Here is a 57,671-nt window from a genome sequence, read left to right as displayed (position 1 = left end):
CCCATCAGGCCGGCGAACCCGACGACCTCGCCGCGGCGCACGGTGAAGTTGGAGTTCTTGCACACGAGGCGTTCGGCGGAGACCGGGTGGCGCACGGTCCAGTCCCGGACCTCGAAGAACACCTCGCCGATGTCCGGCGTGTAGTCGGGAAAGCGGCTGCTCAACTCGCGGCCGACCATGCCGCGCACGATGCGGTCCTCGTTGACCCCGTCCGCGGCGACGTCGAGGGTCTCGATGGTGTGCCCGTCGCGCACGATCGTGATGGAGTCGGCGATGGCCTCGATCTCGTTGAGTTTGTGCGAGATGATGATCGAGGTGATGCCCTGCCGCTTGAACTCGCGCAGCAGGTCCAGCAGGTGCTGCGAGTCGTCTTCGTTGAGCGCGGCAGTGGGCTCGTCGAGAATCAGCAGCCGTACGTCTTTGGCGAACGCCTTGGCGATCTCGACCAGCTGCTGCTTGCCTACGCCGATGTCCTTGACCAGGGTGTCCGGGTCTTCCTTGAGGCCGACCTGAGCCATCAGCTCCAGCACCCGCCGCCGCGCCTGCTTCCAGTCGATGCCGCCACGCCTGCGCGGCTCGTTGCCGAGAAAGACGTTCTCGGTGATCGACATGCCGGGCACCAGAGCCAACTCCTGGTGGATGATGACGATGCCCGCGCGCTCGCTGGCCCGGATGTCGCCGAACCGCACCTCCGCGCCCTCGTAGACGATCTCGCCGGCGTAGCTGCCGTGCGGGTGCACGCCGCTGAGCACTTTCATCAGCGTCGACTTGCCCGCACCGTTCTCACCGCAGATCGCGTGGATCTCGCCGGTACGGACCACCAGGTTGACGTCGTCCAGCGCGGTGACGCCGGGGAACGTCTTGGTGATCGCGCGCATCTCCAGCAGGACCGGGGCGCTCACGGCCGAGAATTCCTGTCGCGCGGCCCCGGGGATCCTGGTCCCCGGGAAACGAGGGCTGTCAGTGACATCGGCTTCTCCTATGTCCGGTCCGCTTGGGGGGCCACAGCCGTGTGCCTGTCCGAGCTGTGGGCTCATGTCCGCAGGGTTTCGACTGTGTGGCGGACCGTAAATCCAATTGATTTACTTTGTCAACGGGCGTGAGGCAGAATGCCGTGGGACGTAGACAGAGAGGACCCTCCGTGCGACAAGCAGGCACGAATCTGCCGAAGGTGGGCCGGTACAACCGGGCCGTGGTGCTCGAGGAGATCCAGCGCGCCGACGGCATCAGCCGGGTGGCCATCGCCAAGCACACAGGTCTCACGCCGCAGACCGTCTCCGGCATCGTCCGCAGGCTGCTCGACGAGGGCATCGTGCGGGAGGACGGCGCCAGCCGGGTCAAGAGCGGCGGCAAGCCTCGCACCACCCTGCGCATCAACGCCGATGCGGGCAGTGCGGTCGGCCTGCACCTCGACCCGGCCGAGATGGCCTGTGTGGTGGTGGACCTGCTGGGGCGCCCCCTTGTCACCAAGCGGATCCCGACACCGCCGGGCGCGGACCCGAACGAGGTCCTCGCGGCGATGGCGGGCCTGGTGGAGGACGTGTTGGCGGAAGCCGACGTGCCGCGCGAGCGGGTGCAGGGCCTCGGGCTGGCCAGCCCTGGTCCGATCGACCAGGAACATGGCATGGTGGTCGCGCCGCCGCAACTGGCCCACTGGACCCGGGTCCCGATACGGCAGCTGCTCAGTGAGGCCACCGGGTTGACGGTCACGCTCGACAACGACTCCACCGCCGCCGCGGTCGGCGAGCGGTGGGCGGGCGCGGGGCGGGGCGTGGCGAACTTCGCGTACGTTTTCTTCGGCACCGGCATCGGCGGTGGCCTCGTCCTCAACCACCAGGTCTTCAGGGGCGGTTCGTTCAACGCCGGCGAGTTCGGGCACACTACGGTGCTGCCCGGCGGCCTGGAGTGCTATTGCGGCAACCGGGGTTGCCTGGAGACGCTGGTCAGCGCGGCCGCGATCCGGGCGGAGGTCCGGCGCAGGCTCAGCGCGGGCGGCGCGAGCGCGCTGACCGGACGGTTCCGCGCCGATCCCGAGTCGATCGACATCGCCGCGATCTGTGACGCGTCGAGCGCGGGTGACTCACTGGCTACCGGCGTCCTGGAGGAGGCCGCGAACCACGTCGCCTCGGTGGTCGTCAACGTCGTGAACGTGGTCGATGTGGACCTCGTCGTCCTCGGCGGCCATGGCATCCGGCACCTCGAAGACCTCTACCTCGACACCGTTCGGTCGGCTGTCGCGACCAGAGTGATGTCCAGGCACATCCGAGCCGTCGACGTGACGCTCTCCCCACTGGGCGCGGACGCCGCCGTCGTCGGTGCCGCCGCGCTCGTTCTGCACTCCACCTACTCGCCGCAGCTGTCGGCGCTTCTGTCTGATTGATCCCATAGAAAGGACCTCCCTCATGAGTCAGGAACTCGTGCTCGCGGTGGACATCGGAGGCACCAAGCTCGGCGCGGGCCTGGTGGACGCGGAAGGCCACGTCCACCGGCATGCCGAAGTGGCCACCCCAGCGGCCGAGCCTGAACTCGGCGTGGCGCTGACCGGCCTGCTCCGCACCATCGTCGGCGACGCGGCGCCCCGCGCGGTCGGCGTGGCCTGTGCCGGGCCGGTCGACCCCTCGCGCGGCACGGTCAGCCCGGTGAACATCCCCGGCTGGAGGGACTTCCCGCTGGTGGACCTGGTGGCCGAGACCGTTCCCGGCATTCCCGTCACCCTCGTCGGCGACGCCATCGCCGCAGCACTCGGTGAGCACTGGCTCGGCGCCGGGCGCGGCGCCCGGTCGATGCTCGGCATCGTGGTGTCCACCGGGGTCGGGGGCGGACTCGTGCTCGACGGCGCCGCCTACCCCGGCCCCAGCGGCAACGCGGGTCACATCGGACACACGGTCGTGGACCCGGCGGGCCCGCCATGCGTATGTGGCGCCACCGGGTGCGTCGAGGCCTACGCCAGCGGCCCGTCGATGGTCCGCTGGGCCCGCGAACAGGGCTGGATCGGCGCCGATGCCCGCGCGCTCGCGGCAAGCGCGGCGAGCGGGGACTCCGTGGCGGTGGCCGCGTTCGACCGGGGCACCGAGGCGCTGGCTCGCGGGATCGTCGCGACTGCCACGTTGTGCGACGTGGACCGCGTGGTGATCGGCGGCGGCGTGGCCGCGGCGGGCCCGGTGCTCCTCGACCCGCTGCGCACGCACCTCGGACGCGCCGCCACCCTCGGCTTTGTGAGGCGGGTGACCGTGGCGCCGTCCACCCTCGGCCGGCACGGCGGCCTGCTCGGCGCCGCCCGCACCGCCCTGCTCGCGTCGCGAGCGGCTGCCGCTGTGTGTGCGTGAAGGGCTGACGACGCCCCCCGGCAGATCCTCTACGAATTGGACGTCGTCACAGTCTTGCTCTAGTTAGTCAAAATGATTTAGCTTGTGCGCGCCACATCGGGTTGTAACCCGGGGAGTGGTCCCGTCGGGCCGGAGGAACATCGCACGGTCCGACCACGCACGGCCTACGGATGGGGTCGTCCCGCCGCATCCGTAGGCCGCGCCGTATACGGGTGTGGTCCTCCCTCCGCATCCGATCAACGCAGCTGACGCTCCTGACCCCTCCGGAGTACGAAGTGAGCACCCTTCCATCACGCATACGCAGCCTTTGGCTGCGCCGCGACGCGAACGCACCTTTCAGAGGGATACGCCGGCCCATCGCGACCGCCCTCGCCGCCGCCCTCGTCCTGGGTGGGGCGGCCATGGTGCCCGCCCAGGCGGAGTCCCTCGCCGTCGCGCCCTCCGATCAGGTCGATGTGCTGATCGGGTCCAGTGGAGGCGGTAACACCTTCCCTGGCGCGATGGCGCCGTTCGGGATGATGTCGTGGAGCCCGACGAGCACGCGCGGGGACCAGACCAACACCGGCGCCGCCAACGGCTATGACTACAACACCACCCGCCTGCGCGGGTTCGCCCTCACACATGTCAACGGCGCGGGGTGCCACCCGGGTGCCGCGGGTGACGTACCGATCTTCCCGCACACCGGCAACGTGACCTCTTCTCCGACCGCCGACACCACCGACGCGGTCTACGCCAGCAACTTCAGCCACACCGGTGAGTCCGCGACGCCGGGACGCTACAAGCTCAACCTGTCCAACGGTGCGACGACCGACTTCGCCGCCACCACGCGCACCACGATCGGCAAGATCGGCTTCCCCGCGGGCACGCCGGCCAGCCTGCTGTTCCGCACCTCCAACTCGCTCAACGGCAGCGAGGACGCCGAAACCCGCATCGACGTGGCCAACCGGAAGGTGACCGGGTCGGTGCTGACCGGTGCGTTCTGCGGGCGCCGCGCCAACGGTGGTCCCAACAACCAGAAGACGTACTACCGGCTGTACTTCTCGGCACAGTTCGACCAGCCCTTCACCGGGAACGGGACCTGGAAGGACTCGACCCTCCAGACCGGCGGCACCTACCAGACCGGCGGCGAGGGCTACCTCACCGGAGCCGACCGGCTCGGCAAGGGCTCGGGCGGCTACGTGAACTTCGCCCCGGGCGCGCAGGTGACGATGAAGCTCGGCATCTCCTACGTCTCGCTGGCGGGCGCCGAGCGCAACCTGCAGGTCGAGCAGCCGTCCGGGACCACCGTGGACAGCGTGGCCGCCGCGACGCGGGCCGCGTGGGACACCACGCTGGGCCGCGCCCAGATCACCGGCGGCACCACCGACCAGCGCAAGATCTTCTACACCTCGCTCTACCACAGCCTGCAGCAGCCCAACATCATCAGCGACACCGACGGCCAGTACCGGGGCATGGACCAGGTCGCGCACGGCCTGGCGACCGGCCAGACGGCGCAGTACAGCAATTTCTCCGGCTGGGACCAGTACCGCGCCCAGATCCAGCTGCTCGCGCTGCTGGAGCCGAAGGTGGCCGGTGACTTCGCGCAGTCGCTGTACAACTTCGCCAAGCAGAACGGCGGCGTCTGGGACCGCTGGGTGCACATCAGCGGCGCCACCCACGTCATGACCGGCGATCCTTCGGCGGTGACCCTGGCGACCTTCTACGCGATGGGCGTGCGCAACTTCGACTACAACGGCGCCTTCACGTCCCTGTACAAGCAGGCCACGGTCCCGCACGCGGACGGCCTGTCGAGCGCGGGCTGCTCGGGCCAGTGCGTGGGCCAGCGCCCCAACCTCGAGCAGTACATGCAGTCGAAGTACTCGGCCAATGACGTCTGCCACTGCTGGGGCGGCGCCGCCGAGACGATGGAAGCCTCGATCTCGGACTTCTCGCTGGCCCAGTGGGCCACCGCGCTGGGCCGCACCACCGAGGCGGCCGTGATGGCCGACCGCGCCGGCTGGTGGAAGAACGTGTACAACCCGGCCACCGGCTACATGCAGGCGCGCAACCTGGACGGTTCCTGGGTCAGCGGCTTCACGCCGTCCACCCAGACCGGCTTCGCCCAGGGCAGCGCCGCCGCGTACACGTGGATGGTGCCGCACGACGTCACCGGCCTCGCGACCGTCATGGGCGGCAAGTCGACCGCCGCCGCCCGCCTCGACGACTTCTTCCACGACGCCAACGGCAACTGGCTGGTGCGCAACGGCGGCGCCCTGAAGTACGACCCGACCAACGAACCCGACATCCACGCCCCGTGGATCTACAACGAGCTCGGCAAGCCCTGGAAGACCCAGGAGACCGTGCGCCAGATCGTCGACACCGTGTACACCACCGGACCCTCCGGCCTGCCCGGCAACGACGACCTCGGCACCATGTCCGCCTGGTACGTGTGGGCCGCCCTCGGCCTGTTCCCGCACAAGCCCGGATCCGGCGACATGATCCTGTCCAGCCCGCTGTTCCCCAGCGCCACCGTCACGAACTCCAACGGTGTGGTGCTGAGGGTCAACGGCATCGGCAGCGGAAAGTACATCCAGTCCGTCACCAGGGGTGGCGTGGCGCACACCGACTGGAAGGTGGCGTCGAGCTTCATCCAGTCCGGAGGCACCCTCGACGTCACGCTGTCCTCGGCGCCGACCAACTGGGCCGTGCTCAACCCGCTGACCAACATCGCCCTGAAGCGACCCGCGACCGGATCGGCCCCGTGCTCCACCTCGGAAGGCCCGGACAAGGCTGTCAACGGCAGTATGACCGGCGGGCCCTCCGACAAGTTCTGCACGCTGGCGACGTCGAAGTGGCTGCAGGTCGACCTCGGGTCGAGCAGGCCCTTCAGCAAGGTCGTGGTCAAGCACGCGGCGATGGGTGGTGAATCGTCGAGCTTCAACACCAAGGCGTTCACCATCAAGACGTCGCCGGACGGGAGCACGTGGACCACGGGTGCGACCGTCACCAACAACACCGCCGCGACGACGGTCCACGCGGTGACCGCCACCGCGCGGTACGTTCGCATCGAGGTGACCACGCCGACCCAGACGACCAACCAGGCCGCGCGAGTCTACGAGCTCGAGGTCTACTGAGTCGGACAGAGGCGGCCGTCGCTCCGGCGACGGCCGCCTCTGTCCTGCCCGGACGTCCTGGTCCGCCGACTGCCGGCCACGCAGGCATCGCCGAGTTGGAATGCGGTGACCGGCTCAGGCGTCGGCTCGTGCACGGTGGCGTTCATCGCCTCGTTCACCAGGCCGGGCAGGGCGCTAGGGTGCAGCCCGGTGGCCCGTTAGCAGGCGAGGCCACGCCCGGGGCCCGTGCAATGCCGCTGGTTCGGCGGCATGGTCGACAACACGCCCTCGACCTGGCCGCCATGTACGGCAAGCACTCGTCGATGAGTTCCGGACGGGACGACCACGTACATCATGGCAAGGCGGTCGTCAGGGAAGGGGAGCTTCCCCGGATCAGGCGCCGGGGTGTGCCGGAGCCGTCGGCCGCGACGGTGAAGACCGCGGTGCCCGGACCGTCGGTGCGGCCGTAGGCGATGGTTTCGTCGTCGAGCCAGGCGGGCTGGTCGTCCACGTGGGCGGTCTCGGCGAGCGGGGTGTCGTCCTTCGTCCGCAGGTTCATCACGTGAAGCCGCCAGCGGTCGTCGTGGGTGCGCTTCTTGTACGCGATGCGGGTCCCGTCGGGGGAGAGCGAGGGGCATTCCACGTTCTCGCGGACGGCGGTGAGGGATCGCTCCCGGAGGTCCCCGCGCATCAGCCAGGTCGTGCCGCGGCTCGCCATCGTCGCGTAGAAGGTGCGGTCGTCCGCGGCGAACGTGATGCCCCAGAAGTTCATGTCCTCTTCCTGGTGGGGGCTGCCATCGACGACCACGGAGAAGTCCTCCAGGGACCCGACATGGGTGCCGTCGCGCAGATCGTAGAGTCCGGCCGTGGTGGAGAACCGACCCTCCTGCATGTACGAGTCGCCCGAACGGAACACCGTCCAGGCGACCAGATTCCCCGACGGGGACACCCGAGCCCTGCTCGGCTCGCCCCACACCGGGAGCGTCACCGCGGGTGACGTCCGTCCGGAGCGGTAGACGCGGACCTCGGACGAGAACGGACCGGGCAGCCCTTGCAGGCAGACGAGGACGCCGGCGGCGACGGCCGCCCGCGTGCAGTCCGGGCCGTCGGCGAGGTGTTCGCCGTTGCGGGTCGATTGCTCGACGCGTGCGCCGGCGCTCACGGTGATCACGGTGCCGGGCAGCCTGAGGTCCAGTGCGTCGGCACCGGTGCCTGCTCCGACGCTCTGCCATGCGACGATCCCGCCCGCAGTGGCCAGCAGAAATCCGGCGAGTGTGGCGCCGGTCGCACGACGGCTGTTCATCGGGAGCTCCGGTGGAGGTAGAGGGCGGCGCCGACGATCACGGCCGCCATCCCTGCCGAAAAGACGGTGAACGCCGTCGCGAGCCCGTGCCACGCGGCGAGGGCGCCGAATGTGATGGCTCCGAGTGCCCGGCCGATCGCCTGAACGCTCTGGAAGACGGCCAGGCCTGTGGTGCGGGCGTTCTCCGGGAGGTGCGGGGCGACGTAGGCCATCAGCACGCCGTCGGTCGCGGCGTAGAAGAGACCGTGCAACACCAGAACCGCGATGACGGCGGGCCAGCCGTCGAGAGGCGCGGCCAGGACGACGAGGTACGCACAGGCGGCCGCTGTGTGGCCGACGACGAACGTGCGCCGTCGTCCGAACCGGTCGGCGAGCCGTCCCACGGGTGCCGCAGCCGCCATGAACACCCCTGCGGTGATCAGCGGCAGCAGTGGAAGGGCTGCGGCCGGTGCGTCCAGGCGCAGCTGGACTCCGACGAACAAGGACATGTCGCCGATGGTGAACACGCCCAGCAGCGCGGTGGCGAGGAGACAGCGACGGACCTTGGGTTCACGGCACGCGGTCACGCCTGCGCGCACGCTCCGGAGGCGGTCCTCTCCAGGTGCCGCGGCGGCGCGTCCGTCGACGAAGAAGAGCAGGATGACGACCCCGGCCGCGGCGAGGCAGAAGCTGACGGCGAAGGCGGTGTCGTACCCGCCGGGGACGGCGAACAGAACGGCGAAGGCCAGCAGCGGCCCCAGCAGAGCCCCGCAGGTGTCCATCGCACGGTGCACGCCGAACGCTCTGCCGAGATCCGCCTCGGGAGAGACCCCTGAGATCATCGCGTCTCTCGGCGCGGTACGGATGCCCTTGCCGACCCGGTCCGCCGCGACCACCGTGCTCAGGCCTGCGACGGATGTTCCCACCGCGGGCAGTGCGAGCCTGCTCAGGGCCGACAGCGCGTATCCGGCCGTGGCCACGGCCTTCGGCCGCCGCAGCCGGTCGGCGGCGTAGCCGCCGCCGAGCCGGAACAGCGCGGTCGCCCCGGTGTACAGCCCGTCCAGGGCGCCGAGCTGGAGAAACCCGATGCCAAGACCGTAGACCAGGTACATGGGCAGGACAGCGGTCACCATCTCCGTCGAGGCGTCGGTGACCAGGCTGACCCAGCCGAGCGCCAGGACGGTGGGCGGGAGGGCCGCGGTGGTGCGCTTGGACACCCTGCGGCCCGGACCGCCGTCGCCGTGCCGGTCGGCGGCACGGGCATGGGACAGGTACATGTCGTGGCTCCCGGTGGATCAGGTCGTGCGGTCGTACTGGTCAGGGGAGCTTGACGAAGCGCCAGGTCTGCAGGGCGCCGCCGGCACGGGGCTGCTGGGTCAGGACGGCTCCGCTGCTCGCGGCCGATGCCGACAGGGCGAGTCCGCCGACCTGGTTGACCAGCTCGTAGCCGTTCCCGCCACTGCTGCGGACGATGGACCACCGCTGATTGCCGCCGCCGGTGCAGGGCCACTGGATGATCTTCGACCCGGCGGTGGTGGACGAGCCCGCGTTGTCGGCGCACATCCCTGAGGCGGCGTTCTTGAGCTGGTAGGTCCCGTCGCTGTTGCGCGTGATGGTCCAGCGCTGGTTGACGCCTCCGTTGGCACCCGACGCAACGAGCTGGGTGCCGCTCGAGGTCGACGAGTTCGGGTTGGTGATCGCGTTGCCGCCGGCGAGGCGGGCCTCGTAGGTCGCACCGGACACGATCGGGGCGGTTCCCGCGGGACCGGACTTGGCGTGGCAGCTGCCGCTCACGCTGTCCGTGAAGGTACGGCCGGCGACCGGCTTGAACGAGAACGTGTAGCCGGTGGCGGACAGGTCGAAGCGTCCCACCCCGAAGGTGTTGTTCTGGAACACCTCGGAGGGCCCCGTCGTGGTGCGTTGCTCGGAGTACAGAGCCCGGCCGCCGGTACCGATGACGAACGTCCGCAGCCCGTTCGGGTTCTGCGTGCCGTCGGCCATCGCCGGAGCGAAGCGCTGGTAGTGATGGTCGTGACCGAAGACGGCGACATCGGCGTTGTAGTCGGTGAGCGCCTTGTACACGTCCGCCGTGCCGGCGTTGTCGCCGTGCTTCCCCGAGGAGAACCGGGGGTGGTGCATGTACGCCATGGTGCAGGGCCTGTCGCTTTCCGCGAGATCCGCCCGCAGCCACTGCTCCTGGGCGCTGCCGGCACTGTGGCTCACGCTCGAGTTCAGAGCCACGATGTGCCAGTCGCCGAGGTCGTAGCTGTAGTAGCCCTTGCCGCGGCCTCCGGTCGGGACGCCCTTGCCCTCGAAGTAGTCGAAGTAGCCCACGGCCCCGGTCGTGTAGTACTCGTGATTCCCGGGCGAGGGGTACGCGATCGAGTTGAACTTGCCCCAGTTCGGGTCGTATTGGGCGTTGAACTCTGCCAAGGTGCCCGTCTCGTAGGCGTTGTCGCCTGCCGTGATGACGGCGTGGGGGGCCATGGCGGTCACGATGTCGTCCGTCTGGTTGCAGGCGGTACCGCAGATGTCGCCCACGGCCGCGACGGTGACCGTGGCTCCCGGGCCTGGCGCGGCGGGACGGGCGGTGGCCGCCACAGGGGCGGCCGACGGTCCCGGCACGGCCTGGGAGACAGCGACGCCGCCCACGGCGAGCGTCAGGCCGATCGTGAGGGCAAGACGGCCTCGAAGGCGTGGATTGGTTCTGGGCATGGCTCTGCGGATCCTGACTGCGTGGGGGCGAGGAAGGTGCGGCGTGAAGTGACCTCGGCCGGGCTCTGAGGCTTCCGTCGTGCTGGCGGCGCTCGAGGGGGATCGCGCTCGGGAGCGCCGTTGCTCTCCGCACGGGACCCATCGTGGAACAGCATGTTCCGTGCGTCAATATGCTTGCTAGGAGGCAGTTCTGAGCATGTAGGGACACAAAAGTGATCGGCGCTCGGCGCCAGAAGCCCGATATCGGCTACGAAGGCCCTATACACCCTCTTGGATGGACGCCCCGTGCCATGTGGAGTCAGAGCGGGCGGGCGTTCCGTGGGCTGCGACGGTGGCCAGGAAAGCTGGTGCGGGGCCCTCCCCGGCTCCTTCACCATGCGGAGGTTTGGGTGACTGGTTACACGGGTGCGCTGACGTCCGCACCGGGCGGGGGCGGCCGCCTGGAGGATGCGTCGGCCGCGCGAGTCTTCTGCGTAGTCGCGATTGTGGTGCTGTTCGCGGAGCTCGCGTCCTTGCAGTACACAATGGTCGCGGCGGCCGCTCGGCAGATCGCTCCCTCCTTCCCGGAGGTGGGTGCGGACATCAGCTGGATCGCCATCCTCTTCGGACTGGTAGGCGGTGTCTGCACGCCCGTGCTGGGGAAGATGTCGGACCTGTGGGGGAAGCGGCGCATCTTGCTGGTGTGCGGCTTCTCGTTCATCGTCGGCACTCTGATCTGTGCGCTGACATCAACATGGGCGCTGTTCCTGGTGGGACGCGCCCTGGAGGCCGTCGCGGTGGCTGCCCCTACCGTGGCCTACGGACTGTTCCGTGACGTCCTGCCGCGCCGTCACGTCCCGACGGCGATCGGCATCGTGGCCGCCGGCCTGGGGATGACCGCCTTCGTGGCCCCCTTGCTCGGCGGCTGGCTGCTCGATCACCACTCCTGGCGCTCGCTCTTCTGGGTCATGCTGGTCTTCGCGACGGTCATGATGGCGCTGGTGTGGCTGTTCGTCCCGGAGAGCAAGCTGCGCGTCCACCAGCGCCTGGACGTGCTCGGGGCGGTGTTGCTGGCGGGCGGTGTGGGCCTGGTCCTGCTGTACGTGTCCAAGGGGGCGTCGTGGGGGTGGGGCCGCCCCACCGCTTGGGCGTGGTTGGTCGGCGGGTTGGCGTTGCTGGCGCTGTTCGTGCTGGTGGAGCGACGGGTCTCGGAACCGGTCATCGAGATGGATCTGCTCTTCTCGCGGAAGGTCCTGACGGTCCTGGTCCTGGCAGCGCTGGGGAGCATCGTGATCGGCACCCTGGGGTACGGAGTCCCGTACATGATGCAGACCCCTACGGCCCTCCAGCTGCGCGCCTCGGTCCTGGAGCAGGTCGCTTCCCAGGCAGAGGGATCGCTCCCTGCCTCGGTACTGGCCCTGGTACACATCACGTTCAGCAGTCCGTTGTCCTACGCGCTGGGGGCCTCGTTCCTGGGTTACGCGATCTATTCGGCCGTCTACTCCGGCGGTGTCGGCATGCTGTCGGGCGCCGGGGCGGGCTTTTGGTCACGAGCAGTGGGGCCGCGTATCCCCATGATCCTTGCGATGGCGACTCTCACCGCCTCCACCGCACTCTTCGCGTTCTTCCCGCACTCCACGTGGCAGTACGCACTCTTCTCCGCTGTCGCAGGCCTCGGGTTCGGAGCGTTCTACGCCTGTGCCCCCAACCTGATCGTGGAAGCCGTGCCGGCGTCACGGCAGGGCGTCAGCGCCGGGATGCTCGGCACCGTGAACAGCCTGGCCCCGGCCGTCGGCGCCGCCGTACTGACCGCCTTCCTGACAGCGAACCCGGTCACGACCACAGTCACTGTTCCCGGCGCCCCACCGTCGTCCACCACCGTGCCCGGCGTGTACGGCGACGCCGGTTTCCGCGACGGGCTCCTGTTCGCGGCGGCCTGCGCACTGCTCGGCCTGATCGTCGCCATCGTCATGCGCCATGGCCGCGCCGCCGCCACCGGAGGAGAAGCCAGTGACTCCCCGAGCGCGGACGCTCCCTCGAAACGCTGACAGTCTCATCACGCCACTGGGCAGAGGAACCCACCAAGGCCAGCACGGCCAGGCCGCGACCGGATCAATCGGCAGACGCAGGGGTGTGCTGTTGGGCCGCGCGCCATGCGGCCACCTGCGCGCGAGAGGTGAGCTCCAGTTTGGTGAGGATGTGTGCGACGTGGCTCTCGACGGTCCGGGGCGCGATGGTCAGACGGGCGGCGATGTCCTTGTTGGACATGCCTTCCGCCAGCAGGGCGGCGATCTGCTGTTCTCTCCGGGTGAGGGGAGAGGCGGGTGCGGCGGGGGCGGGGGTGGTCGCGCGGGTGTCGAGGGCGTACTCGACGGCCTGTGGGGTCGTGAGCCCGAGGCCGCGGTCGTAGGCGGCTTCGAACCTGTCCTCGCCGAGAGCCGCCCGGGCCAGCGAGACGTGCACCTTGTGGGCGGCGCTCACCGGGGCGTAGTACTCGGGAGCCGAACCCAGCTCGCGCCAGACCGTGGCCGCGGCGCCGAAGAGGGTCGCGGATCGCACGTGCCGTTGCTGCCGCTCGCCCACCCACGCGAGCGTCTCGAGAACGCAGGCCGTCCCGAGCCTGCTCCGCATGGGGCCGTGGATGCCCAGCGCCTCCCGCCCTGCCGCCTCGGCGCGCTCCGGATCGTGGTCGGTCTCCAGGAAGGAGACGGCCCACAGGGCCCAGGAGCGCCAGTACTGCTCTCCCAGCTCCGCCGCCAGCCCGAGGCACTCGTCGAGGAGCAGCAGGCCCTTCTCGCGTTCGCCCTGCAGCCCCAGGGCCAGGCCGAGCATGGCAAGCGCGAACAGTGTGTTACGGGTGTCGGTCGTGCGGCAGCGGGCGAGTGCCGATTCCAGGCGTGCCGTCGCCCGGTCCAGGTCTCCCTTGAACAGCGACGCCATCCCCTGGACGAGTTCCACGTACGAGTTCGTGCCCTCGGCGCCGAGCCGTTCGGTCAGCAGGTCGGCCTCGGCCAGCAGCGGAAGTGCCGCGACGAGGTCGCCTTGGAGCAGCGCCCACCAGGCGTTCTGGGTCAAGGCCGAGATGCGTTCGCGGCTGGGCTCCGGGGAGGCCGCGAGCGCCTGGTCGAGCCAGTAACGGGCCTCGGTGTTCAGGCCCCGGATGGCCCAGTAGTCCTTGAACCTGGAGGTCATCCGCAGTGCTCGGGCGCCCTCGCCGGGATGGGTGACGCTGAATGTCACGGCGACGCGCAGGTTGGCGTGGTCGAGGGAGAGCGAGTGGACCCAGGCTTCCTGATCCGGTCCGATCCAGGCCGCGTCGAAGCGCTCGAGAAGGTCCTCGTACCAGTCGCGGTGGCGGCGTCGGACCGCAAGGTCCTCACCGGTGGCGACGAGTTGTTCCTGCCCGTACTGGCGAAGTGTCTCGAGCATGCGGTACCGCGCGGTTCGCTCCTCGTTGTCGCACAGCACGATCGACTTGTCGACAAGAGCGTGGACGAGCTCGGGGATCTCGTCGAGCGGCACATCGTCCCCCGCAGCGACGTGTTCGAGGGCGGCGAGGTCGAAGCTTCCGGCGAACACGGAGGCTCTCGCCCAGACACGCTGTTCGGCGGGGGAGCAGAGTTCGTGGCTCCAGTCGATCAGTCCGCGCAGCGTTCGCTGCCGTGTGGGCGCGTCGCGCGGGCCTGTGGTGAGCAGCTGGTAGCGCTCGGTGAGCCGCTCCTCGATCTGGTGGAGCGAGAGGGTGCGGAGCCACGTCGTGGTGAGCTCGATGGCGAGAGGGAGCCCGTCGAGGTCGCGGCAGAGCCGGGCGAGTGCCGCCTGGTTGTCGGCGGTGACGTCGAACGCGGTATGGACGGCGCGGGCACGCTCGACGAAGAGCCGGACGGAGTCGTAGGAGGCGAACTCCTCCGGAGGGTGCGAGCGGTCGGGGTCGGGTGTGGGCAGGGGCGGCACGACCAGGACCGTTTCGCCGTACACGCCGAGGGACTGCCGGCTCGTCGCCAGGACGCGCACGCGCGGGCACGAACGGATCAGGGTGTCCGTGAACCGCGCACAGTCGTCGACAAGGTGCTCGCAGTTGTCGAGTACCAAGAGCGCCGTACGCGAGTCGAGGTGCTCGGTGATCGTTTCGATGGTCGGGCGGGCCGACTGGTCACGCAGACCCAGCTTCTCGGCAACGGTGTGGGTGAGGAGGCGCGGATCGCTCAGTGCGGCGAGCTCGATGAGCCACACGCCGTCGCGGAAGTCCCGTCCCAGACCCTGGGCGACACGGAGGGCCAGGCGCGTCTTGCCGACCCCGCCGGGGCCGGTGAGCGTGACGACGCGGGACTGCGTCATCAGGCGCTTGGCTTGAGAGACCTCCGACCGCCGTCCGACGAAGCTGGTCACGTCGGCCGGCAGGTTGCCGGGCGGGGCTCCGGCAGTGAGCGTGGCCACCAGGATCACCGACTCCCCATGATCGGCAGGCCAAATCTTACGGACCGGTCATTTCGATCATACGCAGTGAAATACGTAGTGAGATACGTACTATCCCCGGCGCGCAGACCTCCTGCCACCCCGGAGTGTGGGGTCATCGGCCATTCGTCCCACACCTGCCGAGATCCGAGGGACCTGCCATGACCACCATCACCCCGCTGCCCCGGCGTTCCACTCCTGTCGAGACCTCGCACACCCTGCCGCCGATCCCCGCGTCGGTGCGTGAGGCAAGGCTGATCGTCGCCCGCGAACTCGCCGTCAACGGGTTCGCCGCCCACAGTGACGATGCCGAGCTCCTGGCGAGTGAGCTGGTCACCAATGCGGTGTCGTACGCCGGTGGAGAGATCGTTCTGGTTCTGTCCTTCAGGGATGACACCGTGCACTGCGAGGTGCGGGACAGCAGTCCTGTGGCACCCGTCCAGCGCCGGTCCCCCGATGACGACGAGCACGGTCGCGGCCTGTTCCTGGTGCAGACCCTCGCGCGGTCCTGGGGTACCCGGGTCCAGGGAACCGGCAAGGCGGTCTGGTTCGAGCTCGGTCCCGCATCCTGGTGCGAGCAGCCCGGCTCCCTGGCTGCGTAGGGTGGCTCCTGCCGCAAGCCCGGGTCCGGGCCCCGCGGCCGTACGGATCACCGGGTGGCCGGCCGGTTGGCACGCCACGCGGCGACCTGGGCGCGCGACGCCAGCCCGAGCTTGTCGAGGATGCGCGCGACGTGCGTCTCGGCGGTTCGGCGCGAGATGACCAGCCGCGCTGCTATGTCCTTGTTGGACAGCCCTTCCGCCAGCAGGTCGACGATCTGCTCTTCTCGCCTGGTGAGCGCGGTCGTGGCGGTCGCTTCGACGGCGGCTTCCTCGGAGGCTTCCGTGGTCGCCGCACCGGAGGCCCCGTGGAGCTCCGGCTCCTCGAGCGCGAAGGCGATCGCCTCCTCCGTTCCCAGCCGAGAGCCGCGCCGGAAGGCACTCTCGTACTCGGCGTCGCCGATGACGGACCGGACAGCGTCGACGAGCCGCGCGTGGACGGCGAGCGCGGGGATGTACAGGTCGGAGTACTCGCCGATGTCATGCCAGGTCGCTGCTGCCGCGCCGAACAGCGTGGCGGCTCGCGTCGGCCGATCCGTATGGGCGTAGACCCAGGCGAGCGCCTCGAGTACGAAAGCGGACCCGGCCCGGTTGTCCAGGCGGGCGTGGATGCCCAGGGCTTCCCTGCACGCGGACTCGGCCCGCGCCACGTCGTGGTCGGCCTCGATGAAGGAGACGGCCCACAGGGCCCAGGAGCGGTAGTACAGCTCTCCGAACCGCTCGCTCCTGGCAAGGCTCTCGTCGAGCCAGCCCCGTCCCTCCTCGCGCCGGCCGGCCATGGCCAGGGTGACACCCAGGGTGTTCAGCGCGAACAGTTCGTAGGCCTTCTGCCCGGGGCGGAAGCCGCCCAGGGCCTCGCGTGTGAGCGATTCGGCGGAGGACAGGTCACCGCGGAACTGAGCCGCCAAGCCCCGGATGAGCGCCAGGAAGGGCCCGGCGGCGCCGCCGGCGCGCTCGTCCATCTGGGCCGCCTCGTCCAGGACCGGCAGCCCGGCGTCGAAATCCCCACGCAGGATGGCGTACATGCCCTTGAGCGACAGTGCCATCGCACGTTCCGGACTGGGCTGCGGGCACGCCGTCAACGCCCGGTCGAGCCAGTAACGCCCCTCCGCGGCCAGGCCGCGGACGGTCCAGAACTCGTTGATCACAGTCCCTGCCATCCGCAGGGCGACGATGCCCTCGTCCGGCAGGGTCAGGCAGAAGTCGAAGGCGGCCCGGACGTCGGCGTGCTCGTCCCCCAGCCGCCGGAGCCACATCGCCTGGTCCGGCCCGACCCACTCCGCCTCGAGGCGCTCGATCAGGTCCCGGTACCAGTCGCGGTGGCGGAGGCGGACGGCGGCTTCCTCGCCGGACGCAGCGAGCCGTTCCCTTCCGTACTCCCGCATCGTCGCCAGCATGCGGTAGCGCACGGTCCCGGCGTGGTCCTCGCGCTGCAGAACGGACTTGTCGACGAGGGAGTGCACGAGCTCGGGGATGCGCTCGGCAGGTACGCCGTCACCGCCGGCCACGTGCTCGACGGCGGCGAGGTCAAAGCTGCCGGCGAACACGGAAGCACGGGCCCATACCCGCTGCTCGGGCCCGGAGCACAGATCGTGGCTCCAGTCGATCAGCGCGCGCAGCGTCCGCTGGCGGCCGGGGGCCGTCCGGGGCCCGAGGGTCAGCAGCCGGAAGCGCTCGGTGAGGCGCGTCTCGATCTGGTCCAGGGACAGGGCGCGCAGCCGCGCGGCGCTGAGTTCGATGGCGAGCGGAATCCCGTCGAGGTCTCGGCAGAGCCGCGCGAGTACCGCCTGGTTGTCGGCGGTGATGTCGAAGGAGGGCTGGACGGCGCGGGCTCGCTCGATGAAGAGCCGGATGGAGTCGTAGCGGGCGAGGGCCTCCGGGTCGAGTGAACGGTCCGGATCGGGTGCGGGCAGCGGCGGTACGGGGAGTACGGCCTCTCCGTAGACACCGAGGGACTGCCGGCTGGTCGCCAGGACTCGAACCCGAGGGCAGGCCCGGATCAATGTCGAGGTGAACATCGCAACGTCGTCGACCAGGTGCTCACAGTTGTCGATGACCAGGAGGATCTCGCGATTCGCCAGGTGCTCGGTGACGGTGTCGACGGGGTCACGGAACGACTGGTCGCGCAGACCCAGTCGCTCCGCGACGGTCGCGGCGAGCAGGGAGGCGTCGGTCAGTTCGGCGAGTTCGACGATCCAGACACCGTCGCGGAAACTCCTGCGGAGACCGTGGGCCACGCGGAGGGCCAGATGTGTCTTGCCTACACCGCCGGGTCCGGTGAGGGTCACCACCCGGGCTTCGGACACCAGCTCTTTCGCGGCCCTGATCTCTTGGCGTCGTCCCACGAAGCTGCTGGTGTCGGCAGGCAGGTTGCCAGGCGTTCCCCGGGTGCTAGTCACGACCACGGAGGATCACCTCCACGCAGGGCGTCGGGCACCAGCGCGTCTCTTCGATCATACGGAGCTGAAAGCGACTCAGCATGACAAATCCCTCCCGGAGCGACGTCCCACCCAGCCCTCAGGTTGGTCAATTGTGAGCATGTCCACTGCGTGATTCTGCTTGATTAAACCTAGTCCGAAGCAACTCTTCTCACCAAGGTCTATTGTCGCGTACATTACGCGCCGTCCCCCACCAGGTGTCCGGCCCTGCGTCATGCGCATCCCGGACCGTCTCTGGGAGCTTTGATGAGACACGGCTCGAACCCGGGCGTGCGCCCTGGGCGCTGGAGATCCGTAGGAACCGCATTCGCCACGCTCGTGGCCGGTATCGGCCTGGCGACCGCGGGACCGGCCGGTCCCGCGGCGGCCGCCACGGCGGGATCGGTCACCGGCCTCAGCCAGTCCGGTTCCAGCTTCACCGCGACGACGTCCTCGGGCGCCAAGGCGCGCGTGTCGTTCGCCCGTTCCGACATATTCCGGATCTGGCTCGCACCCGACGGGCAGTTCACCAGCGACCCGGCCGGGAGCGATCTCGCGATCAACACGAACTTCGGCTCGGTGGCCGCGAGTTACACCGATGCCGGCTCGTACTACCGCATCACGACCCCCGAGCTCTCCATCAGGGTCAACAAGTCGCCGCTGACCTTCTCCGTGTACCGGGCGGACAACAGCACCCTGGTGTGGCAGGAGACCGCCCCCACCAGCTGGGACGGCTCCAGGACCACCCAGTATCTCGCGCAGGGCGCCGACGAGCAGTTCTACGGCACCGGCCTGCGGCTCGGCGAGTGGGCGCTGCGCGGCAAGACCGTCCCGATCGCCATCGACAACAGGTGGCGCGAGAACGACAACGCGAGTCCCGCGCCGTTCTACATGTCGACCCAGGGTTACGGCGTCATGCGCAACACCTGGGCACCCGGCTCCTACAACTTCGGCTCGCCCGGCGCGTTCACCCACAACGAGAACCGCTTCGACGCCTGGTACTTCGTGGACACCTCCCTCAAGGGCGTCCTGGACGACTACACGGACGTCACCGGCAAGCCGTTCATGGCGCCGCAGTGGGGTTTCGAGCTCGGCAACGCCGACTGCTGGAACGCCTCCAACCCCGAGTACCGAGGTGACCACACCCGGGCCCGGCACCAGACGACCAAGGACGTGGTCGGTTACGCCACGGACGCCCGCGCAGCCGACATGCCCTCGGGCTGGTTCCTGCCCAACGACGGTTACGGCTGCGGCTACACCGACCTCACCGAGACGGTGAAGGGCCTGCAGGACAAGGGCTTCAAGACCGGTCTGTGGACCGACAGCGGCCTGGCGAACATCCAGAACGAGGTGGGCGTCTCCGGCACCCGAGGGGTGAAGACCGACGTCGCCTGGGTCGGACGCGGCTACAAGTACGCGTTCGACGGGGTCAAGCAGGCCGTTGACGGCATCGAGAAGAACTCCGATGCCCGCCGTTTCGTATGGACGGTCGACGGCTGGGCCGGAACGCAGCGCAACGCGGTCGTCTGGACCGGCGACACGCACGGCACCTGGGACGACATGCGCTGGCACGTCCCGGCCATCGCCGGCGCGGGCCTGTCGGGCCACAACTACGCCGCCGGTGACGTCGACGGCATCTTCGACGGCAGCCCGAAGACCTACGTCCGCGACCTGCAGTGGAAGGCGTTCACCCCCGCCTTCATGACCATGTCGGGCTGGGGCGCCACCAACCCGGCGGCCGGCTACCAGGACAAGCAGCCCTGGCGCTTCGCGGAGCCGTACCAGTCGATCAACCGCAAGTACCTCAAGCTCAAGATGCGCCTGATGCCGTACCTGTACAGCATGAGCCGCGTGGCGCACGAGACCGGCGTGCCCAGCACCCGGGCCATGGTGCTCGAGTACCCGAACGACCCCGTGGCTCGCGGCAACGCGACCAGCGGGCAGTTCATGGCAGGCGACTCCTTCCTCGTCGCCCCGGTCGTCTCCGACACCACCGTCCGCAACGGCATCTACCTGCCGGCGGGCACCTGGACCGACTACTGGACCGGCAAGACGCACCAGGGCCCGGGCTGGATCAACGGCTACAACGCCCCGCTCGACACCCTGCCCCTGTTCGTCAAGGCCGGCGGCATCGTCCCGATGTGGCCGCAGATGAACTACACCGGTGAGAAGCCCGTCTCGACGCTCACCTACGACATCCACCCGCGCGGAAGCTCCTCCTTCACCCTGTACGAGGACGACGGCATCACGCGCAACCACCAGACCGGCGCCTTCGCCAAGCAGAAGGTGGACGTCACCTCCCCGGCGTCCGGATCGGGCGACGTCACCATCGCGGTCGGCGCCTCCAACGGCAGCTACACGGGCAAGCCCGCCTCGCGCGGCTACGACTTCAGCGTCCACGTCGCCAAGGCGCCGACCGGCGTCACCGTCGGCACCACGACGCTGACGCAGCACAGCTCCAAGAGCGCATACGACTCGGCGTCCACCGGCTGGTACTTCGACGCGGCCGACCGAGGCGGCGTCCTGTGGATCAAGGCCGGCAGCCAGTCGGGCGCGTTCACGGTCAAGGCGACCGGGACGACCCTCCCGACCGCCACGGCGATCCCGGGCTCCCCGCAGATCTCCAAGACGAACTGGACGGCCACGGCCGACAGCCAGGAGGCGGCGGAGCCCGCGAGCAACGCGATCGACGGCAACCCCGCCACGCTGTGGCACACCGCCTGGTCGTCCGGCAGCCCCGCGGCCCTGCCGCACGAGATCCGGATCGACCTCGGCGGCCGGTACACCGTGGACGGCCTCACCCACCTGCCGCGGCAGGACGGGGGAGTCAACGGCCGGATCGGTCGGTACGAGGTGTACGTCTCGGAGACCACAGCCGACTGGGGCAGCCCCGTGGCAACCGGCACCCTCTCGGACATCGTCGGCAGCACCAGCGTGCAGCTGACTCCGAAGACCGGCCGCTACCTCAGGCTGAAGGCCCTCAGCGAAGCGGGCGACCGCGGCCCGTGGACCAGTGTCGGCGAGCTCTCCGCCACCGGGACCGCGGCACCGCTGCCGAGCGGCACGACACTCGTCAACGCCGCGTCCAACAGCTGCGTCGACCTGCCGGCCAGCAGCACCTCGCCCGGTACGCGCCCCACCCTGTACAGCTGTCACGGCGGCGGCAACCAGAGGTGGACCTTCCAGTCCGACGGCAGACTGACCGGCCTGAACGGCGTGTGCCTCGACGGCGCGGCCGCCGCGGACGTCACCGTGCAGACGTGCAACACGAGCACGGGGCAGAAGTGGGCCCTCGGACCCGAGGGTTCGATCCGCAGTGCGGGCAAGTGCCTGGCGCCGGTGGGCTCGGCCACTGCCAACGGCACGAGGCTGACCCTGGCGGCTTGTGACAACGGCACCGTCCAGAGGTGGTCCTTCACCTCCTGACGTGCCGCCGTCACCAAGGAATCCGGCGGCTCCCGCGAGGAGGGGGAGCCGCCGGTGTCGACAGGCGGCGGGCACGCGGTGGGCCGACCCCGCCGCCTGCCCGCCGCCCCCCATGTGGGCCGGAGTCCTGCCGACCACAAGCAAGGCGCGCGTGCGCGCCCCCCTCCTCCTCCCCCCACCCCTACATTGCGGAGAGCGTTCATGAGGCGTACCCAGAAACTGCTGTACGTGGGCGCGGCTGCTGTCATCGCCGGCACAGCTTTGACCATCACCGGGAGTACTGCGCAGGCAGATCCGATCGCGGCCAACACGAACACCCCGGTCGGCGTCAAGCCGATGATGGGCTTCAACAACTGGGCCCGCTTCACCTGCGCCGCGCAGGCGCGGCTCGACGGTACGCGCGACGGCTACTCCTTCCAGCAGTTCATGAAGGACCAGGCCAAGGCGATGCACGACACGGGTCTGGTGGCTGCCGGTTACAAGAACCTGACGGTCGACGACTGCTGGATGCAGCGCACGTCCGCCGGCTATCTGCACGGTGCGGCGACGTGGAATCCCAACAGTTCCCAGCCCGGCTTCGACTGGGAACTGAACGACTACGCCGACTACGTCCACAGCCTCGGCATGGATGTCGGGCTCTACAGCACCTCCGGTGTGAACACGTGTCAGGGCGTTCCCGGCGGAGTCATGGGCCACGAACAGGCCGACGCCGACTCGATGGCGTACTGGGGCGCCGACTCCATCAAGCTGGACAACTGTGGCACCAACTTCACCAACCGGCGGGAGATCTTCACCAAGTTCGCCGGAGCGCTCGGGACTGCCACGGCGAACAAGAGCCGGAAGATCCTCTTCAACGAGTCCGCCCCCGCCGGAGCCTTCCCGAACTCCTCGGTCAAGTACGAGACGATGGACTGGGTTCGCGGTCTGGGGCAGATGTGGCGTGTCAGCCCCGACATCCGCCTGTGGCCGAACAAGGCCTGGGACGCCCCACTGGCCGGCACCGCGTACGAGGCGGGCGTCTACCAGAACTTCACCGACACCGTCGCCCTGGCCCGCTACAACAGCCCCGGCAACTTCAACGACGCCGACATGCTGCTGATCGGCGACAACAACCAGCTCACCCTCCCCGAGCAGCGCACCCAGTTCGCCGTGTGGTCCGCGATGGGCTCCCCGCTCATGATCAGCACCGACGTCCGCAAGATGGCCGCCGACCCGAGTGCCTATGCCGAGCAGCTCGCCATCCTGAAGAACAGCGACATCATCGCCGTCAATCAGGACTCGCTCGGCGCCGGCGGCTACCTCGCCTCGCGTGACAACGCCTCCGCGAACGCCGGCATCGACGTCGTGGTGAAGCCGCTGGCCGGCGGCAAGCGCGCTGTGACCGTCGTCAACAAGAACGCCACCGCCACCACCTACCGGCTCGACCTCGCCAGGGTCGGCTTCGGCAACCTCGGCTGCAGCCGCACCGCCCGCGACCTGTGGAAGCACACGGAGTTCCAGGTCACCGACTCCATCACCGCGACGATCGGCTCGCACGACAACGTGATGTACACGATCACCCCGGGTACCTGCGGAGCGGCCACTCCCACCGGCATGATCCAGTCCGCCCAGCCCGCGTTCCAGGCCCAGCCGTTCTGCCTGGACGCCAACGGCACCTCCGTCGGCACCAAGGTCTCGCTCTGGGACTGCCACGGCGGCGCCAACCAGCAGTGGATCCGCCATTCCAACGGCACCATCGCATCGCTGCGCACCCCGTCTCTCTGCCTCTCCGGTGACGCCACCGGTCTGAAGCTCGCCGGCTGCAGCAGCGCCGACACCAAGCAGGTATGGACGTACAAGCGCTCCGGCCAGCTGCGCCAGGCGAACGGCCAGTGCGTCGACATCGCAGGTGGCGTGCTGACCGACAGGAACGCCGCGGTCGCCACGTACTCCTGTGGCTCCTACCAGCCCAACCAGACGTGGAGCGCCCCCTTCGGCACTCCTCCCGCCGCCTGACGGCAACATCCGCGAACGGCACAGGGCCCGGCTGCACTCGCAGCCGGGCCCTGTGCCGTGTCGTCCCGGAGGTCAGCGGCCGGCCAGGACGTTCAGCAGCCTGGCCACTTCCGCCGCCACAGCGTCGCGTGCCGGGCCGAGGTACTTGCGCGGGTCGGCCACGGTGGGGGAAGCCTCGAGCCGCTCGCGGACCGAGCGGGTGAAGAGCTTGTTGAGGTGGGTGGAGATGTTGACCTTCGTCATCCCGGCGGCGACTGCCTTCGCCAAGTCCGCGTCGTCGACGCCGGAAGAGCCGTGGAGTACGAGCGGCACGTCCAACGCGTCCTGAAGCCGTGCGATGAGGTCGAAGTCGAGTGCGGCGTCACGGGTGAGCATGGCGTGCGAGCTGCCCACGGCGACGGCCAGGGCGTCGACGGCGGTGGCCGCGGCGAACGCGCGGGCCTCCTCGGGGTCCGTGCGGACGCCCGGCGCATGGGCACCGTCCTTGCCGCCGACTTCACCCAACTCCGCCTCGACCCAGACATCGGCCCGGTGACACAGGTCGGTGATCACCCGGGTGGCCGCGACGTTCGCGTCATACGGCAGCTTGGAGCCGTCGAACATGACCGAGGTGAAGCCGAGTTCCACTGCCTCGGAGACGAGTTGCGCGGATTCGGCGTGGTCGAGGTGGACCGAGACCGGGACCGCGGCGGCGTTGGCGATGGCGAGGGAAGCGAGGCCTATCGGAGCGAGGGAACCGTGGTAGCGGGCGGTGTTCTCGCTGATCTGCAGGATGACCGGCAGTCCGGCACGCTCGGCTCCGGTGACGATGGCCTCGGCATGCTCGATCTGTACGACGTTGAACGCACCGACGCCGGTGTTGGCGGCGCGGGCGGGCCCGATGATGTCGTCGGTGGTGCTGTAAGGCATGGGTGTTCTCCGTGTAGCTCTGAGGCGGTGACACAGACGGCCGATGCCGTGGACGTCGTCGTCCACGGCATCGGCCGGACAGATGTGCCAGGAGTGACAGGTGGGGCAAGGAGGCCGCCGGATCGCTGTGGAGGGCTGAGGTGCGAGCCGACGGCCGGCCGTTTCCGTGTCGGCGCCGCCTGGGGGCAGCGTCCGCACGAAGGTCTCAGGCGCGGGCGTCTTCGAGGATGACGGAGCGGGTGAGGTTGCGGGGACGGTCGGGGTTGTAACCGCGGGCCTCGGCGAGGTGGACGGCGAGGCGCTGGGCCCGTACGAGATCGGCGAGCGGATCGAGGGCGTCGGCCTGATCGCCGGATGCGGCGGAGTGGAGGCCGCCGACGCGGGCGATGTCGTCGGCCAGTCCGCGCGGAGCGGGGCCGAAGACCCAGGCGACGCGACCGGGGCCGGTGATGCTGATGGGGCCGTGTCGGTACTCCATGGCGGGGTAGGCCTCGGTCCAGGCGCCGGCGGCCTCGCGCATCTTGAGGCCGGCTTCGAGGGCGAGGCCGTAGGTCCATCCGGTGCCGAGGAAGGTGAACTGCTCGGCATTGCAGACGGCGGGTTCCAGCGGCTCGGTGAGGGCACGCTCGGCGTCCAGAGCGGCCCGCTCCAGGCGGCGTACCCCCGCCGGCAGGGCGTTCTCGGCTTCGAGATGTGCGCGCAGCAGGGCGAGGACCGTGGTGGCGAACCGGGTTTGGACGACGGACTGTTCGTCGGCGAAGTCGAGTACGGCGACGGCGTCGGCAACCGTCATGACGGGGGTTTCGGGGTCCGCGGTGATGGCGCCGGTGGGGATGGCGCCCTTGACCCGGGTCAGGAGATCGAGGACCTCCGTGGTGGTTCCGGAGCGTGTGATTGCGAGTACCCGGTCGTAGGCCCGACCGTGCGGGAACTCGGACGCGGCGAACGCGTCGGTCTCGCCGTGCCCGCCCTTCTCACGCAGCTCCGCGTAGGCGAGGGCCATGAACCACGACGTGCCGCAGCCGACGACCGCGACGCGTTCCCCCCGTCGAGGGAGGGCGTCGGCGAAGTGTGCGACCGACTCGGCCGCACGCCGCCATGTGCCCGGCTGGGAGGCGATCTCGACGGCAGTACGGGAGGTCTCGTAGGTGGTCACGCGATTCCTTGGACTCGGAGGGGCGATGAGGGCGAGCTCGGCGAAGGGGCGTCCTGGGCGACGGAGGAGAGCCTCGTGTCTCGCGGGCCTGCTTGACTAGACCAATGCTCGTGCATGCGTATAATTCTTGTCAATAACTGCTCTAAAGTCGCTAGTTTCAAGCATGTATGAGCAAACAGCCGCGCCGGCTCAGTGGGGCTGCACCGGTTCGACCTCGACCACGCGCACTTCCCGCCGGAACCGCGAGTAGACGGCGGCGTCGACGTCTCCCGCGACCACGCACGGCACGGCTGCGGCGGACAGCGCCACCGCTTCGCGCAGGATCTCCGGCCACGGCATGCCGGCCGCCAGGCCCGAGGCGATCGCTGCGACGCAGGCGTCGCCCGCGCCGGTCGGGTTGCCGGACAGCAGCTCGGGCGGTGCGGCGCGCCACGCCCCCTGTGGGGTGACGGCGTACAGCCCGTCCGGTCCCGCGGACGCCACGACGGTCCGGGCCCCCCGGGCGCGGAGCTCCGCGGCCGCCGCCACGAGGTCGTCGCACCCCGTCACGTCCGTGAGCTCCGCCGCGTTGGGCTTCACCACGTCGGGGCGGGCCTCCAGGGCTGCCGACAGCGCGGGACCGGAGGTGTCGAGCACGGTCCTCGCACCCGCCGCGGCCGCACCGCGGATCAGTCGCGCGTACGCGTCCACGGGCAGCCCAGGGGGAGTGCTCCCGCTCAGGACGATCACGTGCGCGCTCCGGGCGAGCGAGGTGTACTGCCTCACGAAGGCCGCCCACTCGGACGGTGTCACCTCGGGGCCGATCCCGTTGAAGACCGTGGCGTCCCCGTCATCTCGGGACACCACGGCCAGGGTGCGCCGCGAGTCGCCGCCCACCGGGGTGAAGAGGCTGCCGATCCCCGCGGCCCGCAGATCGCCGAGTATCAGCCGGCCGGTGGGCCCGCCCGCGAGCCCGGTGGCGAGCGGTGTGTGTCCGAGGCCGGTCAGCACCCTGGCGACGTTGATGCCCTTGCCGCCCGCCCGCTCGTACGCCGCGTCGACGCGATGGGACGTCCGGGGCCGCAGTTCGGCGACGTTCCAGGTGACGTCGAGGGCGGCGTTGAGAGTGACGGTGACGATCACTGGGCGGAGGCTCCTGTCAGAAGGGAGGGGATGCGGTGACCGGCGGCCTGCCAGGCGGCCAGGCCGGCACCCAGACACCCGGCTCGGTCTCCGAGTGCGGCTCGGACGAGAACCGGAGTGCGCTGGAAGGTGAGTCGTGCGGCCAGCCCGTCCCTGACGGGATCGAGCAGGAGGCGGTCCGCCTCGGCGAGGCCGCCGCCGAGAACGATCAGTTCGGGGGCGAACAACGTGGTCACGGCGGTCAGTGCCTCCGCCAGCCCCTCGGTGGCCCTTTCCCAGACGGCCCGGGCCACCGGGTCGCCGCGCTCGACGAGCGCGGCCACGTCCGCCGCGCCCGCGACCGGGCGCCCGGAACGTGTGGTGTATGCGTCCGCGACGGCGCTCGCGGAGGCGATCGTCTCGAGGCAACCGGTGCCGCCGCAGGCGCACGGCGTGCCTCCCGGCACCCGCACGTGGCCGAGCTCCCCCGCGAATCCGTCACAGCTCAGCGGCTTGCCGTCGCAGACGATCGCGGCGGCGATACCGGTCCCGACGGCCACGAAGACCGCGTTCCGGGCGGCTCGGGCCGCTCCGAGGGCGCACTCGGCGGCGCCGCCCGCCCGTACGTCGTGGCCCAGCGTCACGGGTAGCCCCGTGCGGGCCTCCAGAACGGCGCCGAGCATGAGATCGCGCCAGCCGAGGTTCGCGGACCACACGGCCCGCTGCAGTTCCTCGTCGACGATGCCGGGGACCACCACGCCCGCGTGCCGGACAGACAGTTCCCGTTCCGCGGCACGCCTTGCCAGGCAGAGCAGCGCATCGGTGATGGCGTCGACCACGGCTTCCGGTCCGTCGGCCCGCGGCGTCGGGCGGTGCAGCGCTACCACCGGCTGCATGGAGTGGTCGAGAACAGCCCCTTTCATGCCGGTCCCCCCGACGTCGAGGGCGACGACACACGAACCGGGAGCTGTCTCGACCGCGGTGTCTGAGGTGCTGTTGATCACCATAGCTTCGAACCATTCTGAGTGCGCGATTATGCGTGTTTGAGACTTCAATCGAGCGTATTCACTCATGTCTAATGATCGGAGTATTGGGCCTGGAGGCTGTTCAGGTCCAGTGCGGAAGACGTCGTGACGGTTCCCGCGTGGGCGGATCGCCGCTCCTCCGCGATGCTCGATGTTGTCGCGCTACGATCAACTTCGCGCATGCTTCTGCGGCCGTGGTGGCCGTGCGGCCGTCGGAATGTCGAGCGCGCGCAGGGATGTCTCAGGGCCACGGAAGGGTGCGGCGCATGTCCAAGAAGGAGCGGTGGAGCAAGCTGCTCGAGTTGCTGGCCGTCGAGGGCAAGCTGGACGTGGAGGAGGCGTCCGCCGCCGTGGCGGTGTCTCCCGCCACCATCCGCAGGGACCTCGACGAGCTGGCCCAGCAGCGACTGCTCGTCCGCACCAGGGGCGGAGCCATCGCGCACGGCGTCTCGTACGAGCTTCCCTTGCGGTACAAGTCCTCGCGCCAGGCTTCCGAGAAGCAGCGGATCGCCGGCGCCGTGGCAGACCTTCTGGTGGTGGGGGACGTCATCGGCCTCAACGGCGGCACGACCACGACCGAAGTGGCGCGAGCGCTCGCGCTGCGGGCGGGGGGCGGGCCGGCAGAGCCGGGTGATGCCCCGTCCGGCCCGATGTACACCGTCGTCACCAACGCCCTGAACATCGCGGGTGAGCTGGCCGTGCGACCGCAGTTCAAGATCGTGGCCACGGGCGGTGTGGCGAGGCCCCAGACCTACGAGCTGGTGGGCCCGCTGACCGTCGGGGTGCTGAGCGAGGTCGTACTCGACGTCGCCGTGCTGGGGGTCGACGGCGTGGACCCCCAGCTGGGTGTCATGACCCACCACGAGGACGAGGCGGGCATCAGCCGGCTGTTCGCCGAACGCGCCCGCAAGGTGATCTTGGTGACGGACTCGTCCAAGATGGGCAAGCGCGCCTTCGCGAGGATCTGCGGTCTGGACCAGATCCACGTCATCGTCACGGATACCGGCATCGCGCCGGACATCGCCGCCAAGCTCGCCGAGGCGGGGATCGAAGTGATCACCGTCTGAGCCCTCCTGCCCTTCGCGGGCAGATGAACAGTTCCCGGACGTACAGCCGCCCCCGTGATGCGATGCCGCACACGGGGGCGGCTGCGTTGTGGACGGCTCCCCGCCGCCCCGTAGGCCGAATGGCCGGGACGAACACAAGCACGGGCGGGCCTCGCCGGCGCAACCCATGACCTCGCGGAACGCGCCTGCCATCAGGGGAGTTGGCATCGTTCGCGTAACGGCTCTTGGTGCCGAAGGCAGTCGTCGTGTTTACTTTGGGCACAGCAGATGCTCGTTACTGAGCGAAACCAGTGGACATCGTCCAGGTTTATGCACGCTCCGAGCTCCTCGCTGCTTCTGGATCGACCGGCTGCAGCCTCGCCAGCCGGCACACACAAAGGCGGTAGTGACGATGAACAAGCGGTTGTTCGTGGCGGCCTGCACCATCGGTGTGCTCACCCTCACAGCGTGCGGCGGTGGCCAGGGCGACGGCGGTTCGGCGAACGGCGAGGTGACGCTGAAGCTCGTCGCCGCCGACTACGGCGACAAGGCGTCGAACAGTTCCACCGTCTACTGGAAGGACGTCGCACAGCGGTTCACCGCCGCGAACCCGAAGATCAAGGTCGACGTCCAGGTGATCAACTGGAACGACATCGACTCCCAGGTCAAGACGATGATCCAGAGCGGCAACGTGCCGGACATCCTCCAGACGGGCGGCTACGCCGACAAGGTCGCCGACGACCTGCTGTACAAGGCGGACGAGGTGCTGTCGGAGCAGACCCGGGCCAACCTCATCGACAGCTTCGCCAAGGCCGGCGAGGTCGACGGCACACAGTACGGCATCCCGTTCGTCTCCTCGGCCCGCGCCTTCTTCTACAACAAGTCGATCTTCGCCAAGGCCGGCATCACCGAGGCCCCGAAGAGCTGGGACGACCTCAGGGCCGCCGCGGAGAAGATCAAGGCCAAGGTCCCCGGGGTCACGCCGTACGCCCTGCCGCTCGGCCCCGAGGAGGCCCAGGGGGAGTCGCTGATCTGGGAGCTCGGCAACGGTGGCGGCTACACGGACGCGAAGGGCTCCTACACGCTCGACGGCAAGGCCAACGTCGAGGCCTTCTCCTGGCTGAGGTCGAACCTCGTCGAGCCCGGTCTGACCTACGCCAACCCCGCCACGACCGACCGCAAGACCGCGTTCGCCGACTTCGCGGCCGGCAAGACCGCGATGCTCAACGGACACCCGTCCCTCATCCAGATGTCCAAGGACGGCAAGGTCGATTACGGCGTCGCCCCCATCCCCGGCAAGACGGGGGCGCTGAAGTCCACCCTCGGCGTCGCCGACTGGACGATGGCCTTCAAGGACGGTGGCCACAAGGAAGAGGTCCGCAAGTTCCTCGACTTCGCGTACTCCAAGGAGAACACGCTGAAGTTCGACGAGACGTACAACCTGATGCCCGTCACCAAGGACACGCTCCAGGAGATGACGACCAACGGCAAGCACAAGGACCTGGAGCCGTTCTTCGCCCTGCTGCCCAACGCGGTCTTCTACCCGCTGGGCGACACCACCTGGGACGCCGTCTCCGCCGAGATCAAGAAGAGCGGCGGCACGGCCGTGAACGACCCGGCGAAGGTACTGGGCGAACTGCAGAAGAAGGCCGAGGCCGCGGTCGCAGACCAGTAGGCCCCGCGAACCGCAACGTCACGGAAGGCACCTTCGTGTCCACCAGTTCTTCCGCCGACCGCCCCGCCCGCAAGGGCCGGGGCGGTCTGGCCCGCCTCGGTCCGCTGCCCTGGATCGGGCCCGCCGTCCTGCTCATCGTCCTGGTCGTCCTCTGGCCCGTCTACGAGATGGTCCGGACGTCCTTCCTGAAGATCAGCAGCAGCGGATTCGTCCGCGGTTCGGCCGGGTTCGACAAGTACAAGCAGATGTTCGAGGAACCGTCGCTGCCCGCGGTCGTGGTCTCGACCGTGGTGTGGACGCTGGTCGTGGTCACCGCCACCATGGTGATCTCGCTGGCTCTGGCACAGCTGTTCAACCAGCACTACCCCGGCCGCCGCCTCACCCGATGGGCGCTGATCGCGCCATGGGCCGCCTCCGTGGTCATGACCGCCATCGGTTTCAAATGGATGCTCAACCAGACCGCCGGCGTGCTCAACACCGTGATGACGGACCTCGGCCTCATCGACGGTCCCAGGGACTGGCTCGGCGACCCGGCCACGGCCTGGCCCTGGATGATGGTCGTCGCCGTCTTCGTCTCGCTGCCGTTCACCACGTACACCCTGCTCGCCGGCCTGCAGACGATCCCCGCCGAGGTCTACGAGGCTGCCAAGGTCGACGGCACCAGCACCTGGCAGACGTACCTGCGGATCACCCTGCCCTTGCTGCGCCCGGCTCTGCTCGTCGGCATGGTCATCAACCTGATCAACGTCTTCAACTCGTTCCCCATCATCTGGAGCATGACCCGGGGCGGTCCCGACAGCGACACGGCCACCACCACCGTGTTCATGTACCAGCTGAAGAACTCCGACATCGGCCAGTCCGCGGCGATGTCCGTCGTCAACTTCGCCCTCGTCGTGGTCATGGTCGTCTTCTTCCTCAAGGCCAGCCGCTGGAACCAGGAGGAGATCTGATGGCCCAGCAGACCGTCATCCCCCGCCCCGCTGCGGCCCCGGCCGCCACCCCCGCCGTCGACCGGAAGACCCGGGCACGCCGCCCGCGGACGCCGGGCCCCCGCACTCTGCTGATCGCCGCGGTCGCGTGGTTCCTGGCCGCCATGTTCCTGCTGCCGTACGCGGAGATGGTGATCACCGCCCTGCGGCCGGCCGACGAACTGCGCGACGCCACGTACCTCCCGAGCGCGTTCGAGTGGGCGAACTTCGTCGACGTCTGGCGCGAGTCCCACCTCGGGGACAACCTGCGCGTCACGCTGCTGGTCGCCGGAGGATCCACCCTGCTCGTCCTGCTGGTGGCCATCCCCGCCGCGTACTACACCGCGCGCATCAAGTTCCGGGGGCGCAGGCTCTTCCTCCTGCTGGTGCTCGTCACCCAGATGTTCCAGCCGACGTCCCTGCTGGTCGGTCTCTACCGTGAGTTCTACCAGCTGGACATGCTCAACTCCGTCTGGACCCTGATCCTTTGCAATGCGGCCTTCAACCTGGCCTTCGCGATCTGGATCCTCACCGCGTACTTCTCCGCCATCCCGGAGGCCCTGGAAGAGGCGGCCATGATCGACGGCCTCGGCCGCGCAGGCGCGCTCCTGCGGATCACCCTGCCGCTCGCGATGCCCGGCGTCGTCACCGCGATGATCTTCACCTTCATCGCCGCGTGGAACGAGTTCGTCATGGGCCTCACCCTCTCCACCGCACCGGAGAGCCAGCCCCTGACCGTTGGCATCAACAGCTTCATCGGCAACTACACAGTGCAGTGGAACTACCTCTTCGCCGGCTCGGTCATCGCCATCGTGCCGGTGGTCGTCCTCTTCGCGCTCATCGAGCGCAAGGTCGTCTCCGGACTCACCGCCGGATCAGTCAAGTAGCCCCCACGGACAGCACGCCCTCTGCCGTCGTCCGACAGGCCGCAGAGGGCGGGCCTCTCCGGAATCAGCCGTCCCGCACAGCAAAGGGGAAGCCCGTGCCGAGGCACCGCCATGTCCTGACCGCGGCCGCCGCCGCTCTCGTTCTCTGCGTGTCCTCCACAGGATGCGCCCACACCGAAGGCGGGGAGGTCACCCTGCGGTTGGTGGTCGCCGACTACGAGGTGGCAGGGCACTCCGACAGTACCGAGCGGTACTGGGGTGAACTGACCGAGGCGTTCGAGTTCGCCCATCCGGGCATCTCCGTCGAGGTCGAGGTGGAGTCCTGGGCCGACGTGGACCGGAAGGTCGCCGACATGGTCAAGGCCGGTGAGGCTCCCGACCTGGCGCAGACCGGTACGTACGCGGATTACGCCGCACAGGGGCAGCTCTATGCCGCGGACGAGTTGCTCTCCATCCCGGTGCAGGCGAATTTCCTGCGGCCGCTCGCCGAAGCGGGAGAGCACAAACGCGTGGAGTACGGCATGCCGTTCGCGGCCTCGACCAGGCTCCTGTTCTACAACAAGCAGGTATTCGCCGCAGCGGGAATCAAGGCTCCGCCGACGACGTGGGACGACGTGAAGGAGGCTGCGAAGCAGCTGAAGAGCCGTACGGACGTGACGTACCCCATCGCGCTCCCGTTCGGACCCGAGGAAGCCCAGATCGAGGCGATGGTCTGGATGCTGGGAGGCGGAGGCGGCTACACCGCGCTCAACGGTGCCTACACGATCGACTCGCGGGCGAACATCGACAGTCTGACCTGGGTGAAAGAGAACCTCGTCGAGGAAGGGCTCGTCGGTCCGGCCTCACCTGACAGACTCAACCGCAACGACGCCTACGCGGCGTTCCTGCGCGGCGAGGTGGGCATGGTCAACGGGTATCCCTCCTTGCTCCAGGCCGTGGAGAAGGAAGGAATCCAGGTCGGTATCACGGCCGTGCCCGGCCGTGATCGCGAAGCCACGTCGGCGCCCGGCGTGGTCGACTGGATGATGGCTTTCAAGAGGAACGGGCATCGCAAAGAGGTGGGCAAGTTCCTCGACTTCGTCTACAGCGACAAAAACGTGCGTGAGTTCGCGACGCTCAACAACCTGTTGCCCGTGACCGTGACGGTGACCCGTCAGATGCAGGCGGATGACAGGAATCGGAACCTGAGAGTGTTCCTCCGGGAGATGCCGAACGCGGTCCTCCCGCCCGTCGGCAAGACCTCATGGGCTTCGGTGAGCGACAGCACGAAAAGAAACATCGGGACGGCGATGACACCCGATGGGAGCCCCGTCGGGTCGCTGAGCCGGATAGCCGACGACGCCCACCGTGCCGAGCACTGAACTGATATCCGGCGCGCAGAGGCGGGGCCAGGGCCGATGCCCGGGGCCCCGCCCCTTCGGCGAGTCGACCTGTGGCGGGCTTGTCAGACGACGGGGGGCATTTCGGAGGGAGGGGAGTCGAGTCCTGTGCGCGGGTCGACCCATGCGCCGCGGGTGAAGTCCGGCACGGCCACCGGGCGGCCCCCGGCGGCGAGCGAGGCCGCGCTGAGCGGGATGGGAGAGCACCATACAGCCGAGTCGTAGACGTCCATGTCGGGCACGAGGCCTGCGCGCATCTGCTGGACGGTGCGCCACCGCAGGACGTAGTCTCTGCCACCGCGACCGCCGTTGTGGGCCGCGTCGTCGCCGATCCGCTCCCACAGCCAGTGGTCGAACTCCTCGCGGTAGGCGGCGAAGTCGCGCCATGTGTGGCCGCCGTGGTCCGGTTCGATGTAGACGCGTCCGCCGGCGGCCGAGGCGACGCCCGCGTAGTCCTCGAAGATGCCGCGGCTGCCGGCCAGGGTGTTCACGCGGCTGTAGGGGCGCGGGGAGCTGACGTCGTGCTCGGCACGGATGACGCGGCCTTGCGCGGTGTCTATCAGGCAGGTGACCAGGTCGCCGTTGACGTACGTCTCCTTCCACGACGGGTGCGACCGGTCGACGAACCGGGCGCGGTACTCGGCGAGGCCCTTGGGTGCGGTCGCGGTGGCGCGGAGGGTGGTCATGCGGTCGCCGCGGTTGATGTCCATCGCGGCGGCGATCGGGGCGAGACCGTGCATCGGGTAGAGGCTGGCGGTGCTGCGGGTGTGCCAGAGCCGCCGCCAGGAGTCGGCGTAGTACGTGTCGGAGAACAGCAGCGCACGCAGGTCGTGCAGGTAGCCGCCGTGACCGTTGGTGATCTCGCCGAAGAGCCCCTTGTGCGCCATCTTGAGCATGGCCAGCTCGTTGCGGCCGTAGCCGCAGTTCTCCGCGGGCATCAGGTGGCGGCGGGTGCGCTCAGAGGTGTCGACGAGGTCCCACAGTTCCACGAGCTCGGTGGCGACGGGAAGTTCGACGATGACGTGCTTGCCGGCGAGGAGAGCGGCCTTGCCCTGTTCGTAGTGGAACTCCCACGGCGTGGCGATGTACACGAGGTCGACGTCGTCGCGCTTCAGCAGTTCCTTGAACGAGGCCTTGGATCCCCCGAGTTCGGCCGGTCTGGGCTTGCCGTCGGCGACGAGCTGGTCGGCCGTCCGCTCGGCCCGGTCCACACGGACGTCGCAGACGGCCGTCACGATGCAGCCGGGCACGACGGACCACCCCTGGGCCATGGCGGCGCCCCGGTTTCCGAGCCCGACGACGCCGACGCGCACCGTGGGGTACGGGTCGAAGGCGACGTTGATCATGGGCTTCTGTCCGGGCTCACGTCCGGGGGCGGGCCCAGGGGCCGCCGGGGCCTCGGCGGCGGCCGCGTCTCCCGTGAGTGAACGGTGGGCAACTGAAGGGGGCGTGGGCATGGCGCTCCTCGGTGCGGGGACGGCTCATGTGCGGCACGACTGTGACGGCGCGCGGCGCGTGACAGTACATGCTCAAAAGTCCCACTGTTCAAGTAGTCTCGATCAAAATTTCTGCGTGAATCGCGCATTGAGCGCTCTGGGCGAGCGGGGGCCTCGCGACAACATCGGCGCCTGGGCGAACCCGCACAGCGCGGTGAAAGGTGTCGGCGAGCGCTGTTGCTCGCGGTGCCGGCATGAGGAGTCGGCCGGTTCGGCGGGTGATTGCCGCCGTCGAACGCGTGGCACCGGGTGGTCCGCCGGTGAGAGCCAGCCGAGGGGGGAGTGGTATGCGGGAGGGGCGGTCTGTCAGCGCGCCATGGCGTGGCGCGCGGCGCCGATCAGCCCGGAGCGGCGGCCCAGGGCCGCGCGGACGACGTTGAGTTTCCGGACGGCGGGGGAGCCGTCGCGGGCGAGCGCTTCGCGCAGGGGGGTGAGCAGGACATCGCCTGCGGCGGAGACGCCTCCGGCGATGACGATCCGGTCGAGGTCGAGCAGGATCGCACTCGTGATGATGCCTTCGGCGAGGAAATCGGCGCCGCGGCGGAAGGCCGCGAGGGCGACGGGTTCGCCTGAGGCAGCGGCTTCGGCGAGATCGGACGTGCTGTGACCGGTCCAGCCGTTGGCGCGGGCCCAGCGGAGTATCGCCGGTCCGCTGGCGCCTGTCTCGACGCAGCCGATCCGGCCGCAGGCGCATCGCTCACCCGCCGGGTCGGCGGTGAGGTGGCCGATGAAGCCGGCGTTGCCGGCGGAGCCGGAGATGGGCCGCCCACCCATGACGAGGCCGCCGCCGATGCCGGTGGAGACGACGATCCCCAGCACCGCCCTGCTCCCCGCCCCCGCGCCGATCCAGTGTTCGCCGAGTGCGGCGGCGGTGGAGTCGTGGATCAGGCGGGGCTGCGGCCCGCCCACGGCGTCGCTGACGGCGCTGACGACGTCGAAGTTGCGCCAGGCCGGGATGTTGACGGGACTGACGGTGCCGCGGGCGGCGTCGATCGGACCGGCCGAAGCGATGCCGACTCCGGCGATCGGTTCCTCTCCGACGACGTCGGTGACCAGTTCGGTGAGCGAGTGGGCGACGAGATACTTCTGCCCGGGCTTGGCCGAGGGGGTGGGGACTTCCCGTTGGTGGACCACCCGACCTGTGCCGGTGACGACCGCGGCCGCGAGCTTGGTGCCGCCGATGTCGACGGCGAGGTACTGGTCGACAGGGGCCATGGTCAGCCTCCTTGTGCATAAGGCCCGGAGACCTCGCCGGAGCCGCGAGGGATCAGAGTGGTGGGCATGACGATCGTGCGGGGCGGTGAGGTGTCCCCGTGGATGCGGGCGAAGAGCAGGTGGGCTGCCGTCGTGCCGATCGCCACCGGGTCTTGGGCGATGACGCTGACCGGTGGGGTCATCCGCGCGGCGAGGGTGAAGTCGTCGAAGCTGATGAACGCGATGTGCTGAGGCAGCTCCGCCAGGGCGCCGATGGCGGCCACGGCGTTGCCGGCCAGGACGGCGGTGGGGGGTTCAGGGGCGGCGAGGATCTCGGTGACGGCGACTGCGGCGTCGGGGCCGGAGCGGAGCCCGTGCCGGACGAGGGCCGGGTCGGGGGCGATGGCGGCGGCCTCCAGTGCTGAGACGTAGCCCCGATAGCGCTCGCCGACCGTCCAGATCTCCTGTCGGTCGCCGAGGTATCCGATCCGCCGGTGGCCGCGGGCGATGAGCTGCTGCACGGCGTTCTGCACGGCGTCGAAGTTGTCGACGACCACGGCGTCCGTCTCCAGCCCGGGGGCGGCACGGTCCACGCAGACGACCTTGGTGCCCTGCTCGACGGCGGAGCGGAGGAACCGGTGGCTGCCGGCGACCGGTGTGAGGATCAGGCCGTCGACGCGGCGTGCGGTGAACGCCGCGATCACCTCGCGTTCGCGCCGGAGGTCGTCCCGGCTGGATCCGATCAGGACCACGCTGCCGCGCTGGCGGGCCACGTCCTCGGCGGCCGAGGCGATGGCCGCCATGAAGGGGTCGCCGACGTGGTCGACCATCAGGCCGATGGTCTGGCTGAGCTGGTCGGTGCGGCGCAACTGGCGCGCCACGTCGTCGCGGTGGTAGTCGAGCTTGCGGATGGCCGCCTCCACGCGTGCGGCGGTCGCGGGTGCGACCCCTGGGTCGCCGTTGACGACCCGGGAGACTGTCATCACGCCGACGCCCGCCTCGGCGGCGACGTCCTTCATCGTGGGCCGGCCGGCCATGCTGCTACCTCCCCCTTCGCTCCTGTCACATTCGCGATAACGTTACCAGCGTCATTTTGATGGGAACGTTACCATTCCAGTGCCGGGGACCTGGCGAGATTGCCGACCCATCTGCCCTGGTGCGCCAACTCTGCTTCAGCGCAGGGCGATGGTCAATGCGGGAGGCTCCGCTCCGATTCCTCTTGACAGTGGCTTCCGGACCGCTTCAGAATCGCCGTGCTGGTAACGATACCAATGAAAAGGCGCGACATATGGCCTCTGTACGGGAACCGCTTCTGGAAGCGCGGGGCGTGGTCAAGCAGTTCGGCCACGTGCAGGCGTTGCAGGGCGCCGACTTCACGGCGTACGCCGGTGAGGTGGTCGCTCTGATCGGCGACAACGGCGCCGGCAAGTCCACTCTGGTCAACGTCCTGTCGGGAGTGATCACTCCCGACGCCGGCGAGGTCAGGCTGGCCGGCAGGCGGGTACGGTTCACCGGCCCGGCCGACGCGCAGCGCCACGGCGTGGAGACCGTCTACCAGGACCTCTCCATGGCACCGGACCTGGACGCGGCCGCCAACCTCTACCTCGGCCGGGAGATCCTTCGCCGTGGAGTGCTGGGTCGGCTGGGCGTGCTCGACCGGCCCGCGATGCGGCGTGCCGCGGCCGGTGCTTTCGCCGAGCTCGGCGTCACGTTGAAGGACATCACCGCGCCCGTCGCGACGCTGTCCGGTGGGCAGCGCCAGTCGGTCGCGGTGGCGCGCGCAGTGGCCTTCGCCAACAACGTGATCTTCATGGACGAGCCGACGGCCGCGCTGGGAGTGGTGCAGCGGGCCAGGGTCCTGGAGACCATCAGGCGGGTCGCGGACCGCGGCATCTGCGTGGTGCTGATCAGCCACAACATGCCGGAAGTGCTTTCGGTGTCCGACCGCATCGAGGTGCTGCGGCTGGGTCGGCGGGTCGCGTCGTTCCACGCGGCCTACACCACCATCGAGGAACTGGTCGGCGCCATGACCGGCTCGCTGGACCGCGGCCTGGAGACGTTCGCGGCCACCGGTTCCACCCGTGCATGGAATGCGGAGGTAGCACGATGACCGTCGTCAGCCAGGACACCCAGGAGGCGACCGAGGTCTCGGAGCGGGCCCACCGTGGTGGTCTGCCGTCGTGGCTGCGGCGGATGGCCGCGGTCAACGAACTGTGGACGTTCCTGATCCTCGTGGCCCTGGTGGCGTTCTTCACCGCCGCGGCGCCGGGCAAGTTCTTCACCGCCTACAACTTCACGCAGATCGGCGTCAACGCGGCCATCTATCTGGTGCTCGGCGTCGGCATGACATACGTGATCATCACCGCGGGCATCGACCTGTCGATCGGGTCCGTCGTGGTGCTGGCCGCGGTGGGGTCGGGCTTGTACAACATCCACCACGGCGGTCCGGCCTCGGGCTGGACGACCGTGGGGATCTGCGTCCTGATCGCGCTCGCGATCGGCACGGCCTGGGGGGCACTGCAAGGCGCGCTGATCTCCAGCGGCAAGGTCCCGCCGCTCATCGTCACCCTCGGCGGTCTGGGGGCCGCGCTCGGCCTGGCCGAACTCGCCACCGGAGGGCAGGATCCGGCCGGCGCCGCCTCCGCCAACCTCCAGAACACCCTCGGCTACGGGAGGCTCCTCGGCATACCGTGGCTGGTGGTACTCGCCGCCGCCGTCACCCTGATCTTCGGCCTGGTACTGGGCCGAACCCGCTTCGGCAACTACACCCTGGCGATCGGCTCGAACCCGGCCGCAGCCCAGCGGGCGGGCGTCCGCGTGGGCCGGCACCTGGTGAAGGTGTACGCCCTCATGGGCCTGTTGGCCGGCCTGGGTGCAGTGATGTGGCTCGCCTCCTACGGCACCACCTCCATCGCCGGCCACTCCACCGACAACCTCAAGGTGATCACCGCGGTGGTCCTCGGCGGCACCAGCCTCTTCGGCGGCCGCGGCTCGGTCCTCGGCACCGTGATCGGCGTCTTCATCCCTGCCGTCCTCACCACCGGACTGATCGTCATCGGCGTCCAGCAGTACTGGCAGGACGTGGCCGTCGGCGTGGTCCTCGTGGCCGCGGTCTACATAGACCACACACGCCGCACGTCCCGCGAACGCAGGTAACCACGCACAGCCGCTGCGCCGCCCCCCGGGCCGCGCGGGGCGCAGAAACGACCGACCCCCCAGGCCATCAGCCGTGCAGTCAGGTCGGGATCCCCCCACGGCGCCCCGGGCGCACGACCAAGGAGAAGCACGATCATGTCCAGCATTCGCAGCAAGCGCACTCTGCTCGTAGCCGTCGGCGCCGGGCTGGCCCTGGCCACCACCGCCGCCTGCACGTCCTCCGGATCCGGTGGGGACTCGGCCGCCGCTGGGGCCGGCAGCAAGAAGGTCACGCTCATCACCGGCATGAAGAGCGACCCGTTCTACATCACGATGGCCTGTGCGGCCCAGGCCGCGGCCAAGGCCAAGGGGCTGGACCTCACCGTCGAGGGCTCGGCCCAGTGGGACGTCTCGGTGCAGCGTCCGCTGATCGACTCGGTCGCGGCCTCCCGGCCCGACGGCCTGATGATCTCACCCGTCGACACCGACGCCCTCACCCCCTCCCTGAAGCAGATCCAGGCGTCCGGCACCAAGATCGCCCTGGTGGACACCTCCGTCACCGACCCCTCGATCGGCATCTCCCGCATCTCCTCCGACAACGAGGAGGGCGGCAGGACCGCGGCCAAGGCGCTCGCCAAGCAGATGGGGGAGAAGGGCACGGCCATCGTGATCAGCGTGAAGCCCGGCATCTCCACCACCGACGCGCGGATCAAGGGCTTCACCGAGGAGATGGCCAACTACCCCGACATCACCGTGCTGCCCACCCTCTACGACAACGACGAGCCGGCCACCGCCGCCTCGCAGATCCAGTCCACCCTGGCCGCCCACCCCGACCTCGGCGGCGCCTTCGCCATCAACACCAATACAGGCAAGGGCATCGCCGCGGGTCTCAAGCAGGCCGGCAAGCAGGGTGCCGTGAAGGTCGCCGCCTTCGACGCCGAGCCCGAAGAGGTCGCCGCGCTCAAGGCAGGCACCCTCCAGGTCCTGGTCGCCCAGGACCCGGCAGCCATCGGCGCCAAGGCGGTCGACCAACTCTCGGCAACCTTCAACGGAAGGCCCGCGGCGAAGCAGATCGGCACCCCCATGGTCGCCATCACCAAGGACAACATGGACGACCCCGAGGTCAGCAAGTACTTCTACCGGTCCAGCTGCTGACCGCCCCCGAACGTCCGGGTGGACCCGACCCTTCCCTGACCGGAGCGGGTCCACCCGGACTGCCTGTCCGACAGCCCGGACCGCTCCGCGCCATCGAGGACATGCACGGCCTGCCGCCTTCCGGCCTGATCGGTGGGTCCCTGGGGCGGCGCCTCCCCGGGCTGCGCCACCGCCCCCTCCATCTCTCCCAGACCCGAAGGCGGGCACGATGTACATCGCCCGACAGCCGCAGTGCCCGGCCCGGCCGGCCGCGGGCACATCCCTGCCTGCCCCCGCTGGGCTTCGGCCTGTTGGACGGCATCAACAACGGCGTCGGCGCGCCGGTCCGGCTACTCGGCGGCCACCTGGCCGACCGCGGCGGCCGGGCCCACGAGGTCCCCACCGGAGCACCGCCCATCCTGGCGGAGCAGGTCTCGTCTCCCGCCTACCGGGACAGACCCGACGGGCGGTGGGCTCGTCACAGATCCTGCCCGCAACGACGACGACCCTCGTCCCCCGTGCAGGGGGGACGAGGGGCCGCGGCGCTGTTCGGTGCCGACTCCGCCGGGATCACTCTTCCGACAGAGGAAGCTCCATGATCCGACAGCCGCTCGCGGTGACGTGGCTGACGACGGCATCGATGTCCGCGGCGCGGGACCCGAACACGAACGGCCCCGGGATCAGGATGACTTGGAAGATGCCCGTGGCCACGAGGTCGAGCAGGCAGGCCAGGGCGGGACGCTCGTCATCCCCGCGGCGGCCGCTGTCCTCGAAGAACGAGGGGGCAGGCAGTCGCAGCCGGACGGCAAGCTCCCGAAGCTTGCGGCGGTAGGTCTCCACGAGTGTCCCGTCGGCCGGGGACGACCACGTGTAGGCGGCGACCGGTAGCGGCGACCGGCGGCCGGCCCCGACGAAGTCCATGTCCTTCTCCTCAGATGCCCGGCCGGGTCTGGCTGCCACGGCTCGGTGGCGATCACCTTCGGCATGAACCGAGAGCCCGGGCCCCACGTTCATGTCAGGGCCTCGGCAACCGGCACGCAGGCCACGACCCGTGTTCCGGCCGACGAGAGAAAGGCCATCCACCAGCTGGTGACGTGCCTCACCAGTTCCAAGCCCCGTCCGCAGGTCGCCCCCGGGTCCGCGGCCACCCGGTACCGAGAGGGGCGGGGCAGCCACCGGCCGGTGTCCCGGACCTCGACGACCAGCTCCGTGTCACGGTGGGTGAGCAACATGGTGACGTCGGAGCTCCCGCTGTGCAGCACGGCGTTGGTGACCAGCTCCGTAACCACCAGTGACAGCGCGTCGACTCCATCCGCATGAACGGACCAGCGCCTGGCGCTGTCGGCGGCGAAGTGCCGCATCGCCGGGGCCGCGGCGGGCGTCACCGCCATCGTGCACAGAGCGGTGTCGTGCCTGGGCGCACTCGGCTTCGCGTCACCGTGCGGAGCTCGGCCACTGCGGATGGCAGGCCGATGGGGGTCGGGTGTCGAGGCGGTGATCCGGCTGACGTTCATGGCTGGTCCTCCCTCGCGTCGTGCGAGTTGGGTCGGGTCGGCTTCAACGCTCGGCGATGACGGGGGGCGAGGACCACGTGGAAAATACGTATCTTCCGCCCTCAGTACTGATGCCGGGGGCGGGGGGCGCTCGGCTGAGGCTGTGCCGGCCCGGCCGGATGGCGTACTCCCGGTCGTCCGGGCCGGCCTGTCCAGCGCATCGCCAGCGTCGGCCAGCGCCTGCGCCGCGTCCGCGACGGTGGCGATCCCCGCGGCCGACCGCGTGGGCGACTTCGTGCTCGCGGTCGGGCTCGGACTGGGAACTCAGCATCAGGGAACAGGCGGCGGCGGAGACGATGACGCGCAGGCGCATCAGGTCGATCCTCACGTGACAGGGAGTTGATCCAGGCGTGTCCGCACTGCCCGGAGCAGCGGACCCTAGGTACGTGTCGGCTCACCCGATTCAGGACGACGAAGCGTGTACCCATGCCTCCTTTGGAGGAGGCCCGCCAAAGGCGTTGCCCACCTTGCGGCCGTAACTGGAGGCTCCCTGGGGCGGTTGCGGCAGAAGCCTCCAGAAGATCATGAACCGTCACTACGCGGCGACAACCTGAAAACCTTTGCGGCCCGGCGGTTTGCCGCGAGATGACCAGCCTCGCCGCGATGTCCTTGTTGGACAGCCGGTCCACAGTGCCTCACATCCGATCATGCGAAGCCCCGAGCGACACCACCATGGTGGTTGCCGTCGGTCGACTGCAGGGCGAACCCCTGGGTGAGTTCTTGTTGATTCCTGTTCTCCGCGCTCGCCAGCATGGGCGGCCATCACCACCGACCACAGCACTGGAGCTGCTACCCATGCGACAAAACCGAAGACTGGCGGTGGCCGGGGATTGTCTTGCACTCCCCTTGATGGCCGCCCGGCCAGCAGTGGCTCACAGCCTGACCAAGTGATCAGACGATCGCCGAACAGGTCATTCGCTACAGAAGCCTTGACTCTGATCTTATGTGGTCGCAAGATATCGCCCACCAAAGTCGCCGGACACCGATGCCTGGGCCCGCTCAGCCAGCACAGCCTGATTGCTGGTTCGGTCGGCATCGTGCGACGGGACGCGCCCTCCTCAGGGCTGCGGGGCGGTCTTGTTCCCGTCCTCAACCATCCTGGAAACATCAAGGAGTTCCGCAATGGACCCCTCCAAGCGTGTCGCCTCGAGTGCGGCGATGATCACGGCCGCAGCCGGCGGCATACCCACACAGCAGGTCAGATCTTTCCTCCAAGTCCGAGTCCGCCGGGGGGCCGTCGCCCTTCTTGCTTCGGCGGCAACTTTCACCGCCGTCACAACGACTACCGGGCAACCAGCGGCCGCACTGTCGCGAACCGTCCCGAGCGACACGGTCAACGTCGATCATTCCTACGCCAAGACGCCGCGGATGATCCTGCGCTCGGAGTCCTGGACCAGGACGACGGCCGCCAGTATGAAGAAGACGGCCGATGACGCCGTCGCCACCGGTCTCGCCGCTCAGGGCTGGAACACGGTCTCGTTCGACGACACCTGGGCCGTGCGGGCCGACTGCACCGACTGGGACGCCAACGCCACGGTCGTGCCGAACTGTACTAACGGACGCGACAAGACCACCGGCAACCTCATCCCGTCACCGACGAAGTACCCCAACGGCCTCAAGGACGTCGGCGACTACCTGCACAGCAAGGGACTCTTCTTCGGCGTCTACACCAGCGGCGGCAAGTACATGTGCGACCCCGGGGGTCGCAGCATTGCCTCACCCGGAAGCTTCGACCACTTCGAGAAGGACTTCCGGTTCTTCGCGAGCGTCGGCGCCGACTACGTCAAGGTCGACTACTGCGGCGAACCGAACACGACCAACAAGTACGGCTACACCATCCTCGACACCGACCTCGAGATCAACAGCGCCATCGAGTCGTCGCGCCGGGCTGCGACCGCGATCAACGCGATCAAGAACGACGCCGATCCCGGCAAGCGCAGGTCGATGGTGATGAACATCTCCGCGCCGGCGTACGCGAACTGGGAAAACGACGGCTACGCCACACCGCTGTTCCAGCGCATGATGAACAGCATCGTGCCTGCCGGACACGCCTACCGCGTCGGCGGCGACGTCGCCGGAACGAGCTGGGGACTCACCAACACGCTCGTCGACATGATCGAAGGGCTGCGCCCGTTCGGGAAGCAGGGCCACTTCCTCGACGCCGACCGCCTGTACTTCGACGACACGGCCCTCACGGCCGACAACAAGCTCGGTGGCTACGTGATGTGGGCGATGCAGAACACCCACATGGTCGCGATGATCCGCAACTCCAACTACAGCGGCGCCATCTCCTCCACCCAGGCCGCCCTCATGAACAAGCCCGGCATCATCGCGGTGGGGCAGGACGCACTGGCTGTGACAGCGAAGCGGGTCGCCCGGGGTACCGGGTACGACGTGTTCGCCAAGCCGCTGAGCAACGGTGACTACGCGGTCGCGATCATGAACCGCTCGGCCACCCAGCCGGTCACCGCGACAACGAGCGGGTCGGTCGTCGGAACGGCCGCGAAGGCGTTCACGCTCACGCCGGTCGTCGGACCCAACATCACGTCCATCGATGCGAACGGCAACTTCAGCGTCACCGTACCGGCGGGCACAGCGGTCATGTACCGCCTGAAGGCCGCCAACACCGCTGCGTACAGCGGCTGGAACTTCGGGCTCAACGGCTCGAGCGCCCGCAACGCCACCGCGATCACCGACGGCGACGCGCCGGCCGCGGGAACCTGGGACGCCGGCGGTAACACCCTGTCGTCGGACCGGCTGGCCAACAACGCCCAGCTGCCCGACGGAACGGCGCTCAGCGTCAGGGCCGGGCAGACCGTCACGATCGGCGGCGTCGGCTACACCTGGCCGAACACCACCTCCGGCCAGTTCGACTCCGTCAAGCCGGTCGGTCAGACGATCGACTACAACTACGCCGGATCGAAGGTGAACTTCCTCGGCGCCTCCGGCATCGGCGAATCCGGTGGGACGATCCGCCTGAACTACACCGACGGCACCTCCAGCACATCGACATGGGGCTTCCCCAGCTGGAGCTGCGCGAGCGCGCCGACCTACCCCGCGACGATCGCGTTCAAGGTGTTCGGGCGCAACAGCACCAGCGGCCCGGCGGACGCCGGCACGGGATACTGCCTCTACACGAGGTCGGTGCCGATCACGTCCGGAAAGACCCTGTCGTCGATCACGCTGCCGAGCGCGCCGAACGCACGCATCTTCGCGATCAAGGCGAGCTGACCGGCCGACGTGGGAGCAGGTCCTCGCGAACGTCTGTGCCCCAGGGTACGGAAACCGCGGGGGCCTGCTCCCATCGCCATGGGGCGACTTCACGGTTCAAGATCACCAACGAAACTGGCAACGTCGAACTGCCGGTGATCACAACAACCCGGTGGCCGCCGCGCACAGCTCGGGGGCTGTTGCCGGGTTGGCCCGCCTGGGCACCCCGTCACCTCGACGCAGATGCCGGACGCGGTGCGACACCCGTCAAGTGGCGTGCTGTGCCGGCCGATCTCCCGCCTGGCACGGGGTCTACGCCCTCGTCCGGCGTCTGGCGCCGGGAAGGGGCGACCTGTTGCCGCCCCTGCACGCTGGAATCCATTCCCCGCTTCCACGAGCTGCTTGGGTGCGCCCCTGGGACGCCCCACACCGTCCGCTCGACTGCCGTCCGCTCGCCGATTCCTGCAGGGCGCATCCCGCACGCCCCTACGACAGGCCTTGCGGGATCGTCGTCGCAAGAACCTCACGGTCGGCAGACGGCTGCCAGCCGGACCACCCCGGACGATACGTTCCCTCGGATGCGGAGCAGCGTCGCCGGCGTACAGGAGAGCGCATGACGGACATGACGCAGTTGCGGCCTCAGACGGCACGCGAGCTGAAGTTCCGGCGTCTGGCTGCCGAGCTGCGGCGCAGGCTCCTCGACGGTACCTGGCCGCAAGGCTCCAAGCTGCCCACAGAGCACGCGCTAGCTGTCGAGACGGGTCTGTCGGTGACCACCGTCCGGCGCGCCTACGAGGTCCTGGTGGGGCAGCAGTTGGTGGAGCGGCGGCAGGGCGCGGGAACCTTCGCGACTGTCCGTCCCACGACCGCCCGGCCCCCTGGCCAGGCTGTGGGGGTGCTGGTGCCCACTACCATGCTCTACTATCCGCGGGTGCTCCAGGGCGTAGAGGTGGCCCTGGCCGTGGCCGGCGCGCGCATGGCGCTCGCCTGTTCCCACTACGACGGGTCGATCGAGCGTGAGGCGATCGACCGGCTGGTCGACGGCGGCGTGCACGGGCTGCTGCTGGTCCCCATACTCCACGAGCTCGACGACCCGCTGTCCCGGATGGCCGAACTCCAGGCTCTGCCGGTTCCGGTGGTGCTGATGGAACGGCGGATCGCCGCCGCCGGCCCGCTGGACAGCACTGAACACGTCTGTACGGACCACGAGAGCGGCGCCTACCTCGCCGTGCAGCACCTGCACGACCTCGGGCACCGGCGGATCGCGCTGGTGTTGCGCAGCGACGGACCGCCGGCCGCGCCGATCACCGCCGGATACGAGCGGGCGGTCGTGGACCTCGGCCTGAGAGACGCCGTACGGGTCGGGGCGCTCACGGACGAATGGGACCTCGGCCGGGCGGACTGGGCGGTCGGGACGCTGGCCGCGCAAGGAGCGACCGCGGCCCTGTGCTTCGGTGACCGGGAGGCCTCACTGCTGCTGGGGGCGGCCCGGCGCTTCGGGCTGCGCGTGCCCGATGATCTCGCCCTGGTGAGTTACGACAACGAGTTCGCCGATGTCGCCGACGTGCCGCTGACTGCGGTCTCCCCGCCGAAGTACCGCCTGGGGCGGCTCGCGGCCGAGATCCTGCTTCAGCGACTGGCCGACGACGGTGCCGGCCCGGTTCATCAGGTGCAGCTTCGTCCTGAACTGGTGGTCCGGGCCTCATGCGGCGGTACCTCGACGTGGCTCACCCGCAGTTCTCGTTGAGCGCCGGAACGCCTCGCAGCGGCCGGCGGGTGTGACGGGTGTGGACGGGAGTGCGAAGGCGGGCCACCCCGCCGATGCCGACGGCCTCGATGCCCACCAGAGTCGCGGCGGACATCGAGGCCGCATGGTACGGGCCGGCCCGTCGAAGGCGGGGCAGACCTACGCGCCGGCCCCCAACCCGCCGGTCGCATCTCAGGGGTCAACGCCATCCGGCGGACCACCTGGGTCGGCCATGGCTGCGCTCACGGCCTCTCGGCGGTTGCGAGGGAGCCGGCCGTCGCCTGGAGGGGCACGTGCGGACCGATCCGCGGGCACCGCGGAGGCGGCGGCGCCCCGCGGCACACGCGGATCGGAAGAATTCAGTCGGACTGTGGCCCGGCGCGCCTACCCCAGGTCTTCGGCAGCATGCTTCCCCGCCGCGCAGGCCAGACGGGAGCCTGCCTGCCGGATCCAGTAGGCGGCCTGCGTACGGGCGGTGTCGGCCGAGCCTGCGAGGGCGGTGAGGGTGAGCGCGGACGGGTCGGCGGACTCGCCTGCCACCACCTGCGAGGGGACACCCGCGCGGGCGGCGCGGGCGAGGACCTCGCCGACGGCCTTTCCGCGCAGGCTGGTGGCACGAACCGACCCTCGCCGGTGACCACCAGGTCGGCCGAGGCGATGGCCTCGTCGAGGCGGAGGAGATCGGCAACGGCGGCCGCCCCGGGGGTGATGGCCGCGCCCCACGTAGCCGCGAGTCCGTAGGCCGTGCCGCCGGCTGCGCCGGCGCCGGCCCGTTCCGGTGCGCCGCCGAGCAGCTCGCTGAGACGGGTGAGGCCCGCCTCGAGCCGGGCGGTCTCCTCGGGGCCGGCACCCTTCTGAGGGCCGTACACGGCCGCCGCGCCGTCGGGCCCGAGGAGAGGGTTGGTGACGTCGGTGAGCAGCTGCACCCCGCCGGGCGGGGCGGGCCGCAGACCGCCGCACTCGATGCGGTGGGCGCGGGCGAGCGCGCCGCCGCCGTCGGGCAGGGGAGCGCCGGCGACGTCGAAGAGGCGCAGGCCGAGGACGTGGAGCAGCCCGGTGCCGCCGTCGGTGGAAGCGGAGCCGCCGAGTCCCAGCAGCAGGCGGGTCGCGCCGTGGTCGAGGGCGGCGGCGATGATCTCGCCGGTGCCGCGGGTGGTGGCGGTGAGCGGGGCGAGGCGTGGGCCCATCAGCGGTAGACCGCTGGCGGTGGCGAGCTCGACCACGGCGGTGCCGTCCGGCAGGAGGGCGTACTCTCCGTCGACGGTTCGGCCGTCGGGGCCGGTGCAGCCGCCCACCCGGAGCAGGGAGGTCACTGGATGGGCGGCCGCGACGGCGGCGAGGGTGCCTTCGCCGCCGTCGGCCATCGGACGGATCGTCAGATGATCGTCCGGCCTGATGGAGTGCCAGCCGTCGGCCAGCGCTCGCGCCGCGTCCGCGGCTGTGACGGTCCCCTTGAAGGAGTCCGGAGCGAAGACGACTTTCACGGCGCTTCCACGTGCGCGCGATGGCGCTCGATCATGGTCCGCAAGGTCTGCTCGCCGGGGGAGTTCCAGATCGTCTCGTTGAAGATCTCGACCTCGATCCAGCCCGTGTAGCCGGCGGCGGTGACCTGGTCGGTCATGGCGCGGAAGTCGATGTGTCCGTCGCCGACGTGGCCGCGGCCGAGCAGGGCGTCGGCGGGCAGGGGCAGGGTCCAGTCGCAGACCTGGTACGAGGCGATCCGACCGCCCGCGCCGGCCCGCGCGATCTGGGCGGCCAGGTCCGGGTCCCACCAGACGTGGTAGCTGTCGACGACCACACCGACCTGCTCGGCCGGGAACCGCTCGGCGAGGTCGAGGGCCTGGCCGAGAGTGGAGACCACGGCGCGGTCGGCGCAGAACATGGGGTGCAGCGGCTCGATCGCCAGACGTACACCGAAGTCGCCGGCATGCGGGGCGAGTTCGCCGAGCAGGTCCGCCACGCGTTCTCGGGCGGCGACGAGGTCGCGGCTGCCCTCGGGCAGGCCGCCGACGACCATGACCAGGGTGTCGGTGCCGAGCTCGGCGGCCTCCTCCAGTGCGCTGAAGTTCTCGGCGAGGGCGCATTGGCGGCCATCGGGACCGCTGGCCGTGAGGAAGCCGCCCCGGCACAGGGAGCTGACCGCCAGGCCCGCGTCGCGGACCCGTTTCGCCGCCTCGGCGACACCGACCTCGGCGACCTTGTCCCGCCACAGGCCGATCGCCGGGATGTCGGCGTCCACACAGCCCTGGACTGCCTCGGGCAGGCTCCAGCCCTTGGTGGTGATCTGGTTCAGCGACAGCCGCATCAGGCCTCTACCCCCGCCAGGGCGAGGAACGCGCGCATCCGGTGGGCGGCGAGATCCGGGTCGGGCAGGATTCCGGCTGCGTCGGCGAGACGGAACAACTCCACCAGGTGAGGGAGGGAGCGTCCGCTGTGCGCGCCGGCGACCATGGTGAAGTGGTCCTGGTGGCCGGACAACCAGGCCAGGAACACGATGCCGGTCTTGTAGTGGAAGGTCGGCGCGGCGAACAGGTGCCGGGCAAGCGGCAGGGTCGGGGCCAGCAGGTCGTCGTACCGCTCCAGGTCTCCGGCGTCCAGGGCGCGCAGGGCGGCGGCCGCCGTGGCGGCGATCGGGTCGAAGATGCCCAGCAGGGCGTGACTGTGTCCGAGTTCGTCACCGCGGATGAGTTCGGGGTAGTTGAAGTCGTCTCCGGTGTAGAGACGGACTCCCTCGGGCAGGGCGCGGCGCAGGGCGATCTCGCGATCGGCATCGAGCAGGGACACCTTGATGCCGTCGATCCGGTCGGCATGCTCCTTGATGAGCTCAAGGACCGTCTCGGAGGCACGGTCGAGGTCGGCGGATCCCCAGTAGCCCTTCAGTGCCGGGTCGAACATCTCGCCGAGCCAGTGGAGGATGACGGGTTGCCGCGACTGGCCGATCAGACTGCCGTAGAGGTGCAGGTAGTCGTCCGGGCCGTCCGCCTCGGAGGCGAGTGCCCGGCTGGCCATCAGGATCGGCTGGGCGCCGGCCTGCTCGACCACCTCGAGCTGCTCCTCGTAGGAGGCCTGGATCTCCGCCAAAGAGGCTTCATTCGAGGAGAGTTGGTCGGTACCGACGCCGCAGGCGAGGCTGCCGCCCACGGCGCGGGCCTCCGCTCCCGAGCGGGTGATCAGTTCCTTGGTCGCGGCCCAGTCGAGGCCCATGCCGCGCTGCGCGGTGTCCATGGCGTCGGCGATGCCGAAGCCGAGTCGCCAGAGGTGGTGACGGAAAGCGAGGGTGGCCTCCCAGTCCACGGCGGCGGGGGCGCCGGGGGCATTGTGCCCGAGCGGATCGGCGACCACATGCGCGGCGGCGAACGCGGTGCGGGAGGAGGACGCAGTCCGGTGTCTGGAATCCGTCCCGGGCAGGTCCAGCGGTTCGGGGGCGCGCATCCGGTACGTGCCGATGCCGGGCAGCTTGAGCTCGGGCATCAGATCTCCAGCTCGGGGACGTCGAGGCGGCGGCCCTCGCGGGCGGAGCGCAGTCCGAGTTCGGCGAGCTGGACGCCCTTGGCCCCCTCGAGCAGGTCCCATTGGTACGGCGCGCCGGTGACGACGTGCTTCAGGAACAGCTCCCACTGCACCTTGAAACCGTTGTCGAACTCGGCGTTGTCCGGAACCTGGTACCACTGATCACGGAACGACTCGGTGACCGGAATGTCAGGGTTCCAGACCGGCTTGGGCGTCGAAGCCCGGTGCTGGACACGGCAGTTGCGCAGGCCCGCCACCGCGCTGCCCTCGGTGCCGTCGACCTGGAACTCCACCAGTTCGTCGCGGTCCACCCGCACCGCCCAGGAGGAGTTGATCTGCGCGGTGATCCCACCCGCCAGCTCGAAGATGCCGTACGCGGCGTCGTCGGCGGTCGCGGCGTAGGGCTTGCCCTGCTCGTCCACGCGTTCGGGGATGTGGGTGGCGGTGTGCGCGTACACCGAGCGGACCGGGGCGATGACGTTGTCCAGCACGTACCGCCAGTGCGGGAACATGTCCAGGATCATGCCGCCGCCGTCCTCGGCCCGGTAGTTCCAGGACGGGCGCTGGGCCTCCTGCCAGTCGCCCTCGAACACCCAGTAGCCGAACTCGCCGCGAACAGACAGGATCCGGCCGAAGAAGCCGCTGTCCACCAGCCGCTTGAGCTTGAGCAGACCGGGCAGGAACAGCTTGTCCTGCACGGCGCCGTTGCATACCCCTGCCTCACGGGCGAGGCGGGCCAGCTCCAGTGCGGCGTCGAGGGATTCGGCGGTGGGCTTCTCTGTGTAGATGTGCTTGCCGGCGGCGATCGCCTTGCGGATCGCCGGCTCACGGACCTGTGTCAGCTGGGCGTCGAAGTAGATCTCTGCCAGCGGGTGGGCGAGCGCGTCGTCCAGCGAGGTGGTCCAGTGCTCCAGGCCATGGCGCTCGGCGAGCGCCTTCAGCTTGTCGGCACTGCGGCCGACCAGGATCGGCTCCGGCCACAGCACCACGCCGTCGCCGAGGGCGAGGCCGCCCTGCTCGCGGATGGCCAGGATCGAGCGGACCAGGTGCTGGCGGTAACCCATCCGGCCGGTGACACCGTTCATCACGATGCCGATCACTTTGCGGGACATGAGTGGGGTACTCCTTGGTGAAGCAGGCAGGCGACGTTCACGCCGTGCGGTGGATGTCCTGCGCCCTCACCGGGTGGGCGAAGGGCAGCCTTGCGGTGTAGCGGGCGAGTTCGTCGGCCGCGGCCGCGGCCATGCGGTGCAGTTCGCCTCCGACGGAGCCGGCGATGTGCGGCGTGAGCAGGACGTTGGGCAGGTTGTAGAGCGGAGAGTCCGCGGGTAGAACCTCAGGCGAGGTGACGTCGAGCACGGCGTTGAGACGCCCGGTGACCAGCTCGTCGACCATTGCTTCCTGGTCGATCAGCGAGCCGCGCGAGGTGTTGATGAGAGTGGCCCCGTCGGGCATGAGGGCGAGCCGGCGGCTGTCGATCATGTGCCGGGTGGACGGCACCTCCGGAGCGTGGATGCTCACCACGTCGCTGAGCGCACACAGTTCGTCCAGTGCGACCGCACGGGCGCCGAGTGCGTCGGCTTCGTCGGGGCCCACAAAGGGGTCGTGCAGCAGCAGCTGCAGGTCGAACGGCCGGAGCAGATCGAGCACGCGACGGCCGATCCGGGAGGCGCCGACGATCCCCACGGTGCGGCGGTAGTTACCGACGTGACCGTAGGCGGCTTGCCAGTCGTACGGGGCGCGGTGCTTGCGGTAGTCGGCGGCCAGCTGCAGCACCTGCTTGTTGGAGAACAGGATGGCGGCGACGGTGTACTCGGCGACCGGCAGGGCGTTGGCCCAGGCAGCGGAGGTGACCTGGATGCCACGTTCCCAGCAGGCGTCGGTGACGTGGTGTTTTACCGAGCCGGCGGCGTGGATGACTGCACGCAACTGGGGCGCGGCCGCCAGGACCGCATCGTCGAGGGGCGGGCAGCCCCAGCTGGTGACGAGTACTTCGGTATCGGCGAGTGCGGCGAGGGCTTCGGGAGTGGTGAAGTCGTCGAGCACGAGCGTGGGGTCGAGGTCGGCGAGCTGGCTCAGCCGGGCCATGGTGGCCGCGTCGATGAGCTGGGGGGCGAGCTGCGGGTGCATGGCCAGGAGGGCTCGCGGCCGGTGCCGGTAGAGATCAGAGTCGGCTGCGGTCTGGGGCACTCGGTACTCCGTCGGGTTGGCGAGGCTCGTGGTCGGGGCGGTCACTTGACGCTGCCTGCGGTCAGGCCGGCCTTCCAGTGCCGCTGCAGGGCGACGAAGGCGACGATGAGCGGGATCACGGCGACCAGGGAACCGGTGACCACAAGCGGATAGAACTCGGGGAAGCTGCGGGTCTGCGCGTTCCAGCTGTAGAGGCCGAGGCTGACCGGGAAGAGCCGGTCGTCGGAGAGCATCACCAGCGGCAGGAAGAAGTTGTTCCAGATGGCGGTGAACTGGAACAGGAACACCGTGACGAAGCCCGGCATCACCATCCGCAGACCGATCGACCAGAAGGTGCGCAGCTCCCCGGCACCGTCCATCCTGGCGGCCTCCAGGACCTCGCCGGGCACGTAGCCCGCGACGAAGATCCGGGAGAGGTACACCCCGAAGGGGAAGACCAGGCTGGGGATGAAGACGGCCCAGAAGGTGTTGACGAGGCCGACGTCGGAGGCGAGCAGGTACATCGGCAGCGCCAGCGCCGTGGTGGGAACCAGTACGCCGACCAGCACCAGGCCGAACAGCTTCTCCTTCCCCGGGAACCGGTAGACCTCGAAGGCGTAGCCCGCGCAGACGCAGATGAACGCGCAGAGCAGGGCGCCACCCCCGGCGTAGAGCAGGGAGTTGAGGAACCAGCGGAAGTAGATGCCGCCCTCGGCTGTGGCCAGGCTGTTCAGGTTGTCGCCGAGGTGGAAGTTGCTCAGCGAAAGGCTGTTGCCTCCGACCAGGTCCGGCGTGTTCTTGGCGGAGGCGGTGACCAGCCAGCCGAGAGGCAGCAGCGTGTAGAGGGTGACCAGCCCAAGGGCGGCGTTGACCGCGCCCTTGGAGAAGGACCAGTGTCGGGACTTCCTGGCGTGCGCGCTCATCGGGCGGCCTCCGTCCGGCGCTCGGACCGGGTGCGGCCGGCCCGGGTGATGATGAAGGAGAGCAGGGCGGCAGCGAGCGCGAGCATGACGGAGGCGGCAGCGGCCAGGCCGTAGTTGTTGTGCTCGAAGGCGGCGGTGAACGCGTACATATTGGGGGTCCAGGTGGTGGTGACGCCCGGGGCCGCGCCGCGCAGGATCATCGGTTCGGTGAACAGCTGGAGCGAGCCGATGATCGTGAACAGGGCGACCATCGCGATGGATGCCTTGATCAGCGGGATCTTGATGCTGAAGGCGGTGCGCAAGGCTCCTGCGCCGTCCACCATGGCGGCTTCGTGGACCTCGCGCGGGATGGCCTGCAGCGCGGCGAAGAAGATGATCATGTTGTAACCCGTCCACTCCCAGACCGCGATGTTGACCACGGCCGGCAGCGGATGGCCGAGGAAGTCGATCTCCGCGCCGGCGCTGCCGAGAGTGTCGACGACCGGGCTGATGCCGGGGGTGTACAGGTACATCCAGATCAGGGCCGCGATGATGCCGGGCACGGCGTGCGGCAGGAACAGCGCCAGCTGGAAGAAGCGCTTGGCCCGTGCGTACACCGAGTCCAGCAGCAGCGCCACGAACAGCGACAGGCCGATCATCACCGGGATGTAGAGCAGGCAGTACAGGCCGATCGTCAGGTAGCCGTCTCGGTAGGCCGGGTCCGTCAGTGCTCGGGTGTAGTTGCCGAGCCCGGTGAAGACGGACTCGGCGTCGCCGAAGCCGAGGCCCGAGCGCTGCTCGGTGAACAGGCTCATATAGACGGCGTAGCCGATCGGGACGAGCATCGCCGCAGTGAAGACCGCGAGGAACGGGGCGATCAGCATGGCAGGGGCGCCGTACCTCCCGGGCCGCCTGACGGAGGCGGCGCGGGAGGAGTCGGTGGTGCGGTGGTTCACTTGGCTACCTTGAGTCCGCGGTTCTTGAGCTCGGCGACTGTGCTCTCCTGGGCGGCGTCGACGCCCGCCTGGATGGTGCCGCCCTGGCTCAGCTTGCCGAAGGCGTTCTTCAGCTCGTTGTTGGTGACACCCATGGTCGGACCCCACTGCCAGGTCGTCTTGATCGACTTGGCTGCGTCGATGAAGACGCTGTAGATGTCCTGGCCGCCGTAGAAGTCGGTGTTGAAGGCGGCCTTGGCGACGGGCACGAGCTTGGGAGCGGCCGGGAACATCGAGGAGGTGCCCGAGGCGATACGCGCCTTGATGCCCTCGGGCGTGGTGGTGGCCCAGGTGGCGAACTCGACGGCGGCCTTCGCCTTCTTGCTGTTCTTCGAGACGGCGAAGGTGGAGCCGCCGAGCATGCCGCTGGCGGGCACGCCGTCCCAGGTCGGGATCGGGGCGACGGCCCACTTGCCGGAGGCGTCGGGGGTCGTGGCCAGGTTGCTCTTGAGCACGCCGCCGCCCCAGGCGGCGCCGAGGTACGCGGCGGTCTCGCCCTTCTGCAGCGAGGCGGTCCACTGCTGGCTGAACGACGGGTGGAGACGGACCAGGTCGTCGGAGATCAGCTTCTGCCAGTAGTCGCTGACGCGGCTCGTCTCGGCACTGTCGATGTTTACCTTCCAGGAGTCTCCCTTGGCGTAGAACCACTCGGCGCCGGCCTGCCAGGAGAACGCCTGGAACGAGCTCGGGTCGTCGGGGAAGAAGGTGCCGATCCGGGTCTTGGGGTTGGTCGCCTTGAGCTTCTGCGCGGCGGTCCGGTACTCGTCCCAGGTCTTCGGCGGCGTGGTGATGCCGGCCTTCGCGAAGAGGTCCTTGCGGTAGAAGAGGGCCTGCGGGGCGGCGTCGAGGGGGAGCGCCCAGGTGGACTCGGCGAGGGTCGTCAGCCACATGGCCTGCGGCAGGTACTTCGCTTTCAGGTCATTGGAGACCAGCTTGGTGATGTCCTGCACGGCGCCCTGGCTGACGAAGTCCGGCAGGGCCGCGTACTCCACGTTGAAGAGGTCGGGCGCGTTGCCGGCCTTGGAGGCGTCCGAGATCTTGGCGTACCCGCCGTTGATGCCGGAGGGGATCTGCTCGAAGTTGACCTTGATGTCCTTGTGCGAGGCGTTGAAGGCGTCCACGACTTCCTTGGTGCCCTTGGCCCAGCCCCAGAAGGTGATGGTGACGGGCTTGCCGTCGCCCGCCGCAGAGGCGTCCGAACCGTCGCCGACCCCGCAGGCCGCGAGGAGCGAGAGGGAGAGCGCGGAGGCGGTGACCGCTGCGGTCAGGCGAAGAACTCTGCGCCGGGAGGTACGAGGAGTAGACATGGCACGGCTCCTGAGAAGGGGGTCGATATGCCCGAATCGGACGCCGATCGCTGGGAGGAAGGGAGGTCAGCGAGGCGATGCCGCCATCTTGCGACCGCATGAGATCGGAGTCAATAGAAATCGATCGAATGATCTCAAGTGATATTTCCTTCCAGGGGTCGCTTTCGGGTAACGATGCAGGCGCACGCACTGCTTCGACTGGATTTGAAGTGTCATCATCGGATCATTCGGTCGGAGTGATCCGAGTATCGCTCTCAGGTCCGTCGTTTCGATCAAGGAACTCAGCCATGCCCTCGATCCAGCTTCCCCCGGAGGACCGGCGACTCAGCCCCGGCACCGGCTGGACCAGGCAGCACTGGGAGGCCGTCGCCGACGGCCTCCTGGCAGCCGTCCAGCCGTTCGCAGGGCCAGGCCACGCCCTGATCAACCTGCCCGGGCCGCGCCCCAGCTTCTCCGGCACCCGCTCCGACGGACTGGAGGGCTTCGCCAGAACCTTCCTGCTCGCCGCCTTCCGGGTTGCCGGGGCGGGCGGCGACGACCCGCACGGACTGCTGCCCCGGTACGCCGAAGGACTGGCCGCAGGCACCCGGACCCCGACCTCCGAGCGCGACCTGACCGAAGGGGACCAGGTCTCCTGGCTCGCCATCGCCGACCGCAATCAGGCCATGGTCGAGGCCGCGTCGATCGCCCTCGCCCTGCGCCTCACCCGGCCCTGGCTGTGGGACCGGCTCGACGAGCAGACGCGCGAGCGGACCAGGGCATGGCTGGCCGGTGCCCTGCACCATGCCCCGGTCGACAACAACTGGTGGTTGTTCCCCTTCACCGTCGGTGGGTTCCTGGCCGAAGCCGGCCTCGACCACGACGGCGCCGCACGTGCCGCGGTCGCACGCGGCCTGGCGAAGATCGAGCAGTGGTACCTCGGCGAGGGCTGGTACACCGACGGCCGCCCGCGAGCCTTCGACCACTACAACGGCTGGGCCTTCCACCTCTACCCCGTCCTGCACGCCCACCTGAGCGGCGAGGATGACCTGCTCAACACCTACGGCGCCCGCCTCGCAGCCCACCTCGACAGCTACGCCCGGACCTTCGGCGCCGACGGCGCCCCGATGCACCAAGGCCGCTCGCTCACCTACCGCTTCGCCGCCGCGGCCCCGCTGTGGGCAGGCGCACTGAGCGGGCACACCCCGCTGGCACCAGGCGTCACCCGCCGCCTCGCCTCCGGCACGCTGCGCTACTTCCTCGACCGGGGTGCGAGCGAACCGGACGGCCTGCTCTCGCTCGGCTGGTTCGGCCCGTACCCGCCAATGATCCAGTCGTACTCGGGACCGGCCTCGCCCTACTGGGCGAGCAAGGGCTTCCTCGGGCTGCTGCTGCCACCCGACCACCCTGTGTGGACGGAGCCCGAGGAGATGACGCCGGCCGAACACGGCGACGCCGTTCACCCGTTGCCCCGGCCGGGCTGGCTGATCCAGTCCACCGCCGCCGACGGTCTGGTTCGCCTGCACAACCACGGCAGCGACGACCAGCCGGCCGACGAGGTGCTCGCCGACGACCCGCTGTACGCCCGGCTCGGCTACTCCACCGCCACCGGCCCGGTCCACGACGGCCCCGCGGACAATCACTTCGGCCTGGTGGTCGACGGCGAACTCAGCGAGCGCGGGAGGATCCGCCCGCTCGGCGCCGGAGACGGCTGGGCGGCCTCGGCGCACCAGCCGCGGATCGGCGGCACCGAACTTCCCGGAGTCACCGTGACCTCGCTCGTCCTCGCCGCAGGCACCCACGAGATCCACGTACACCTGGTCACCGGCGCCGCACCGGGCACCGAAGTGCGGCACGGCGGCTGGGCCGTGGCCGGCGACACGGTCGAGACGTGGACCGATGGCGGTC

General features: G+C 69.5%; 42 protein-coding genes and 1 pseudogene (2 of these 43 cut by a window edge). 19 read left to right on the top strand and 24 right to left on the bottom strand.

Translation table 11 applies throughout. The features are described from left to right. Positions 1 to 878: the 5' portion of a multiple monosaccharide ABC transporter ATP-binding protein gene (mmsA, locus tag ABZ939_RS13550; RefSeq protein WP_361853240.1), read on the bottom strand. Its footprint begins 643 nt before the window's first position; 878 of the gene's 1,521 nt are visible here — the first part of the coding sequence; the start codon lies at positions 876 to 878; its stop codon lies off the left edge, out of view. 263 nt (positions 879 to 1,141) lie between these two features. Between mmsA and ABZ939_RS13545 the strand changes: the two genes are divergently transcribed. From ABZ939_RS13545 to ABZ939_RS13535, 3 genes are all read left to right on the top strand, one after another. Then, complete coding sequence (locus ABZ939_RS13545) at positions 1,142 to 2,380, top strand: ROK family transcriptional regulator (RefSeq protein WP_361853005.1); 1,239 nt, start codon at positions 1,142 to 1,144, stop codon at positions 2,378 to 2,380. A gap of 22 nt (positions 2,381 to 2,402) precedes the next feature. Continuing rightward, the gene (locus ABZ939_RS13540) at positions 2,403 to 3,326 is read left to right on the top strand and encodes an ROK family protein (protein WP_361853003.1); all 924 of its coding nucleotides are present in this window, start codon (positions 2,403 to 2,405) and stop codon (positions 3,324 to 3,326) included. 386 nt (positions 3,327 to 3,712) lie between these two features. Then, entirely contained in the window at positions 3,713 to 6,439 is a 2,727-nt protein-coding gene (locus ABZ939_RS13535; protein WP_361853237.1) for a GH92 family glycosyl hydrolase, read from the top strand. Positions 6,440 to 6,770: 331 nt separating this feature from the next. On the opposite strand, the gene ABZ939_RS13530 is transcribed toward ABZ939_RS13535, so the two are convergent. The 3 genes from ABZ939_RS13530 to ABZ939_RS13520 are packed head-to-tail and all read right to left on the bottom strand — an operon-like array spanning position 6,771 to position 10,415. Further along, entirely contained in the window at positions 6,771 to 7,721 is a 951-nt protein-coding gene (locus ABZ939_RS13530) for a hypothetical protein (protein WP_361853000.1), read from the bottom strand. Continuing rightward, entirely contained in the window at positions 7,718 to 8,977 is a 1,260-nt protein-coding gene (locus ABZ939_RS13525; protein ID WP_361852997.1) for an MFS transporter, read from the bottom strand. Before ABZ939_RS13525 ends, ABZ939_RS13530 begins: the two co-directional genes overlap by 4 nt. 40 nt (positions 8,978 to 9,017) lie before the next feature. Then, complete coding sequence (locus ABZ939_RS13520; protein ID WP_361852994.1) at positions 9,018 to 10,415, bottom strand: RICIN domain-containing protein; 1,398 nt, start codon at positions 10,413 to 10,415, stop codon at positions 9,018 to 9,020. A 512-nt stretch (positions 10,416 to 10,927) separates the two neighbouring features. Between ABZ939_RS13520 and ABZ939_RS13515 the strand changes: the two genes are divergently transcribed. Further along, positions 10,928 to 12,442 carry an MFS transporter gene (locus ABZ939_RS13515; protein ID WP_361852992.1) on the top strand — a complete coding sequence of 505 codons (1,515 nt, stop codon included), beginning with the start codon at positions 10,928 to 10,930 and terminating at the stop codon, positions 12,440 to 12,442. A gap of 64 nt (positions 12,443 to 12,506) precedes the next feature. On the opposite strand, the gene ABZ939_RS13510 is transcribed toward ABZ939_RS13515, so the two are convergent. Then, a complete protein-coding gene (locus tag ABZ939_RS13510; protein ID WP_361852989.1) occupies positions 12,507 to 14,831 on the bottom strand; it encodes a LuxR C-terminal-related transcriptional regulator in 2,325 nt (774 codons plus the stop codon). Positions 14,832 to 15,010: 179 nt separating this feature from the next. Between ABZ939_RS13510 and ABZ939_RS13505 the strand changes: the two genes are divergently transcribed. Then, entirely contained in the window at positions 15,011 to 15,451 is a 441-nt protein-coding gene (locus tag ABZ939_RS13505; RefSeq protein ID WP_361852986.1) for an ATP-binding protein, read from the top strand. A gap of 47 nt (positions 15,452 to 15,498) precedes the next feature. On the opposite strand, the gene ABZ939_RS13500 is transcribed toward ABZ939_RS13505, so the two are convergent. Continuing rightward, on the bottom strand, positions 15,499 to 17,754 hold the full coding sequence (locus tag ABZ939_RS13500; protein WP_361852984.1) for a LuxR C-terminal-related transcriptional regulator: 2,256 nt from the start codon (positions 17,752 to 17,754) through the stop codon (positions 15,499 to 15,501). Between the two features lie 450 nt (positions 17,755 to 18,204). Here ABZ939_RS13500 and ABZ939_RS13495 point away from each other — a divergent pair, with 450 nt between their 5' ends. Further along, positions 18,205 to 21,291, top strand: a complete 3,087-nt coding sequence (locus ABZ939_RS13495) for a TIM-barrel domain-containing protein (protein ID WP_361852982.1) — start codon at positions 18,205 to 18,207, stop codon at positions 21,289 to 21,291. A 201-nt stretch (positions 21,292 to 21,492) separates the two neighbouring features. After that, a complete protein-coding gene (locus ABZ939_RS13490; protein ID WP_361852979.1) occupies positions 21,493 to 23,286 on the top strand; it encodes a ricin-type beta-trefoil lectin domain protein in 1,794 nt (597 codons plus the stop codon). A 72-nt stretch (positions 23,287 to 23,358) separates the two neighbouring features. On the opposite strand, the gene ABZ939_RS13485 is transcribed toward ABZ939_RS13490, so the two are convergent. From ABZ939_RS13485 to ABZ939_RS13470, 4 genes are all read right to left on the bottom strand, one after another. Beyond that, positions 23,359 to 24,195 carry a class II fructose-bisphosphate aldolase gene (locus ABZ939_RS13485; RefSeq protein ID WP_361852976.1) on the bottom strand — a complete coding sequence of 279 codons (837 nt, stop codon included), beginning with the start codon at positions 24,193 to 24,195 and terminating at the stop codon, positions 23,359 to 23,361. A 205-nt stretch (positions 24,196 to 24,400) separates the two neighbouring features. Further along, positions 24,401 to 25,351 carry a sugar isomerase gene (locus ABZ939_RS13480; protein WP_361852973.1) on the bottom strand — a complete coding sequence of 317 codons (951 nt, stop codon included), beginning with the start codon at positions 25,349 to 25,351 and terminating at the stop codon, positions 24,401 to 24,403. A 189-nt stretch (positions 25,352 to 25,540) separates the two neighbouring features. Next, positions 25,541 to 26,473 carry a 1-phosphofructokinase family hexose kinase gene (locus ABZ939_RS13475; RefSeq protein ID WP_361852970.1) on the bottom strand — a complete coding sequence of 311 codons (933 nt, stop codon included), beginning with the start codon at positions 26,471 to 26,473 and terminating at the stop codon, positions 25,541 to 25,543. Continuing rightward, positions 26,470 to 27,459, bottom strand: coding sequence for an ROK family protein (locus tag ABZ939_RS13470; RefSeq protein WP_361852967.1), 990 nt, complete (start codon positions 27,457 to 27,459; stop codon positions 26,470 to 26,472). Before ABZ939_RS13470 ends, ABZ939_RS13475 begins: the two co-directional genes overlap by 4 nt. Before the next feature lie 284 nt (positions 27,460 to 27,743). Here ABZ939_RS13470 and ABZ939_RS13465 point away from each other — a divergent pair, with 284 nt between their 5' ends. The 5 genes from ABZ939_RS13465 to ABZ939_RS13445 all read left to right on the top strand — a co-directional run bounded on the left by ABZ939_RS13465 (position 27,744) and on the right by ABZ939_RS13445 (position 33,414). Further along, complete coding sequence (locus tag ABZ939_RS13465; protein WP_361852964.1) at positions 27,744 to 28,544, top strand: DeoR/GlpR family DNA-binding transcription regulator; 801 nt, start codon at positions 27,744 to 27,746, stop codon at positions 28,542 to 28,544. A 391-nt stretch (positions 28,545 to 28,935) separates the two neighbouring features. Further along, on the top strand, positions 28,936 to 30,198 hold the full coding sequence (locus tag ABZ939_RS13460) for an extracellular solute-binding protein (RefSeq protein ID WP_361852961.1): 1,263 nt from the start codon (positions 28,936 to 28,938) through the stop codon (positions 30,196 to 30,198). 35 nt (positions 30,199 to 30,233) lie between these two features. Continuing rightward, entirely contained in the window at positions 30,234 to 31,148 is a 915-nt protein-coding gene (locus ABZ939_RS13455; RefSeq protein WP_361852958.1) for a sugar ABC transporter permease, read from the top strand. Then, positions 31,148 to 32,053 carry a carbohydrate ABC transporter permease gene (locus tag ABZ939_RS13450; protein ID WP_361852955.1) on the top strand — a complete coding sequence of 302 codons (906 nt, stop codon included), beginning with the start codon at positions 31,148 to 31,150 and terminating at the stop codon, positions 32,051 to 32,053. The genes ABZ939_RS13455 and ABZ939_RS13450 overlap by 1 nt, the downstream gene beginning before the upstream one ends. A gap of 203 nt (positions 32,054 to 32,256) precedes the next feature. Then, complete coding sequence (locus ABZ939_RS13445) at positions 32,257 to 33,414, top strand: extracellular solute-binding protein (RefSeq protein WP_361852952.1); 1,158 nt, start codon at positions 32,257 to 32,259, stop codon at positions 33,412 to 33,414. Positions 33,415 to 33,497: 83 nt separating this feature from the next. Here the strand turns inward: ABZ939_RS13445 and ABZ939_RS13440 are convergent, their stop codons facing one another. The 3 genes from ABZ939_RS13440 to ABZ939_RS13430 all read right to left on the bottom strand — a co-directional run bounded on the left by ABZ939_RS13440 (position 33,498) and on the right by ABZ939_RS13430 (position 37,159). Then, positions 33,498 to 34,889: a Gfo/Idh/MocA family oxidoreductase gene (locus ABZ939_RS13440; protein WP_361852949.1), complete on the bottom strand. Its 1,392-nt coding sequence runs from the start codon at positions 34,887 to 34,889 to the stop codon at positions 33,498 to 33,500. Positions 34,890 to 35,234: 345 nt separating this feature from the next. Continuing rightward, positions 35,235 to 36,143 carry an ROK family protein gene (locus ABZ939_RS13435; RefSeq protein ID WP_361852946.1) on the bottom strand — a complete coding sequence of 303 codons (909 nt, stop codon included), beginning with the start codon at positions 36,141 to 36,143 and terminating at the stop codon, positions 35,235 to 35,237. Between the two features lie 2 nt (positions 36,144 to 36,145). Next, positions 36,146 to 37,159, bottom strand: coding sequence for a LacI family DNA-binding transcriptional regulator (locus ABZ939_RS13430; RefSeq protein WP_361852943.1), 1,014 nt, complete (start codon positions 37,157 to 37,159; stop codon positions 36,146 to 36,148). 251 nt (positions 37,160 to 37,410) lie between these two features. Between ABZ939_RS13430 and ABZ939_RS13425 the strand changes: the two genes are divergently transcribed. The 4 genes and pseudogenes from ABZ939_RS13425 to ABZ939_RS13410 form a co-directional block, all read left to right on the top strand. Further along, on the top strand, positions 37,411 to 38,232 hold the full coding sequence (locus ABZ939_RS13425) for an ATP-binding cassette domain-containing protein (protein WP_361852940.1): 822 nt from the start codon (positions 37,411 to 37,413) through the stop codon (positions 38,230 to 38,232). Further along, the gene (locus ABZ939_RS13420) at positions 38,229 to 39,278 is read left to right on the top strand and encodes an ABC transporter permease (protein WP_361852938.1); all 1,050 of its coding nucleotides are present in this window, start codon (positions 38,229 to 38,231) and stop codon (positions 39,276 to 39,278) included. Before ABZ939_RS13425 ends, ABZ939_RS13420 begins: the two co-directional genes overlap by 4 nt. A gap of 135 nt (positions 39,279 to 39,413) precedes the next feature. Then, complete coding sequence (locus tag ABZ939_RS13415) at positions 39,414 to 40,412, top strand: ABC transporter substrate-binding protein (protein ID WP_361852935.1); 999 nt, start codon at positions 39,414 to 39,416, stop codon at positions 40,410 to 40,412. Between the two features lie 161 nt (positions 40,413 to 40,573). Beyond that, a pseudogene (locus ABZ939_RS13410) lies at positions 40,574 to 40,789 on the top strand (hypothetical protein); the annotation flags it as partial. A 172-nt stretch (positions 40,790 to 40,961) separates the two neighbouring features. Here the strand turns inward: ABZ939_RS13410 and ABZ939_RS13405 are convergent. Both ABZ939_RS13405 and ABZ939_RS13400 read right to left on the bottom strand, forming a co-directional pair. Next, the gene (locus ABZ939_RS13405) at positions 40,962 to 41,312 is read right to left on the bottom strand and encodes a hypothetical protein (RefSeq protein ID WP_361852933.1); all 351 of its coding nucleotides are present in this window, start codon (positions 41,310 to 41,312) and stop codon (positions 40,962 to 40,964) included. 89 nt (positions 41,313 to 41,401) lie between these two features. Further along, complete coding sequence (locus tag ABZ939_RS13400) at positions 41,402 to 41,905, bottom strand: ATP-binding protein (protein ID WP_361852930.1); 504 nt, start codon at positions 41,903 to 41,905, stop codon at positions 41,402 to 41,404. Positions 41,906 to 43,312: 1,407 nt separating this feature from the next. Between ABZ939_RS13400 and ABZ939_RS13395 the strand changes: the two genes are divergently transcribed. Together ABZ939_RS13395 and ABZ939_RS13390 are read left to right on the top strand one after the other, a co-directional pair. Continuing rightward, positions 43,313 to 45,175, top strand: a complete 1,863-nt coding sequence (locus tag ABZ939_RS13395; protein ID WP_361852927.1) for a glycoside hydrolase family 27 protein — start codon at positions 43,313 to 43,315, stop codon at positions 45,173 to 45,175. Between the two features lie 592 nt (positions 45,176 to 45,767). Continuing rightward, a complete protein-coding gene (locus tag ABZ939_RS13390; RefSeq protein ID WP_361852924.1) occupies positions 45,768 to 46,901 on the top strand; it encodes a substrate-binding domain-containing protein in 1,134 nt (377 codons plus the stop codon). Here ABZ939_RS13390 and ABZ939_RS13385 read toward each other — a convergent pair. The 9 genes from ABZ939_RS13385 to ABZ939_RS13345 all read right to left on the bottom strand — a co-directional run bounded on the left by ABZ939_RS13385 (position 46,882) and on the right by ABZ939_RS13345 (position 55,784). Beyond that, the gene (locus ABZ939_RS13385) at positions 46,882 to 47,016 is read right to left on the bottom strand and encodes a hypothetical protein (protein WP_361852921.1); all 135 of its coding nucleotides are present in this window, start codon (positions 47,014 to 47,016) and stop codon (positions 46,882 to 46,884) included. The genes ABZ939_RS13390 and ABZ939_RS13385 overlap by 20 nt on opposite strands. A gap of 244 nt (positions 47,017 to 47,260) precedes the next feature. After that, the gene (locus tag ABZ939_RS13380) at positions 47,261 to 48,385 is read right to left on the bottom strand and encodes a glycerate kinase (RefSeq protein ID WP_361852919.1); all 1,125 of its coding nucleotides are present in this window, start codon (positions 48,383 to 48,385) and stop codon (positions 47,261 to 47,263) included. After that, on the bottom strand, positions 48,382 to 49,206 hold the full coding sequence (locus ABZ939_RS13375) for a sugar phosphate isomerase/epimerase family protein (protein WP_361852917.1): 825 nt from the start codon (positions 49,204 to 49,206) through the stop codon (positions 48,382 to 48,384). The genes ABZ939_RS13380 and ABZ939_RS13375 overlap by 4 nt, the downstream gene beginning before the upstream one ends. Next, the gene (locus ABZ939_RS13370) at positions 49,206 to 50,333 is read right to left on the bottom strand and encodes a dihydrodipicolinate synthase family protein (protein ID WP_361853234.1); all 1,128 of its coding nucleotides are present in this window, start codon (positions 50,331 to 50,333) and stop codon (positions 49,206 to 49,208) included. The genes ABZ939_RS13375 and ABZ939_RS13370 overlap by 1 nt, the downstream gene beginning before the upstream one ends. 38 nt (positions 50,334 to 50,371) lie before the next feature. Then, a complete protein-coding gene (locus ABZ939_RS13365; RefSeq protein WP_361852914.1) occupies positions 50,372 to 51,523 on the bottom strand; it encodes a Gfo/Idh/MocA family oxidoreductase in 1,152 nt (383 codons plus the stop codon). Between the two features lie 37 nt (positions 51,524 to 51,560). Further along, positions 51,561 to 52,541, bottom strand: a complete 981-nt coding sequence (locus tag ABZ939_RS13360) for a hydroxyacid dehydrogenase (protein WP_361853231.1) — start codon at positions 52,539 to 52,541, stop codon at positions 51,561 to 51,563. Positions 52,542 to 52,642: 101 nt separating this feature from the next. Continuing rightward, positions 52,643 to 53,503, bottom strand: coding sequence for a carbohydrate ABC transporter permease (locus ABZ939_RS13355; RefSeq protein ID WP_361852911.1), 861 nt, complete (start codon positions 53,501 to 53,503; stop codon positions 52,643 to 52,645). Further along, positions 53,500 to 54,366 (bottom strand): sugar ABC transporter permease, encoded by an 867-nt coding sequence (locus ABZ939_RS13350; RefSeq protein ID WP_361853227.1) that lies wholly within the window; start codon positions 54,364 to 54,366, stop codon positions 53,500 to 53,502. The genes ABZ939_RS13355 and ABZ939_RS13350 overlap by 4 nt, the downstream gene beginning before the upstream one ends. 68 nt (positions 54,367 to 54,434) lie before the next feature. Continuing rightward, complete coding sequence (locus tag ABZ939_RS13345) at positions 54,435 to 55,784, bottom strand: sugar ABC transporter substrate-binding protein (protein ID WP_361852908.1); 1,350 nt, start codon at positions 55,782 to 55,784, stop codon at positions 54,435 to 54,437. A gap of 287 nt (positions 55,785 to 56,071) precedes the next feature. Between ABZ939_RS13345 and ABZ939_RS13340 the strand changes: the two genes are divergently transcribed. After that, on the top strand, positions 56,072 to 57,671 hold the 5' portion of the coding sequence (locus ABZ939_RS13340) for a DUF2264 domain-containing protein (RefSeq protein ID WP_361852905.1). The gene runs 329 nt beyond the window's last position; the window shows 1,600 of its 1,929 coding nt (coding positions 1–1,600); it begins with the start codon at positions 56,072 to 56,074; its stop codon lies beyond the right edge, outside the window.

The sequence above is a fragment of the Streptomyces sp. NPDC046712 genome (assembly GCF_040645695.1).
Classification (GTDB): Bacteria; Actinomycetota; Actinomycetes; order Streptomycetales; family Streptomycetaceae; genus Streptomyces.
Note: the sequence above shows the minus strand (reverse complement) of the source record. Positions and strands in the feature narration are given on the sequence as shown.

What these genes read in the sequence shown, in the direction of transcription:
- ABZ939_RS13440 (WP_361852949.1), bottom strand. Translation starts at nt 34,889, where the DNA reads ATGCCCACGCCCCCTTCAGTTGCCCACCGTTCACTCACGGGAGACGCG.
- ABZ939_RS13395 (WP_361852927.1), top strand. Translation starts at nt 43,313, where the DNA reads ATGATCCTGCGCTCGGAGTCCTGGACCAGGACGACGGCCGCCAGTATG.
- ABZ939_RS13485 (WP_361852976.1), bottom strand. Translation starts at nt 24,195, where the DNA reads ATGCCTTACAGCACCACCGACGACATCATCGGGCCCGCCCGCGCCGCC.
- ABZ939_RS13365 (WP_361852914.1), bottom strand. Translation starts at nt 51,523, where the DNA reads ATGTCCCGCAAAGTGATCGGCATCGTGATGAACGGTGTCACCGGCCGG.
- ABZ939_RS13430 (WP_361852943.1), bottom strand. Translation starts at nt 37,159, where the DNA reads ATGGCCGGCCGGCCCACGATGAAGGACGTCGCCGCCGAGGCGGGCGTC.
- ABZ939_RS13415 (WP_361852935.1), top strand. Translation starts at nt 39,414, where the DNA reads ATGTCCAGCATTCGCAGCAAGCGCACTCTGCTCGTAGCCGTCGGCGCC.
- ABZ939_RS13505 (WP_361852986.1), top strand. Translation starts at nt 15,011, where the DNA reads ATGACCACCATCACCCCGCTGCCCCGGCGTTCCACTCCTGTCGAGACC.
- ABZ939_RS13540 (WP_361853003.1), top strand. Translation starts at nt 2,403, where the DNA reads ATGAGTCAGGAACTCGTGCTCGCGGTGGACATCGGAGGCACCAAGCTC.
- ABZ939_RS13350 (WP_361853227.1), bottom strand. Translation starts at nt 54,366, where the DNA reads ATGCTGATCGCCCCGTTCCTCGCGGTCTTCACTGCGGCGATGCTCGTC.
- ABZ939_RS13420 (WP_361852938.1), top strand. Translation starts at nt 38,229, where the DNA reads ATGACCGTCGTCAGCCAGGACACCCAGGAGGCGACCGAGGTCTCGGAG.
- ABZ939_RS13450 (WP_361852955.1), top strand. Translation starts at nt 31,148, where the DNA reads ATGGCCCAGCAGACCGTCATCCCCCGCCCCGCTGCGGCCCCGGCCGCC.
- ABZ939_RS13345 (WP_361852908.1), bottom strand. Translation starts at nt 55,784, where the DNA reads ATGTCTACTCCTCGTACCTCCCGGCGCAGAGTTCTTCGCCTGACCGCA.
- ABZ939_RS13520 (WP_361852994.1), bottom strand. Translation starts at nt 10,415, where the DNA reads ATGCCCAGAACCAATCCACGCCTTCGAGGCCGTCTTGCCCTCACGATC.
- ABZ939_RS13360 (WP_361853231.1), bottom strand. Translation starts at nt 52,541, where the DNA reads ATGCACCCGCAGCTCGCCCCCCAGCTCATCGACGCGGCCACCATGGCC.
- ABZ939_RS13470 (WP_361852967.1), bottom strand. Translation starts at nt 27,459, where the DNA reads ATGGTGATCAACAGCACCTCAGACACCGCGGTCGAGACAGCTCCCGGT.
- ABZ939_RS13385 (WP_361852921.1), bottom strand. Translation starts at nt 47,016, where the DNA reads ATGTCCGCCGCGACTCTGGTGGGCATCGAGGCCGTCGGCATCGGCGGG.
- ABZ939_RS13490 (WP_361852979.1), top strand. Translation starts at nt 21,493, where the DNA reads ATGAGGCGTACCCAGAAACTGCTGTACGTGGGCGCGGCTGCTGTCATC.
- ABZ939_RS13435 (WP_361852946.1), bottom strand. Translation starts at nt 36,143, where the DNA reads ATGGCCCCTGTCGACCAGTACCTCGCCGTCGACATCGGCGGCACCAAG.
- ABZ939_RS13390 (WP_361852924.1), top strand. Translation starts at nt 45,768, where the DNA reads ATGACGGACATGACGCAGTTGCGGCCTCAGACGGCACGCGAGCTGAAG.
- ABZ939_RS13370 (WP_361853234.1), bottom strand. Translation starts at nt 50,333, where the DNA reads ATGCGCGCCCCCGAACCGCTGGACCTGCCCGGGACGGATTCCAGACAC.
- ABZ939_RS13400 (WP_361852930.1), bottom strand. Translation starts at nt 41,905, where the DNA reads ATGAACGTCAGCCGGATCACCGCCTCGACACCCGACCCCCATCGGCCT.
- ABZ939_RS13525 (WP_361852997.1), bottom strand. Translation starts at nt 8,977, where the DNA reads ATGTACCTGTCCCATGCCCGTGCCGCCGACCGGCACGGCGACGGCGGT.
- ABZ939_RS13375 (WP_361852917.1), bottom strand. Translation starts at nt 49,206, where the DNA reads ATGCGGCTGTCGCTGAACCAGATCACCACCAAGGGCTGGAGCCTGCCC.
- ABZ939_RS13465 (WP_361852964.1), top strand. Translation starts at nt 27,744, where the DNA reads ATGTCCAAGAAGGAGCGGTGGAGCAAGCTGCTCGAGTTGCTGGCCGTC.
- ABZ939_RS13355 (WP_361852911.1), bottom strand. Translation starts at nt 53,503, where the DNA reads ATGAGCGCGCACGCCAGGAAGTCCCGACACTGGTCCTTCTCCAAGGGC.
- ABZ939_RS13405 (WP_361852933.1), bottom strand. Translation starts at nt 41,312, where the DNA reads ATGGACTTCGTCGGGGCCGGCCGCCGGTCGCCGCTACCGGTCGCCGCC.
- ABZ939_RS13460 (WP_361852961.1), top strand. Translation starts at nt 28,936, where the DNA reads ATGAACAAGCGGTTGTTCGTGGCGGCCTGCACCATCGGTGTGCTCACC.
- ABZ939_RS13425 (WP_361852940.1), top strand. Translation starts at nt 37,411, where the DNA reads ATGGCCTCTGTACGGGAACCGCTTCTGGAAGCGCGGGGCGTGGTCAAG.
- ABZ939_RS13530 (WP_361853000.1), bottom strand. Translation starts at nt 7,721, where the DNA reads ATGAACAGCCGTCGTGCGACCGGCGCCACACTCGCCGGATTTCTGCTG.